Origin of the sequence: Pseudomonas sp. HMSC08G10, from assembly GCF_001808425.1 — a bacterium.
Lineage (GTDB): Bacteria > Pseudomonadota > Gammaproteobacteria > Pseudomonadales > Pseudomonadaceae > Aquipseudomonas > Aquipseudomonas guariconensis.
The window spans coordinates 1-56,840 of the sequence record NZ_KV793329.1 but is presented as its reverse complement, the minus strand read 5'-3'; the positions used below and the strand labels follow the sequence as shown (position 1 = coordinate 56,840).

The following is a 56,840-nucleotide window of genomic DNA, read 5'->3' as shown; positions in this document are numbered from 1 at the left end:
CAACCGGCAACAGGTGGTCGAGGTGGGCAATCTTGCAGCGCTCAGCGCCGGCAGTGCCCGCATCATGATCATCGTCGTGACCTGGCTGCTGGCTGCGCGAGGGCTGGAGTGGGTCGCCTTCACCGGCGCCTCGACGCTGGTCAACAGCTTTCACCGGCTGGGCTTGGTGCCGACCTTGCTGGCCGACGCCGACCCGGACCGGCTCAATGGTGAGCGCGATCATTGGGGCAGTTACTACAACCAGCACCCCCACGTGTTCGCCGGCAACATCGGCCTGGGCCATGACGCGCTGATGCGCGCGGGCGTGTTCCAGCGCCTGGGGTTGCCTGCGGCGTTACAGGAGTCCGGTCATGCCGCATGAGTTGCAGGTGTTTCGCGAGGTGCTGAACCTGCATGCCCGTCAGCGCCCGGCGCTGGTCGCGCTGCAAGGGGTGGTAGGCCGTTATGACTATGGCCAGTTGTTGAGCGAGGTCCAGCAGCGCGAGGCGTGGTTGCGTGCTCAGCCGCCAGGTACCTTCGCCCTGGCCCTGGACAACGGCCCTGAGGCAATGTTCTGGGACCTGGCGGCGCTACTGGCCGAACGCCCGTGCGTGATCGTGCCGCCGTTCTTCACGCCGGCGCAGGTCCGTCACAGCCTCGACGACAGCGGGGTGACCCTGATGCTGGCCGAGCCTGACCTTGCACCGACGCTGCAGGCGGCAGGCTTCAATGAGAAAGAGGGCGTCTGGTCCCGCCAGGTGCAGGTGGCCAACGCCCTGCCGGCGGGCACCCTCAAGATCACCTACACCTCCGGCAGCACAGGGGCTCCCAAGGGCGTGTGCCTGGGGGGCGACGCGATGCTGCGGGTGGCCCGTGAACTGGAGGCGGCCAGTCGGCCGTCGGCGCCGAGCACGTACCTGGCGGTGCTGCCCTTGGGTGTGCTGCTGGAAAACCTCGGCCTGTACGCGGCCTTGCTGGCCGGCGCCCGTGTCATGGTTTTTCCGCAGGCACACCTGGGCATGCGGGGCGCAGGCCAGATCGACTGGAAGCGCTTGCTGGGCAGCATCGCCTTGAGCGGTGCCGAAAGCTTGATCCTGGTACCGCAGCTGCTGCTGGGGCTGGTGAGCGCCATCGAGCGTGGCTGGACCCAGGTCGGCCCGCTGCGTTTCGTCGCCGTGGGCGGGGCACGCGTGGCGCAAAGTCTGTTGGCGCGCGCCGAGGCGGTGGGCCTGCCGGTGTTCGAGGGCTACGGGCTGTCTGAATGCGCATCGGTGGTCTGTCTGAACCGTCCGGGGGCACAGCGACCTGGGAGTGTCGGGCGCCCCTTGCCCCATGTGCAGGTGCGTATCGCCGAGGACGGCGAAGTGCTGGTGGCCGGCTCGACTCTGCTGGGCTACCTGGGCGAGCCGCCCTTCACCGGGCAGTGGTGGCCCACGGGCGATATCGGCCACTTCGACGGCGATGGCTACCTGTACCTCGCAGGACGCAAGAAGAACCAGTTCATCACCAGTTTTGGGCGCAACGTCAACCCTGAATGGGTCGAGGCGGAGCTGACCCAGGGCGGGGTGATACTCCAAGCCTTCGTCCATGGCGAGGGCTTGGCCCGCAACGTGGCGCTGCTCTGGCCACTGGACCCGAACATCGGGGACCCGCTGATCGAGCAGGCCGTGGCCCAGTGCAATGCCGGCCTGCCGGACTACGCCCGTGTACACGCCTGGCGACGCCTGCCCGAACCCTTCAGCGCCGCCAGTGCCACCCTGACCACCAATGGCCGTCCGCGCCGGGACCAGATCCTGCAGCGCTACCACGGCTTGTTATCCGCGATTGCTGACTCATGAGGCCTGTCATGTCCTTCTTTGAAACCCTCCAAGCACGAACCACCCAGGAACGCGGCGCCCTGTTCAGCGTGCCTGTCATTCGCGATGCACTCGCCGGCACCGTCAGTCTGGAGGGTTACGTGGCTTTCCTGACCCAGGCCTATCACCACGTGCGCCATACCGTGCCGCTGATGATGGCCTGCGGTGCACGACTGCCCGTGCGCCTGGAATGGCTGCGCGGTGCGGTGTGCGAATACATCGATGAAGAATACGGCCACGAGCGTTGGATCCTCGATGACATCGCGGCCTGCGGCGGTGACCCCGACCAAGTGCGCAACAGCCGCCCGGCGCTGCCGATCGAACTGATGGTGGCGTTTCTCTATGACACCATCGCCCGCGGCAACCCGGTGGGGCTGTTCGGCATGGTCAACGTGCTCGAAGGCACCAGCATTGCCCTGGCCACCCAGGCCGCAGGCACCATCCAGAGCAGCCTTGGTCTGCCGGACAAGGCTTTCAGCTACCTCAGTTCCCACGGCGCGCTGGACCAGGACCACATGGTCACCTACCGCGGCCTGATGGATCGTCTGGACCAACCCGAAGACCAAGAGGCGGTGATCCACGCCGCCCAAGTGGTGTACCGGCTGTACACCGAGATGTTCCAGGGCCTGCCGCGTGCCACCGGGCAAGAGGTGCGCCATGCGTCTGTCTGAATGCTCGGCGGTACTGACCGGGGCCAGCGGTGGCATTGGCCTTGAGCTGGCGAGCCAGCTGTGCGCGGCCGGAGCCAGGGTGCTGGCGGTCAGCCGGCACATGGGCCCGCTGGCGGGGTTGATGAACCGCTACCCCCAGCAGTTGCATTGGCAATCGGCCGATCTGCGCAGCCCTGCAGGGCGCCAGGCCGTGATCGCTGCGGCACGCGCCCACGGCGGGGCCAATCTGCTGATCAATGCCGCCGGCGTCAATCGTTTCGCGCTGTTCGAGCAACTCGACGAGGCAGCCCTGGACGACCTGATCGACCTCAACATCAAGGCCACCCTGCAGCTGACCTGCGGGATGCTGCCACTGCTGCGCGAGCAACCCCGGGCATTGGTGGTGAACGTCGGCTCCATCTACGGCTCGATAGGCTACCCCGGCTATGCCACCTACAGTGCCAGCAAGTTTGCCCTGCGCGGGTTCTCCGAAGCCTTGCGGCGCGAGCTTGCCGACACCTCGGTGAACGTGCTGTACGCCGCACCCCGGGCGACCCGCACCAGCATGAACAGCAGCGCCGCCACGGCCTTGAACAAAGCGCTCAAGGTCGGGATGGATGACCCAGGCGACGTCGCCAAGGCCGTACTCGACGCCGTGCAGGCCGAGCGTAGCGAGCTGTACCTGGGCTGGCCGGAAAAACTCTTCGTGCGCCTCAACGGCATGCTGCCCGGCATAGTCGACCGGGCGCTGCGCAAGCAGTTGCCGTTGATCCGCCGCTACAGCGATGCCAACAGCAAGGAGTCGAACAAATGAGATACCTGATCCTCGCCGGCCTGCTGGCCGTCGCCCCCTTCACCTGGGCCCTGGACCAGGTGGGCACCCAGCGTTTGACGGATGTCCAGCAGCGCTGGGCGCAGATCCAGTACACGCTGCCCAAGGCCCAGCGCGCCGATGCGCTGGAAAAACTCGCCGCTGACAGCGGTGCGTTCGTGCGCCAATACCCAAGCTCGCCTGAGGCGCTGATCTGGGACGGCATCGTCAACAGCAGTTGGGCTGGCGCCACGGGCGGTCTGGGGGCGCTGGGCAAGGTCAAGGCTGCCCGCGCCAGTCTGGAAAAGGCCATCGCCATGGACCCGGCCGCCCTCCAGGGCTCGGCCTATACCAGCCTAGGGGCGTTGTACGACCAGGTGCCGGGCTGGCCCATCGGGTTCGGTGACAGCGACAAGGCCGAGGCGATGCTGCGCAAGGCACTGGCGCTCAATCCCGAAGGTATCGACAGCAATTACTTTTGGGCCGACCATCTGGTGCGCGAAGGCCACTATGCCCAGGCCAGAGAGGCCTTGCTCAAGGCACGTCAGGCACCGGCCCGACCCGGACGGGAGCTGGCGGACCAGGGCCGGCGTCAGGAAATCGATGCTTTACTCAAGAGCATCCAAGACAAACAGGACTGAACATGCGGCTGCTGCTGGTGGAGGATGACAGGGCATTGGGGGAGGGGATTTGCGATGGCCTGCGCCAGGAGGGCTATACGCTCGACTGGTTGCAGGACGGCATCAACGCGCTGCACGCCCTGCGCCATGAGCCTTTTGACCTGGTGGTGCTGGATCTGGGGTTGCCGCGCCTGGATGGCGTCGAACTGCTTCGGCGTGTGCGCTTGGACGGCAATGCGGTGCCGGTGTTGATCCTCACGGCGCGTGACGCCACCGAAGACCGGATCGCAGGGCTGGACGCCGGCGCCGACGACTACCTGATCAAGCCGTTCGATCTCAACGAACTCAAGGCCCGTCTGCGCGCCTTGTTGCGCCGCAGTGCCGGCCGGGCCCGGCTGGTGATCGAACATGCCGGGGTCGCGCTGGACCCGGCGACTCAGCAGGTCAGTTACAACGGCCAACCGGTGGTGCTCACGCCCAACGAGTACCGGCTGCTGCACGAGTTGCTGGCCCAGCCGGGCAAGGTGTTCACCCGCGAGCGCTTGACCCAGCTGCTGTATGGCTGGGGCGAAGAACCGGAGAGCAATACCCTGGAAGTGCACATCTATCACCTACGCAAAAAGCTGTTCAACGGGCTGATCCGTACCGTGCGTGGCATCGGCTACCTGGTGGAAGGCAAGCCATGAGTTCGCTGCGTCGACGCACCTTATGGCGGGTCATGCTGGTGCTGGTGCTCGGCAGTGCTTTGCTGGCCCTGTACAACTATCACGACAGCCGCCACGAGATTGCCGAGGTCTATGACGCCCATCTGGCGCAGAACGCCCGGCTGCTGCAGGGCGTGTTGAGCCTGCCACTGCACGAGCAGCACCGCGAAGACCTCTATCAAGCCTTGGACGTTGCCTTGGGCAAGGCCGGGCGACGCGGGGTCGGGCACCCCTACGAGAGCAAGCTTGCGTTTCAGGTCTGGCGCGACGATGGCCCGTTGCTGGTGCGTACACCGAGCGCGCCCGCATTCGTCACGCCGCCGGCCACGCCAGGGTTTTCCGATGTGGTGGTGGATGGACGGCAGTGGCGCAGTTTTGTCCTGCCGGTGCCCGACCAGCACTGGATCATATGGGTGGGGGAGCGTAGCGATGTGCGCGCCGACCTGGTCGGGCGGATCGTACGCCACACCCTCCTGCCGTTTCTGTTGGGCAGCCTGGCACTGGCGCTGTTGGTATGGTTGGCCATCGGTCGCGGCCTGATGCCGCTGCAGAACATGGCCCAGGTCATCCGCGGGCGGCACGCCGAGTCCCTGGCGCCGCTGCAACTGGTGCCGTTGCCGCGCGAGCTTGAGCCGATGCAGGCGGCCATCAACCGGCTGCTGGCTCAGATCGAGCAGTTGCTGCGCCGCGAGCACCGCTTCATCGCCGATGCCGCCCACGAAATGCGTACGCCCTTGGCGATCCTGCGCCTGCATGCGCAGAACGCCCAGACCGCCACCACCGAGGAGGAACGGCAAAAGGCCTTGGGCTTTTTAATTGCAGGTGTCGATAGGCTTGGCCGGGTGGTCAACCAATTGCTGACCCTGGCACGGTTGGAACCGCGCCTGGCGCAGCACAACCGGGAGGTGATCGACCTGGAGGAACTTGTGACCGAGCATCTGGCCGAGCTGACGCCATGGATTCTCGAGCAGGGCCAGGAGCCTTCGCTGGACATCGCCCCCGGTGACTATCACCTGGCAACCGATGCCAGCGCCTTGGCCATCGCTCTGCAGAACCTGTTGACCAATGCGGTGAACCATTCCCCGCCTGGCGGCCGGATCCGCGTGTCGCTGGCGCAGGTCGAAGAACAGGTACTGCTCTGCGTGGAGGATGAAGGGCCCGGAATCGACGAAGCGGACCTCGAGCGGGTGTTCGAACGCTTCTACAGCAAGGATTCCGCCAATGGTGCAGGGTTGGGGTTGTCGATCGTCAGCATGATCGCCAAGCGCCTGGGTGGCAGCGTGCAGCTGTGCAACGTTGCCCCCCATGGGTTGCGGGCGACCTTGCGCCTGGAGGCCGGCACGTCTCAGTGACGTTGGGCGATCTGGATCAGGTTGCCACAGGTGTCGTCGAACACGGCAACGGTCACCGGGCCCATGGCGGTCGGCGGTTGGGTGAAGCGCACCCCGGCTGCGCACAGACGGGTGTACTCGGCCTGGATATCGCGCACCCCGAAAGACGTGGCCGGGATGCCATCCTGCTTGAGGGCGGTCTTGTAGGTCTTGGCGGCGGGATGGGCATCGGGTTCGAGTAGCAACTCCACACCGTTGGGGTCGTTGGGCGAGGTGAGGGTCAGCCAGCGGTGCTGACCCATGGGAATGTCATGCTTGGGTTCGAACCCCAGCACATAGTGGTAGAAGGCAAGGGCCTTGGCTTGGTCGTCGACCAGGATGCTGGTGATCACGATCTTCATAGGCGTGCGTCCGTTCTGCGGGCAGTTACCTGCAAGTAAAGACGCTCTGGACACGTTCACCACTCCCTGTATGGGTGAGCCCAGTGTTGCGTCCAGGGGCCGCGGACACGGCGGCGTCGCCAGCACGCCGCCGTCCCGGGTGTTGAAAGGGCTGCGGGGCGGCCCTGGCCTCAGTGTTGGCGCAGGAACGCCAGCAACCGCTGGTTGACCTGCTCGGCCGCCTCCATCTGCACCATATGGCCCATTCCTGGAATCACCACCGTCTCGGCATCCAGCCCCTGGGCCTGGGTGGCCGGAATGATCGCGTCCTCCGCGCCCCAGATAACCAGCACCGGATGCTGCCCCAGAACGCTGCGCAGATCGTGCCGTTGCCGATTACCGTCGGCTATGGCCGAAGCCAATTGGCGCAAGGCGCTGTCGACGCCTTCCAGGCGCTTGAACTTGAGCATGTCCTCGAGCATCTGCCGGGTCACCAGGCCCGGGTCGGCGAACAGCTGGCTCATCGCGGGCTTGAGGGCATTGCGGCTGCCGGCCTCGACGAAGGCTTGCAGGTAGCCTCCATTGATCGCTTCGCCAAGGCCCGCGCTGGCGATCAGCCCTAGACTCGCCACCCGCTGGGGAGCCAGGCGGGTGAGGTTCAGGCTCACGGCGCCGCCCATGGAATGGCCGACGAAATGGGCGCGGGGAATGTCCAGGTGGTCGAGCAACGCCAACACCGCTTCGCTCAATTCATCCAGATCCCCCCGTTGCAGGGCTTTGGTCGATTCGCCGTGGCCGGGCAGGTCGAGGGCGATGACGCGGCGCTCGCCGGCCAAGGTCGGGTGATTGAACAGCCAGTTGTTGAGGTCACCGCCAAAACCATGTACCAGCACCAGCGGCGTGCCGCCTTCGCCTAGTTCGAACCAACGCAGCAAGCGATTGCCTACCTCGGCCTTCTGCGGGACCGGCCCCTGGCTTTGATCGGCACTGCCCTCGGCGACGAACTCGGCCTGGAAGCGCTGTACCACTGCGTCGATCTGTGCCTCGTCGGCTTCGCCTTCAACCACCACCGCCAGCAGGGCGCCCACTGGCAGGGTTTCGTCAGGCCTTGCCACGACACGGCGCAGCACGCCGCTGAACGGCGCCTCGACGCTGCTGCTGATCTTGTCGGTCTCAACGTCCAGCACTTCATCGCCTTTATTGATGGCGTCGCCTTCCTGCTTGAGCCAGGTGTCGACCCGGCCTTCGGTCATCGACAGCCCCCATTTGGGCATCGTCAGGGTATGGATCTGGCTCATGCGGCGCTCCTTGTGGCTTCGATCACCTTGCGCACGGCGGTTTCAATTTTCGCAGCGTCCGGTATGTACAGGTCTTCGAGTGCGTCCGAGAAGGGCACCGGTGTGTGGGGCGCGGTGACCATCTCGATCGGGCCCGTGAGGGCGCCGAAGGCCTTCTGCGCCACCAGGGCACTGATGTCGGTGGCCATGGAGCAACGCGGGTTGGCTTCGTCGATCACCACCAGCCGACCGGTCTTCTCGACGCTTTCAAGGATGCTGTCTTCGTCCAGCGGGCTGGTCGTGCGCAGGTCCAGCACTTCGCAGTCGATGCCCTGACGCGCCAGGTTGGCGGCCGCTTCCATGGCCACATGGACCATGCGGCCGTAGGTCACCAGGGTCACGTCGTCGCCGTCACGCAGGAAGTTGGCCTCGCCGAACGGGATGCTGTAGACCTCCTCGGGCACCTCGCCCTGCAAGCCATAGAGCAACTTGTGCTCGCAGAAGATCACCGGGTCGTTGTCGCGGATCGCCTGGATCAACAAGCCTTTGGCGTCATAGGGCGAGGACGGGCAGACCACCTTCAGACCGGGGATGTGTGTCCACAACGAAGTGAGCATCTGCGAATGCTGGGCGGCGGCACGCAGGCCCGCGCCGTACATGGTGCGCATCACCAGCGGGGTGACTGCCTTGCCGCCGAACATGTAGCGGAATTTCGCTGCTTGGTTGAGGATCTGGTCCAGGCAGCAGCCAGCGAAGTCGACGAACATCAGTTCGCACACTGGCCGCAGGCCCTGGGTCGCGGCGCCGACGGCAGCGCCCACGTAGCCAATTTCCGACAAGGGCGCGTCCAGCACGCGGCCGGGAAACTGGTGGTAGAGGCCCTTGGTGACGCCGAGCACACCGCCCCAGGCATCGTCCTCACCGGGCGCGCCGGCGCCGCCAGCCACGTCTTCGCCGATGATGAACACTGTGCTGTCGCGGCGCATTTCCTGGGCCAACGCTTCGTTGATGGCCTGCTGGTAGCTGATCTTTCTTGCCATGGTTGTTCTCCTATTGTTCTTGTAATCCGCAGCTCACGGGTAGGCGACGTAGACGTCGGTGAGCAGGTCGGCGGGCTGTGGCTTGGGATCGGACTTGGCACGGCGCACGGCGTCTTCGATCAAGTCCTCGACGCGGGCGTCGATGGCATCGAGCTGGTCGTGGGTGAGCAGGCCGGCGTGGGTGGTCTTGTTGCGAAACTGCAGCAGGCAGTCGCGTTGTTCGCGCAGGTTCTTCACCTCGTCCGGGGCACGGTAGGTCTGGGCGTCGCCTTCGAAGTGGCCGTAGTAGCGGCTGAGCTTGACCTCGATCAGCGACGGACCTTGCCCTGCGCGGGCGCGCTCGATGGCCGCGCCCGCGGCCTCGTACACGGCGAAGAAATCAAATCCATCGATGGTCACGCCGGGCATGCCGAAGCCGGCGGCGCGGTCGGCAATGTGATCGCACGCCACCGACCAGGTCGACGCGGTGGCCTCTGCGTAGCCATTGTTTTCGGCGACGAAGATGCAGGGCAGGTTCATGATCGAGGCCAGGTTCATCGCCTCGAACACCGCCCCTTCATTGGAGGCGCCATCGCCGAAGAAGGCCACCGACACGTCATCGCGGCCCTTGATCTTGGCTGCCAGGGCAGCGCCAGCCACCAGTGGAGCGCCGGCACCGACGATACCATTGGCGCCGAGCATGCCTTTTTCCAGGTCGGCGATGTGCATCGAGCCGCCCTTGCCGCCACAGACCCCGGTCTTCTTGCCGTAGATCTCGGCCATCATGCCGTACACGTCCACGCCCTTGGCGATGCAATGGCCATGGCCGCGATGGGTCGAGGCGATGCAGTCGCTGTCGCGCAGGTGGGCCATGACCCCGGCAGCGGAGGCCTCTTCGCCGGCGTAGAGGTGGACGAAGCCAGGAATTTCGCCGGTGGCGAACTCCACGTGCAGGCGTTCTTCGAAGGCGCGGATGGTGCGCATCACTTCATAGGCATGCAGCAATTGTTCGGAACTGAGGTGAGTGGACATCTTGTTGTTCTCCAGGGTTGTCTCAACACGGGTGTGCAGCGAAGTGCCGGTGATCGCGAGGGACCTCCAGCAGGTGATGGCGGGCGGCGTAGGCCAGCACGGCCTCGACATCGACCGTGAGGGGGCCGTTAGCGTCGAGGGTCACGGTGGGGGTGTCGTGGGGGGCGAATTCGATCTCGCGCTCGCCATCGAGCGCCAGGGTGCCGCTGGCGAGGGTCAAGGGGTAAGCGACGCCGGGCTCCAGCGGGCCGGAGGCGCTGATGCCGCACGCTTGCAGCAGGCCAGGGGCCAGGGGCGCGAGCAGGGCCTGTTCGCTGTCGGCGTCCAAGTGCACCCAGGCGCCATGCCGGTCCTGGCGCGATACTGGGCACCATAATCCGCACAGGGCCGAAAGGCCGATGGCGTGGGGTTCGGCGAAGCAGGCAAACACCTCGGCCAGGTCTTCGCTGCGGCTCAGGGCGCGGGCGCCGATGAAGCGCTGGGGCGATACGGCGACCTCCACCAGCGCCCACTCGCACAGGCCCTGTTCGGGGACGTGCACCAGCAGGCGTTTGTTGCGGCGCAGGCCGATTCCGGCCGGGACTCGTCCACTGGCTTGCAGCCCTCCGGCCAGGCCCGCGCTGGTGGCCTCGCGCAGCTCGGGGAAAGCATTGTTGGTGCCGGTGGACAAGGTCAGCAGGGGTACGTCACCGGCCTCGGCGGCCACCGCCTTGTGAGTGCCGTCACCGCCGAGCACGGCGATCATCGCCACGCCGCGCTCGACCATGCGGCGGGTGGCCAGGCGCGTATCGGCCACGGTCTGGGTGAGCGGCAGGTCGAGTACTTCCAGGGCGGGCCAGTGTTGGCTGCGGGCGATCGGGCCGGCGCTGGCCTTGAGTACGGCGGCGGCGATGCCGGTCATGTCGGTTGGCAGCAGCACCTGGGCGATGCCGGTGGCGCCGAAGGCGGCGAGCAGGCGCTGGATGGCTGAGGCTTTGTCGGTGCTCGAGTAAAGCCCGGCGTTGGCGGTCAGGCGGCGCAGGTCGCGGCCTGAGGCTGGGTTGGCGATGATGCCGATGGTCGGGGCAGGTTGCGTCATGGCGCACCTCGGTTTCTTGTTTGCCAGGGCTTGAGCAAGCGCGGTGCCAAGTTGGCCTGGCTCGCCTGCAAGGCCTGTGGCAGAGCGTCTTCATGTTTCTCGGGCCGCGATTGGCTCTGTGCCGGACGAGACGCCAGGTGCCAGCCAGGCCCGGATGTAGGTGAGACGCTGAGACGCAGCGTCTCAGGTCGGCCGATGATCACGCCGCGCTTGTCGGGCACGGCTTGCAGGCGCTTAATGGCCGCACAACGACAAGAACATGAGAACCGGAGGCCCAATGCTTGCCGCGAACTCCCGAGCCCATGTCGATTGCGTCAGCCGGGTGCTGAAGAACGCCGAGCGCCTGCCCCAGGCGCCGGTGCCGACGCTGATCCTCGACTCGTGGCGCCGCTCCATGGACCTGTACCGCCTTGATCCTGGATCCTTGCAGGGGCCGCGCATCCTCTCCCAGGCGGTGCTCAACGAGTGCCGTGAGCGTGCCGAGCTGTTCCTGCGCATTGCCAGCGACGCTGTGGCTCGCTTGCACGCGCAGGTGCGCGGTGCCGACTACTGTGTACTGCTCACCGACGCCCAAGGGCGCACCATCGACTATCGGGTCGAGTCGGCCATCCGCAACGAGTGCCGCAAGGCCGGGCTGTACTTGGGCACGTGCTGGTCGGAAGGCGAAGAGGGCACCTGTGGGGTGGCGGCGGTGTTGACCAGCAAGGCGCCGATCACGGTGCACAAGCGCGATCACTTTCGCGCTGCGTTCATCGGCCTCACCTGCACGGCCGCGCCGGTGTTCGATCCGCAGGGGGAGTTGCTGGGCGTGGTGGATGTGTCTGCGTTGCAGTCACCGGACGACCGGCGCAGCCAGCACCTGATCCGCCAGTTGGTGGAGCAGACCGCACGCGAGATCGAAAACGCGTTCTTCATGCACAACGCCCAAGGCCACTGGGTGATGCGTGCCCACGGCACCCCCGGTTACGTGGAGAGCCAACCGGACTATTTGCTGGCCTGGGATGCCGATGGTCGCCTGCAGGCGATCAACAGCCTGGCCCGCCAGCGCCTGCTGGAGGGCCTTGGGCGGCTGCCGGTGCATATCGGTGAATTGTTCGACCTCGACCAACTGCGCGATGCCAGCGATGCGTGCGCCCAGCGCCTGCCTGGCTGGGGCGGGCTCTATGGCCGGGTGAGTGCACCCCAGCGCCGGGCCCGGCCAGCGGTGGGGCAGCCGGCCCAGGATACGCGTATCGAACAGCACCTGCGCTTGGCCACGCGGGTGAAGGACTGCAACCTGGCCGTGCTGGTGCAAGGCGAGACCGGTGTGGGCAAGGAAGTCTTCGCCCGCCAGGTGCACCAGCAAAGCCTGCGCCGTGAAGGGCCTTTCGTCACCCTCAACTGCGCGGCGATCCCGGAAAACCTCATCGAGAGCGAACTGTTCGGTTATGTGGCCGGGGCCTTTACCGGCGCGTCGAGCAAGGGCATGCAAGGCCTTTTGCAGCAGGCCGATGGCGGTACGCTGTTTCTCGACGAAATCGGCGACATGCCTTTGAACCTGCAGACACGTCTGTTGCGGGTATTGGCCGAAGGTGAAGTGGCACCTTTGGGCGCAGCACGTCGCCAGCGGGTGGACATGCAGGTGATCTGTGCCACCCATCGGGATCTTGCGGCGATGGTGGCAGAGGGGCGTTTTCGCGAGGACCTGTACTTCCGCCTGGCCAATGCCCGCTTCGAGTTGCCACCGCTGCGCGAGCGGCACGACCGGTTGGGGTTGATTCATCGACTGTTGGCCGAGGAAGCCGCGGCCTGTGGCGTCGATGTGACACTGACGGACGCAGCGCTCGAAGCGCTGCTCACCTATCACTGGCCGGGCAACCTGCGCCAGTTGCGCCAGGTGCTGCGCTACGCCTGTGCGGTATGCGATGGCGGGCAGGTGAGGCGCGAGGATCTGCCCGAAGCGGTGCGCGGCGTGGGTGCGACAGCTGCCGAGACGACCTGCGACCCTGCGCGCCAGTTGCTGCTCGATGCGTTGATTCGGCATCGCTGGAAACCGGCAGATGCGGCCAAGGCACTGGGCATTTCGCGGGCGACCCTGTACCGGCGTGTCCACGAGCACGGCATCGAGATGCCGAGGATGAAAGGCTGTTGAGGTATCGGTAGGCCGGTGCGCCATTCGCGGATGAACCTGCTCCTACCCGGTCAGCGCAGCCTCTGTGGGAGATTAGCCCTGGCGCAGTGTGTGGTGCTCGCTCCAATGCGATCTCGATGCATTACCCCCGAATCGGGGAATCGGCTGGGGAATCCTCCCCAGTCGGTTTTGAATGTCAGCTTAAGCCTTTGAAAAAACGATAAAAAATTTATGGCATGGCACTTGCTCCGGCTTTGCGCAGAACGTCTGTGTTTTCCGGAGGTGCAGCATGATGACCCCGTCGAAAGGCTCCGTCCTGACTTCACTGGCCCTGACCCTGCTGGGGTGGGGCGCGGTGAGCGAGGCTGCGGTGCAGTGCCAGCGCACGCTGGTGGCCAACGTAGTGGCACTGGATCAGCCGCTGATGTTCAACCGCCTGGGGGCACAGAATGCCAATGGAATGATCTTCGCCCTGCGCCAAGACGTGGTGGACGAACACCTGGTGCCGCTGAGCAACGGCGGGGCGGCGGTTCCCGGCAAGGTCACCTTGCGGCCGGACAAGCGTCCGCGGCCGATCGTGTTGCGGGTTGCGGCCGGTGACTGCCTGACAGTCAACCTGACCAACCTGCTGGCCTACCAGGCCAATCCCAACAAACATGGCTTCGACCCCGAAGAGAATGAGGTCGAGGGCGAGGAGGGGCCGGAGCTTGAAGTCGAAGCCGAAAACGAAGGCTTTGTCGCCGACGAGCAGGTCACCGACCGCTTCGTAGGCTTCCAGGTCAACGGTATGCAGGCGGTCAACGGCATCAGCGACATCGCCGCCAACACCGGCCGCAACGGCAACTTCCTGGTGGCACCGGGCAACACCCGCAGCTACACCCTCTATGCCGAGCGTGAAGGCGCGTTCGCCGCTACCAGCAAGGGCGCCACTTTCGGCGGCGAAGGCACGGCGGGCAACGTCTCCAACGGCCTGTTCGGCCAGGTGGTAGTGGTTCCCAAGAATGGGCGAACCTACCGCAACACCCTGACCGAAGAGGAAATGCGCCTGGCCACCACTGGCCGTACCGCCACCGGCCAGCCGGTGATCGACTATAACGCCCGTTATCCGCAGGTCGAGCCATGGATCGCCGAAGGCAAGGCGGGCAAGCCGATCATCGCCATGGTCGATGGCAACGAGATCCTCAGCAGCGAAACCGACGCCATCGTCATGGGCCCCAACCAGGACGGTAGTTTCCCGCCCTCGACCTACCCGCTGGAGTCCATCGGCAAGCGCAACCCGGCGCTGCCCAACCGGCTGGAAGCCTTCCGCGACTTCGCCTCGCAGTTCGCCGATGAAGTGGCCGGTACCCAGGCCTTCCCCGGTTACTGGGCGGACCCGGTGATGGGGCATGTGCTGGAGCCGACCCGTGATTCGTTCATGATCAACTACGGTTCCGGCGGCATGGGCGCCGAAGTGATCGCCAACCGCCTGGGCGTGGGGCCGATGCATGACTGCCTGTCCTGCGCCTACGAGGAATTCTTCCTCAGTGCCCACACCGTGGGCGACGTCGGCACCTTGGTGGACGTCCCGGCCAACGTTGGCCTGGAGCACATCCGCCCCGGCGAGACGCCGCCGGCCAATGCGGTCGGGGTCAAGGCCACCATGGCCCTGTACCCCTCGGAGCCGGCCAACGTGCACCACAGCTACATCGGTGACTTCACCAAATTCCGCAATACCCACAATGGCCATGAGCAGCACATCTTCCACCTGCACGGCCACCAATGGCTGTTCAACCCCAACGATGACAACTCCGACTACATCGATGCCCAAGGCATCGGTGCCGGTGGCGGCTATACCTATGAAATCGCCAACGGGGGCTCGGGTAACCGCAACCGGGTGGCAGGCGATGCTATCTATCACTGCCACTTCTATCCGCATTTCGCCCAAGGCATGTGGGCTATGTGGCGGGTGCACGATGTATTCGAGGAGGGCACCCGCCTGGCCGTGAGCGGCGAAGGCGAAAATGGCTTCCATACCGTGCCTTTCGGCCTGCGCAGCGGCAAGCCGGCAGTAGGCGCGCGGGCACTGCCGGATGGCGAGATCATTGCCGGCACGCCGATTCCGGCCATCGTGCCGCTACCCGGCAAGGCCATGGCGCCGATGCCAGGCAAGGTCACCGTGGTGCCGAAGCTGGCCGAGACCCTCGTGGCAGAGCAGGACGACGATGACGAACCTGAAGCGGGCGATGACGATCATCCGCAGGAAACCAACGCGCCGCGTGCCGTGGGCTCCCTGGCCCTGGTCGATCGCAGCGAGAGCAATCGCAACGCCGATGGCACCCTGAAAAACCCCGGCTATCCGTTCTGGATCGGGGGCATGGAGAGCAGTGTCGGCCAACGTCCGCCGACCCCGCCGCTGGACATGCTCGACCCGGCCCTGGCCCGTCAGCTCAAGGACAGCGGCAAGGCCCTGTGGGCTAACCTCGACCCCAACCAGGTCGACGGCTGGAACGGTGGCCTGGGCCGCCATGCGCTGGACGGCGTCTCCGCAGGCGGCGAAGCCCAGATCACCACCACCAAGCTGGACTTCTCCAAGTCGGTGCAAAAGGCCAAGCCGATCTACCTGCCGGAAGAAGGCACCGACGTCGAACAGACCGCCATGCAGTTCCATGCCAAGGCCGAGCACCCCAGCTATGCGCTGATGCTCAGCAGCGCGCCGGTACCGCGCAACTTCCGCACCAACGGTGCCTTGCCCACGGCCGGCGCGCCGTACTACGAGCCTTGCATGGATGACCGCGGCAAGCGCCTGACCCAGTCCTCAGGTGTGGGCGAGTTCACCAGCGGCGAAAGTCTGGGCGCCATGAGCTTCCGTGGCAGTTCCACCTTCACCGCCGACCGTCCGCGCATCTACAAGGGCGCCAACATCCAGTTCGACGCGGTGTACAACAAGGTCGGCTACCACTTCCCGCAGGCGCGCATCATCGCCCTGTGGGAGGACGCGTGGCCGGTGATCACCAAGCAGCGCCCACCGGAGCCGCTGGTGATGCGCATGAACACCTTCGATTGCACCATGTACCAGCACACCAACCTGATCCCGTCGTTCTACGAGATGGACGACTACCAGGTGCGCACCCCGACCGACGTGATCGGTCAGCACATCCACCTGCCCAAGTGGGACCTGACCGCTGCCGACGGCTCGGCCAACGGCTGGAACTATGAAGACGGCATCCTCTCGCCCGGCAGTGTGGTCGAACGTATACAGGCCATCCGCAGCTTCAACGGTTGCACCGAGGGCGATCCGCGCGACGGCACCGACGCCTGCCCGAAAGCCAAGCAGCACCCGTACTTCGGGCGCTTTGGTCGGGCCGACTGGCTGGGCGCGCGTACTGCCATGCAGCGCTGGTTCGCCGACCCCTTGATCAACGTGCACAACGTCGACCGGGGCCTGGGCACCATCTTCACCCATGACCACCTTGGCCCATCGACCCACCAGCAACTGGGCCTGTACGCCACGGTGCTGGCCGAGCCTGCCGGCTCAACCTGGTACCACGCCGAAACGGGCGAAAAACTGTACAACCCGGCCACACGCCAGGATGGTGGGCCGACCTCGTGGCAAGCGGTGATCCAGACCGGCGATCACGACGGTGACGGCAAGAACGACAGCTATCGCGAGTTCTTCCTGGAGTACAGCGACTTCCAGCATGCCTATGAAGCGGGCGTGTATGTGGGGGCAGGCCCGGACGGCAAGCCTGATGGCCAGGCCTATCCGGCCACGGCTGACAGCTTCCGCTACGCCATCAACCCGCCTGTGCGGCAGAAGGCCTCCAACCTGCTCGAAGCGATTGTCGAGTCGCGCGGCGGGCTGGCCCCAGGCTGCCCAAGCCGTCCGTGCCCGCAGGCGATCTCGGTGGATGACCCTGGCATGTTCGTCGTCAACTACCGCAACGAACCACTGGCCTTGCGCGTGTTCGACCCGAACAAGGTCGGCCCGGACGGCAAGCGCGGCATGCAGGCCGACGGCATGGCCGGCGATCTGGCCTACGCCATGCAAAGCCGCACCGACCGCGCCATCCCGGCGATGAACCTGGCGCCCTCGGCGATCACCTCGGCGGTTGGCCCGACCGGCGGCACCACGCTGTTCCCACCGCACATCAACCAGGGCACCGAACCGGGCGACCCGTTCACCCCGATGCTGCGCACTTACTCGGGTGACAACGTGCGGCTGCGCATGCATGCCGGTGGTCACGAGGAGGAGCACAACATCACCCTGCACGGCGTGAAATGGCTGCAGAACGGCTCTGGCTTCGGCAACAGCTCCAACTCGGGCTGGAAGTCGTCGCAAATGATCGGAATTTCCGAGCAACTGGGCTTCATGGCGCCGGTGTCGATGATCTCCAGTTCCGCCGCCACCAACGGTGACTACCTGTACTCCCTCGATGCGGCGCTGGAGGGTTACTGGAACGGCATCTGGGGCCTCATGCGCAACTACACGGCCCAGCGCGCGGACCTGTTCGCGCTGCCGAACAACCCGCAACCGGTGGCTATGCGCAACACCGTGGCGTTCGACGGCATCTGCCCGAAAACTACGGCCAACGCCAATGGCATCGGCAGCCGGCCGACGGTCAAGCGCAGCTATGAAGTGGTTGCGGCTTTGGCCAACGACATCCTGGAGAACCGCAACGGGGTCAGCATCGCCGACCCGGCCGGCATCGGCCAGCATGTCGGTGGCCCGCTCAAGGCCAACGGCGGCACGTTGGTGTTCAACAGCCGTCGGACCAGTATCCCACTAGTGTCTGGGGTCGATCCGGAAGATGGGGAGACCTTCACCATCGGTGGCCATGCTGCACCGCTGCATGACCCGACCGCGATCCTGTACGTGCGCAAGGCCGACCTGGACCCGACCACCGGCAAGCTCAAGGCTGGCGTACCGGTGGAGCCGCTGGTGCTGCGTGCCAACTCCGGCGACTGCATCAGCATTACCCTGGAAAACCGCCTGCCGATGGTCATGCCGGATCTGGCCAGCACCGCGGTGATGCATGGTGTGGTCAAGCGCGACCGCAACGACAGCGAAGGCTCCACCGCGTTCAACAACAACCAGATGCGGCCATCGAGCCACGTGGGCCTGCACGCCCAGTTGCTGGCCTACGACATCACCAAGTCCGACGGTACCAACGTTGGCCTGAATCCGGTGCAGACCGTACCGCCACGCGTGGGCACCAGTGGCGCCTACCCCAGCAAGGTGTACCAGTTCTATGCCGGGCACCTGGAGCGCGAAGGTAAGCCGGTGCTGCAGTTGGGGCGCACGGTGGACAACATCAATACCACGGCCATCGAGTTTGGCGGCCTCAACCTGACCCCGGCGGATGTGATCAAGCAGCCGCAGAAAGGTCTGGTCGGTGCCATGAGCATCCTGCCCCAGGGCGCGACCTGGACCGAGGACACCGCCAGCCGTGCCCAGGCCACCGTCAAGGTCAGTGGCCAGCCTGACTACCGCGACTTCGTCACGGTGTGGCAGCGCTCGCTGAATATGCGTTGGGCCGATGGTCGGCCGGTGGAGGGCATCAATACCGAGGGCAACGGCGCTGCGGGCGACCCGCAGGACAACGGCAACATGGCCGTCAACTACAAGACCGAGCCTTTGTGGCTGCGCTTTGGCATGGCGCCTGACTCGCCGTTCGGCCGTGCCGACGGCTTGGGCTTTGGCGATGTGCCCAACGCCCATATGGCCTACAGCAACGATCTGGTCGGTGGCGACCCGCAGACCCCGGTGCTCTGGGCCAAGCCCGGCCAGCCGCTGCGCAACCACATCCTCATGCCCAGCGGTGGCAGCCGCGGCATGATCTACCAGCTCGATGGGCACCTGTGGCCACTGCACGCTCACCAGGCGGAGAAGAGCGACGTCAATGGCTATCCCATGGGGCTGCCTGGCATCGGCTCGGTGCGCTTTGGCTACAACCCGATGGCGATGTACATCGGCGCCCAGGAAAGCGTGCTGCCGGCCGCGCACTTCAGCTTCATGCTGCCCAGCGCAGGCGGCGCCAACGGCGTGCCGGGCGACTACCTGTTCCGCGACTACGGGGCCTACGGCAACCTTTCCGGGCTGTGGGGGATTTTGCGGGTCACCAATGAAGCCCCGCCGGCCACCGCCCCGGCACAATGAGAAGAGGGGGAGCGCGCATGAACAAGAAGACTCGTCCCGCCTACCTGGGGTTGATGGTGGGGTTGACATTGATCGGCCTGGGGCTGGCCTACGACAAGCTGTGGTGCGACCCGCGCGAGCTGCTGCAGGAGCAGGCCGATCCCCAGGGCCTGCACCGGCTCAGCCGGGACGGCGTGACCGTGGAGTTCGAGGCGCGCCCCCTCGATGGCGGCGAACTGCGCGAGGGCAACTTCGCCAACATCCGCTTCAAGGTCAGCGACCAGACCAGCGGCCAGCCGCTCTCGGGGATGGCCCCTGGCGCCTGGCTGGACCCGGCCCAGTCGGCGCCGCCCGGCGATCGCCAGAGCAGCTGCAAGGCGCGGGTGGCGCTGTTTCTCAAGAGCAGCATCGGCGCGCGGCCCTTGCTGGATCTGAACAGCTACTTCCTGCTGGTGCTGAACAAGGATGCCAGCCTCACGGTCATCGACCCCACCGTCTCGGTGGGCGGGGTCACTAGCACGCTTGCGCGTATCGACCTGCCGGGCCGGCCGATGGACTGGGTGGCCACCGGCGATGACCGGCAGGTGTTCGTGTCCATGCCCGAGCGCAACCAGGTGGCGGTGATCGACACCGAGACCTTCACCCGCGTGGCCACCCTGGAGGCGGGCGAGCGGCCGCTACGGGTGGCCTTGCAGCCGGACCAACGCCGGCTATGGGTGGGTAACAACAGCGACGATCCGGCCAAGGGCGGGGTGACAGTGATCGATGTGCCCAGCCGCACCACGCTCAAGACCTTCGCCACCGGCTCCGGGCATCACGAGATCGCCTTTAGCAGCGACTCACGCTACGCCTTCGTCAGCAACCGCGACGCCGGCACCCTGAGCATCATAGACATCGCCGACATGCGCCTGGCCAAGACCCTGCCGGTGGGCCCCCATCCGCTGTCGGTGGCCTATTCGGCCCTGTCCCAGGCGGTGTACGTGGCCGATGGCAAGGAAGGCACGGTGCGGGTGATCGACGCCCGCAGCCACCAGCTGCGCAACACAGTCAAGGCCGAGCAGGGCCTGGGACCGATGCGTTTCAGCGAGGACGGTCGCTACGGCATCGTGCTCAACACCCTGGAAAACCAGGCCCTGGTGATCGACGCCAGCAACGATCAATTGATTCACCGCCTCCCGGTCGCGGCCGAGCCGTATCAGCTGACCTTCACCAAGGGCTATGCCTACGTGCGCGGCCTGGCCTCGCCGAAGGTCAGCATGATCAACCTGGCCAGCCTGGGAGCGGGGCGTGAGCCGATCATCCAGGGCTTCGAGGCCGGCCCCGCCGCGCCACGCCAGGCAGGCGACTTGCCGTTGGCACAGGGGCTCACCGTGGCCCGCGACGACAACTCGGTGTTCGTGGTCAACCCGGTGGACAACACCACGTACTTCTACGCCGAAGGCATGAACGCCCCGATGTCGGGCTACAACAACCGTGGGCACCAGGCCCGCGCGGCGATCGTGGTCGACCGCAGCCTGCGCGAAATCGCCCCAGGGGTGTACGGCTCGACGGTGAAACTGCCGGCGGCAGGCACCTTCGACGTGGCGTTCCTGCTCAACCAGCCGCAGATCATCCACTGCTTCAGCACCCAGGTCTCGGCAGCGCCGGACGCGGTCAAGCGCAAAGGGGTGCATGCCGAATTCCTGGGTAACGAGCAGCCTGCATTGCAAAACACTGCCTATATCGCCCGCGTGCGCATCCTCGGGGACGACGGTGAGCCGCGCCTGGGCCTGCGTGACCTGAGCCTGCGCTACTTCCTGGCGCCTTCGTCGATGCCGCGCAGCCTGCCGCTGCAAGAGATGGGGGATGGTGTTTACCAAGGATCGCTGCAACTGGCCGAGACGGGCGCCTGGTACCTGCACGTGCAGTCGCCGACTTTGGGCCGCAAGTTCGCCGAAGAGAACTACACCAGTCTGCGCGTCCTGCCGGCCGCCGCACCTACCGCTTCCCACGTGGAACCCAGGAGTGTGAGATGAACGCCAAGCTCGCCTGCAATCTGCTTGCCCTGAGCCTGCTGCTCGGAGGCGAGCACGCCCTGGCCCACGCCGGGCATGACCACAGCGGCGATGCCGAACAACCGCCGGCAGCCCGTCAGGAGAAGGCCAGCGTGCGCTTTGCCGACGTGTCTTTGCTCGACCAGAACGGCATGCCGGTTCGCCTGGAGAAGGACCTGGTGGGCGACCGCCTGGTGGTCATGGGCTTCATCTACACCCGTTGCACCACGGTCTGCCCGGTGGTCTCGTCGATCATGTCCAAGGTCCAGCAGCAGTTGGGTGGACGTGTGGGCGAGGAGATCCAGCTGGTATCGATCAGCGTCGACCCCCAGCGCGATGATTCCAAGCGCCTGCTTGGCTACGCCAAGGCGTTCCAGCGTGGCCCGGGGTGGAGCTGGTTGACTGGCTCGTCCTATGCCATCACCGAGACGCTCAAGGGCCTGGGCAGCTTCAGTGCCGACCTGAGCCAGCATCCGCCATTGATCCTGGTCGGTGACGGGCGCAGCGGCCATTGGACCCGTTACTACGGCTTTACCGATCCGGCCGTGCTGATCAGCGAAATCAACCGCCTTAGCGCTCGCCGGGTGCACGCCAAGAGCACCGCCATCGCCGGCGGACCGGACAGCCAGGAGGTGCAGCCATGAGCAGCTCGACGATTCGCCGCGCCGGCATGCGGGGCCTGGATTGGCTGACCCTGGTCGGCTGCCTGTGGATCCTCGCTTCGGTGGCCTTGGCCCATGACGGCGCCCATGACGGGAATGCGCCGAGCGCGCCCCAGCCACAGCCCGCGCCACAAGCGATCAACAGCGGTGGCGGCACCCGCGATGCGCAGACCTGGTTCACCGACAGCGTGCTCAAGGACCAGAACGGGCGTGAGCTGCGCTTCTACAGCGATGTGCTCAAGGACAAGGTGGTGATGCTCAACGTCATCTTCACCCACTGCAACGACGCCTGCCCGCTGATCACCCGCAAGCTGCGCGAGGTTCGTGAAGCCATGGGCCCTGAGCTGGCCGGGCAGGTCACCTTCGTGTCCATCAGCAGCGATCCGCTCAACGACACCCCCGAGGCGCTTAAGGCCTTTGCCCAGAAACAAGGGGTGGATGGACCGAACTGGCTGTTCCTGACTGGGGACAAAGCCAATGTCGACCTGGTGCTGGGGCGTCTCGGGCAGTTCCTGCCCAGCCCCGAGCAGCACTCTACCCAGTTGATCGCCGGTGACGTGGCCGGCAAACGCTGGAGCAAGATCCGGCCCGACGCACCGCCCGTTGCCATCGCCCAGCGCATGCAACTGCTGGCCCAGCCCCTGGCGGGACGGTGAGTGCCATGCGCCTGCTCCTGCCCCTGGCGTTGTGGCTCGGCCTGTTCGCGAGCCACGCGGCGCTGGCCTTGGAACTGACCGAGCAGGAGCAGGCAGGCAAGCGCTTGTACCGCGAAGGGGTGTCCAGCAGCGACGCGCAGTTGATGGCCCGGGTGGGCGCCAGCGACATCAGTGTGCCGGCCAGTGTGCTGCCGTGTGCCAGTTGCCATGGCAACGATGGCCGTGGCCGCGCCGAAGGCGGGGTACGCCCGCCGAGCCTGGATTGGCAGCGCCTGGCGTTGGGACAGGGCGAGCGTGAGGCCAACGGCCGCCGCTACCCGGCCTATGCCGAGGCAAGCCTGGCCCGTGCCGTCGGGCAAGGCATTGACCCTGCAGGCAACCGCCTGGACCCGGCGATGCCACGTTTCGAATTGACCCTGGCCGACCAGCGCAACCTCACTGCCTACCTCAAGCGCCTGGGCCAGGAACGCGACCCCGGCGTGGAAGAACACGTGTTGCGCCTGGGCACCTTGCTGCCGGCCAGCGGGCCGCTGGCCGAGGCGGGCAGGGTGGTGCGCGCAGTGCTGGAGGACGGTCTGGCACAACTCAACCAGCAAGGCGGGCTGCATGGCCGGCGGCTGGAGCTGGTGGTGCTGGACCCTGGGCAGACGCCCGCCAGCGCCGAACAGGCCCTCGAGCGTTTGCTCGACGACACACAAGTCTTCGCCCTCATCGCGCCGTTGGCGCCGATGCTCGACGCGCGTCTGGGCAGCGCACTCGAACAACGTGGCGTGCCGCTGGTCGGCAGCTCCCCTGGCAGTGTCGGCAGTGCGCAGATCTTCGATCCGTTGCCAAGCCTGCCCGAGCAATTGCAGAGCCTGGCCGGTTTCGCCCGTGACCGCCTGGGCCTGGGGCCTGACGGGCTGCGGGTGATCTATGCCGGCAGCGAGCAGGCAGCACCTGCCGAGGCGTTGCGCCAGCGACTGCTCGCCGCCGGCTGGACGCCGGGGCCGGTGCAGGTGTTCGCGGGGCAGGCGGTGGAGGGCGAGGGCGTCGTCTTCCTGGGGCGCGCCCAGGCGTTCGGCGAGTTGGCGCAGGCGCAGCAGGCCGCAGGCCGCAAACCCTACCTGTTCGCGGCCTCGAGCCAGGTCGCAGGTGCCCTGGCGGGGTTGTCTGCCGACTGGTCGCAGCGGCTGTTCCTGGCCTATCCCTTCACGCCCCAGGACTGGACCGAGCAAGGGCGGGCCGCGCTCAACGGGCTGCGTCAGCGCCAAGGGCTCGATGGTCGCCAGGCGGCGTTGCAGGTCAGCACCCGCTGCGCGCTGCTGCTGATGGCCGAGGCCCTCAGACAGGTAGGGCGGGACGCGAGCCGGGAGCAGTTGGTGCGAGCCCTGGAGGGGCTGCATGACCTGGACACCGGCCTCACGCCGGCACTGGGGTTCGGCCCCGGCCGGCGTCAGGGCCTTGCCGGTGCCCACGTGGTGGCGGTGACGCTGCCTGGCCCGCAGTTCCAGACTGTCGCTGCGTACAAGCCACTGCCGCTTACCCCTTGAAGGAGGTCGTCATGCGCATCGTGTTGCTGTGTCTGCTGCTGGGGTTCGCGCCGTTGAGTCAGGCGGACGTCGCCGTGGCGAGGGTCAATGGCGTCGAGATCAGCAGCGTGCGCCTTGAGCGCTACTTTGCCGAATACCTCCAGGACCAGGGTCGACCGGTCGCCAGCATTCGCAGCCCGAGCCTGTACAAGCGCTTGCGCAACCAGGCCCTGGACGAGTTGATCGACAAGGAGTTGCTGTGGCAGGAGGCCCAGCGCCGTGGCGTGGTCGTCAGCGAGGACAGCGTATCGGCCCGTGTCGCTGAGCTGGAGCGGGCCTTCGGCAGCCCTGCGGTATTCGAGCAGCGTCTGGCCGAGGCAGGCTTCGATAGGGCGGGGTACGCCGACTACACTCGTCACGAGATGGCCGCGCAGCAACTGTATGCCCAGATGACCGCCATCGATGAGCCCACCCCAGCGCAGGTCGAAGCCTTCTATCAGGCAAACAGGGAAAGATTGCAACGGATGCAGAACCAAAGTACCAATACCTTAGTCGAACGAGAGCAGGGTCTGGCCTTGGCCAGGCTCGTGCTCGTGGACGAGATTCAAGCCCAGGCCCGCCAGTCGGTGCGTAAGCGCTTGCGTGAAGGTGCGAAGGTGGAGCTTGCCGACTGAATGTGAGAGGCCGCTCGCACATTGCGCAGCCACGGGCTTGCCCGGCAGGGGGTTTTCCCCAATGCTGGGGGTAAGCAATCGGGCAAAGTGCCATCAACTTCCCCGCAAGTGGGGGAGCCGGTCTACGCCTGGATTGGGTGATACAGCGAAATCAACGACTTACAGTGGTGCGACATGACTATTCACGCCTGGCACGAAGGATGCTCAAGCCTGTACAAGGCCGAACTCCACAGACCGGGCAACCGGGCAGTTCTTGGGAGTCGACCTTGGTGAACAGAGTATTGGTAGTCGATGACGAACAGACCCTTGCGCAGAATTTGCAGGCTTACCTGCAGGCGCAAGGCCTGGAAGTCCATGTCGCCCACGACGGTATCAGTGGCATTGCTCAGGCACAGGCCCTGGCACCGGATGTGATCGTACTGGACTACCGCTTGCCCGACATGGAGGGGTTCGAGGTCCTGGAGACCGTGCGCAGGAGCATGCAGTGTCATTTCGTGCTGATCACCGCCCACCCGACCGCCGAGGTCCGTGAGCGGGCCGCGGCACTCGGTGTCACCCATGTCCTGTTCAAGCCGTTCCCATTGGCGGAACTGGCCCGCGCAGTCGCCGACCTGACCGGCCCACAGCACCAGACTCGGACAGCGGACACACAGGCCGAGGGTTTCGTCGAACGACGCCAGAACAGGAACCAGACGTTCCCCCTGCAGATGTACGATGGCAGCTGGGTACTGGCCGACCGCCGACGCAACGGCGTGAAGCCTCCCACACCTGACGACGAACTGCTCACCGGGGAATAGCGGCGCCCGCGGCCACCCCGGCAACCCCGAGTCAGCCTGCGACGCGCCCCTGAGCGGAGTCGCAGGCCATGTCAGACGTCGTCGATACAGCCCAAGCACCCCAGCCTGCACAGGGTCCTTCGCGGTTAAACCCGCTCCCACAGGATCTTCATTGCCTTGAGGAACGCGCTGAGCCTGTGGGAGCGGGTTCACCCGCGAACGATGCACCACGGATTGGTGCCTACCCCCGCGAACTGCTGGCCCAGGCCCGCCTGCAAGCCGGGGACGAGCGCCTGCTGAGCTGCCTGGCGCGCCTGGCCTGCGACGACGCCGGCACCTTCACCCAACGCCTGGGCGCCACCCTCCATTACCCCGTGCTCGACAGCCAGGCGCTGTTCGCCAGCACGCCGCTGTTCGAGCAGGTCTGCCTGGCACAGTGCCTCAAACGCGAGTTCCTCCTGGTCCAGCACCAAGGCCAGACCGTCGGCGTGTTCGCCGACCCCTTCGACAACACCCGCCTGGCCTGGATCGACGATTGCCTGCAGGGCGCGCCGCTGTACCTGGCCCATGCCGCCGACATCGCCGCCTTCCTGGCCCGCCAGGAGGAGAGTTTTCATGCCGTCGACGCCCTGGAGCCCGATGCCGAGCCCGGCACCGAGACCGATCCGCTGCAGCGCCTGTCGCTGACCAGCATCAGCGAAGACCAGAGCAAGGTGGTCAAGCTGGTCAACTCGACCCTCTACGACGCCCTCAAGCAGCATGCCAGCGACATCCACCTGAGCATGACCGGCCAGGGGCTGACCATCAAATACCGCATCGACGGCGTGCTCAACGGTGCCGGCAAGGCCAGTGGCAGTGCCTTCGCCGACCAAGTGATCTCGCGTATCAAGGTCATGGCCGAGCTGGACATCGGCGAAAAGCGCGTGCCCCAGGATGGCCGCTTCAAGGTCGCGGTGGGCGAGCGTCAAATCGACTTCCGCGTCTCGATCATGCCGAGCATCTTCGGCGAAGACGCCGTGCTGCGGGTACTGGACAAGCAGGACTTGTCCGACCGGGTCAGCGGGGTGCAGTTGCAGGCCCTGGGCTTTGCCGACCACACCCTGGTGGCCCTGCGCCGCCTGGCCGCCGAGCCCTACGGCATGATCCTGGTGACCGGCCCCACCGGCAGCGGCAAGACCACCACGCTCTACGCGATGATCAGCGAGATCAACCACGGCGTGGACAAGATCATCACCATCGAAGACCCGGTCGAATATCAATTGCCGGGCGTGCTGCAGATTCCAGTCAACGAGAAGAAGGGGCTGACCTTCGCCCGGGGCCTGCGCTCGATCCTGCGCCATGACCCGGACAAGATCCTGGTCGGCGAGATCCGCGACCCGGACACCGCCCAGATCGCCGTGCAATCGGCCCTGACCGGGCACCTGGTGTTCACCACCATCCACGCCAACAACGTCTTCGATGTGATCGGCCGCTTCAGCCAGATGCAGGTCGACCCCTACAGCTTCGTCTCGGCGCTCAACGCCGTGCTGGCCCAGCGCCTGATTCGCCTGGCCTGCCCGCACTGCGCGGTCCACGCCGAGCCGGATGACGAAACCCTGGCCGCCTCGGGGCTGACCCGCGAAGGCGTGGTCGGATGGACCTTCGTTCGTACCCAGGGCTGCGGCCAGTGCCGTGGCAGTGGCTACCGCGGACGCAGCGCCATCGCCGAATTGCTCCACCTTGATGACGACCTGCGGCAGATGATCGTCGAGCGCCGGCCTCTGTCGCAGATCAAGTCGCTGGCTTGCCAGCGTGGTCTGCGTCTGCTGCGCGCCTCTGCCCTGGACCTGGTCCGCGAGGGCCGTACCACGCTTGAGGAGATCAACCGTGTCACATTTATCGCTTGATCGCTATTGCGCCGTGCTCGGCGCCGAGGGTGTCGGCCTGGGTCGCTGGCACGCCAACCAACACCAGTGGCTGGGCAGCCGCGCCTTCTCCTGCGATCCCGCCCAACCGGCCTGGGCACCGGCACTTGAGGCCCTGGCCGAATTGCTGGCCGAACATGCGCCACGGCGGGCCCAGTTGCGGGTGCTGCTGTCGGCACGCTACAGCCGCTTCTGCCTGGTGCCCTGGAGCGACGCCATCGGCCATCCACGTGAGCTGGACGCCTACGCCCGGGCCTGCTTCGAGAACCTCTACGGTCAGCCGCTGGACGACTGGCGCATCGTGCTCTCGCCGGAGCCGGCAGGGGCTTCGCGCATCGCCACGGCCTTGCCCGAAGCATTGCTGCAGGCCCTGCAGGCACTGGGCCGGGAAAGCCGGCTGAGCCTGCGCTCGGTCCAGCCTTATCTGATGGCCGCCTACAACCGCTGCTCGGCGCAACTGGAGGAGGGCGATTTTCTCTTCGTGCTCGCCGAGCCACGGCGCAGTGTGCTGCTGCTGGCCGCTGGGGGGGCCTGGCAACAGGTACTGGCCCAGGGCTGCGCCGACAACGACCAGGCGCTGCAGGCGCTGATCGAGCGCACCTGTGAGCTGTACGGCGAGCACCTGCCCAGGGTCTACCTGCATGCGCCGGGGCGAGGGGAGGTGCCGCGGTTGGCCGCCGTACAACTGTGCCAGCCAGCAGGCGACAGCGATCCGCTGTGCGCCATGTGGCGGGCGGTGGCTTGACATGCGCCGCCTCGATCTGGAATTCCAGCCAGCCCCCAGCAGCCCGATCGCCTGGTCGCTGCTGACCCTGGGGTGCGCCGTACTCGCAGCGATGCTGCTGATCGAGCAGCACTTGCAGGACGAACAGGCGGACCTTCAGGCCCGGGTCCATCTGCTCGAGCAGCAACTGGGGCGCCGCCCGGTCAGCGCCGCCCCCCTGAGCAGCGCCGCCAGCCGCGAGCAGGCCGAACAACTGGCGCAGATGCGCAGCGTCTCCCAGCAACTGCAACGGCCCTGGCAGCAACTGTTCGCCATGCTCGAGGGCATGCCCCAGGAAGATGTGGCACTGCTGAGCCTGACTCCCGATGCGCGCAAAGGCCAAGTCCGTATCGCTGCCGAAGCCCGCAACCTGGAAGCCATGCTCCAGTACCACCAGCGCCTGGAACGCAGCGAGGAACTGCGCGATGTCTCGCTGCTCAACCACGAGGTAGTGGCAGGCCAGCCCGAGCATCCGGTGCGCTTCAACCTGACCGCGACCTGGGAGACCGGCCATGCGCGTCCCTAGTCTGATTCTCCATGAGCGCCTTGCACGCCTGGGCCGTGTCGGGTGCGCCGCAGTCGCCGTCGGCGCTCTGGCGCTGTTGGTCGGGGTCACCTGGGTGCTGCCGCAATGGCAGGCCGTGCGGGAACTGCGGGCCAGCGAGGCGGATGCGGCGGTGCAGGTGCAACGGGTCAAGCGCGGCGAGCTCAAGGTGGCGCTCCAGCCTGAGCAGCAGGCGCTGGACAGTCTGCGTCAGCAACTGCCTGGACAACCCCAAGCCAGTGAGCTGATCGAGCGCCTGTATCACCTGGCCAGCGCCGAGCGCATCAGCCTGGCGCGTGGCGAGTACGCCTTGGGCGTCGACCCGAAAACCCAGCTGGCGCGCTACCAGATCGTGCTGCCTGTGCGCGGCAGCTATCCGCAGATCCGCGGTTTTCTCCAGGCGCTGCTCGGCCAGGTACCGACCTTGGTGCTCGAGGACCTGGAGCTGCAGCGCAAACGCATCGGTGAGCGCGAGCTCAACGGTCGCCTGCGCATGACCCTTTACCTGTCGAGGTCGTGATGAACACTCAACGCGCGGTGATGTGGGTCGGCTTCCTCGGGCTTTCAGGCGCTCTGGCCTGGGCGCCAGGGCACTGGTTCGGCGAGCAAGACGGTGTCGAGCCCTTCGCGGGCAAGCCCGCGCCGACGGCAACCGGCGCCCGCACAGCACCTGTGGCAGCGGATTTGCCCGCAAAAGGAAAAACACAGGCCTCAACAGACCTGTTTCCGGCCCAGCAATGGACCGCGCCAAAAACCATGGCCACCGTCACCGAGCAACCCGTTGCCCCGGCGCCGGTGGTGGAGGCCGCACCCACCGCCCCGGTGTTGCCGTTCCAGTTCGTCGGTCGCCTGGGGGATCGCGACGACCTGCAGGTGTTCCTGCAGAACGGCGAGAAACTCTATGTCGTGCGCCAGGGCGATGTCATCGAGCACACCTACCGCCTCGACCGGATCTCGGCCACTGAGCTGGACCTGGTCTACCTGCCTTTGCACCAGTCACAGACATTGTCTGTCGGGAGCGCACCATGAAGCCTTCGAAGTTGTGCAAGCCTGCTCCGTTCATGATGCTGGCATTGTGCGTGGCCCTGGCGGGCTGCGGCTCCAGCGGTACGCGCAAGGACAGCGCCGAGCTGATGAAGGAGGGCCAGTACGAGGCGGGCATCGCCATGCTCGAAGACGCGCTGCGTGAAGACCCGCGCGACACCGAGCTGAACATCGCCCTGGCCCATGGCCGCCAGCAGGCTGTCGAAGCGCTGCTGACCCAGTCCGACGCCGACCGCATCCGCCATGACTTCGCCAGTGCACGCATGGGCTATGGCCGGGTCCTGACCATCGAGCCGAACAACCGCCGCGCCCAGGAAGGCATTCGCCAACTGGAGCTGGTGCGCAACCTCGACGAACGTGTGGCCATGGGCCAGGCGGCGCTGCGCCAGGGCGACCTGTTCGGCGCCGAGCGCTACATGCGCGATGTGCTGCGCCTGGATCCGCAGAACCAGAAGGGCATTGCGCTGCGCAGCGACATCGAAAACGTTCAGGCGCGCACCGCGCAGCCGTTCCCGCAGCTACGCAGCAAGCTGGAGCGGCCGGTGACCCTGGAGTTCCGCGACGCCAACCTCAAGACCATCTTCGAGGTGCTGTCCCAGGTCGCCGGGATCAACTTCATCTTCGACAAAGACCTGCGCCCGGACATGAAAGCCACCATCTTCGTGCGCGATGTGCGCATCGAAGACGCCGTGGCCCTGCTGCTGGAGCAGAACCAGCTGCACCAGAAGATCGTCAACGACAACACCCTGCTGATCTACCCCGATTCCCCGCAGAAGACCAAGGACTACCAGGAACTGGTCATGCGCACGTTCTATCTGACCAGCATCGACGCCAACACCGCGTTGAACATGGTCAAGACGATGCTCAAGACCCGCGATGTGTTCGTCGATGAACGCCTGAACACCCTGACCATGCGCGATACCCCCGACGCCATCCGCATGGCCGAGAAGCTCTTGCAGTCCCAGGACCAGTCCAACCCGGAGGTGGTGCTGGAGGTGGAGGTGATGGAGGTGGCCCGGTCGCGCATCCTGGACTTGGGCCTGCAATGGCCCAGCACCTTCGGTGTGCTCAACGACGAGGGCAACCCGGTCAGCGTGCTCGACCAGCTGCGCGGCATCGACTCCAGCCGCATCAGCATCGCCCCGGCGCCCCAGGCCAAGATCAACGCCGCCGACAAGGACATCAACACCTTGGCCAGCCCGGTCATTCGCGTCAGCAACCGTGAGCAGGCGCGCATCCACATTGGCCAGCGGGTGCCGATCATCAGCGCCACTTCGGTGCCGTCGACCCAAGGCCCGGTGATCACTGAAAGTGTCACCTACCTGGATGTAGGTCTGAAACTCGAGGTGCAGCCCACCGTGCACCTGAACAACGAAGTGGCGATCAAGGTGGCCCTGGAAGTGAGCAACGCCACCCCGCTGGAGCCGACTCGCCAGGGCACCATCCCGGTCCAGGTCGATACCCGCAACGCCCAGACCAGCCTGCGCTTGCATGATGGCGAGACTCAGGTACTGGCGGGCCTGGTACGCAACGACCTGACCTCCAGCGGTAACAAGATCCCCGGCCTGGGTGACATCCCGGGCCTGGGGCGGCTGTTCGGCAGCAACCGCGACGACAAGAGCAAATCCGAGCTGGTGCTGGCGATCACCCCGCGCATCGTGCGCAACCTGCCGTACCAGAGCCCGTCGGACATGGAGTTCGCCACGGGCACCGAGTCGAGCCTGCAGGTCCGTCAGCAGATGATGGCCCCGGTGGCGCAGCCTGAGGCCGAGCCGACCCAGGGCGCGGTCGCCACCGTCCCGGCCGCGATCACCACCCCAGTGGGCCCACGGCCATGAAACGCCAGCAGCGGGGGTTCAGCCTCATCGAAGTGGTGGTGACCCTGGCACTGCTCGGGTTGCTCGCCAGCATGGCCGCGCCCTTGACCGAAACCGTGGTGCGCCGGGGCAAGGAGCAACAGCTGCGCGAAGCGCTGTATCAGATTCGCGACGCTATCGACGCCTACAAACGTGCCTTCGATGCCGGCTATATCGAGAAGCGCCTGGACAGCAGTGGCTACCCGCCGAGCCTGGAGGTGCTGGTCGAAGGGGTGCGCGATGTGCGCAGTGCCAAAGGGGCGAAGTTCTACTTTCTGCGGCGCATCCCCCATGACCCGTTGGTGGCGGCCAAGCGTGAGGACGAAGGGGGCTGGGGGCTGCGTGCCTACGACAGCAGCGCCGACAATCCGCGTGATGGCAAGGACGTCTTCGATGTGTACTCCAAGGCCAGCGGCATTGGCCTGAACGGCATCCCTTACGGGCAATGGTGACGGTCATGAAACGCAACCGTGGCTTTACCCTCATCGAGCTGCTGGTGGTCATGGCGATCATCGCCACCCTGATGACCATCGCCTTGCCGCGCTATTTCAACAGCCTGGAGGCCTCCCGCGAGGCCACGCTGCGCCAGAGCCTGGCCGTGCTGCGCGAGGCCCTGGACCATTACTACGGCGACACCGGCCATTACCCCGAGTCCTTGGAGCAACTGGTGGAGCAGCGCTACCTGCGCAAAACCCCGGTGGACCCGATTACCGAGCGCAGCGATGCCTGGCAACTGGTGCCGCCGCCGCAGGGCGTGACCGGTGGGGTGGCCGATATCAAAAGCGGTGCAACCGGGAGGGCGCGTGATGGCAGCCTCTATGCCGAATGGTAAGGCCTGCGCGGGCTTCACCTACCTGGGCGTGCTGTTTCTGATCGCGGTCAGCAGCATGGCCCTGGCCGCCACCGGCACCCTATGGGCCACGGCCGCCCAGCGCGAACACGAGCGCCAGCTGCTGTGGATCGGTGGCCAGTACGCCCAGGCGCTGCGCAGCTACTACCGTGCATCGCCGGGCCTGGCCCAGTACCCGCAGGCGCTGGAAGAGCTGCTGGAGGACAACCGGTTCCCATCGCCCCAGCGGCACATCCGCCGCTTGTACCCCGACCCGATCACCAGCGGCGAAGATTGGGGCCTGCTGCGTTCGGAGGACGGGCGGATCACCGGCATTCACAGCCGTTCGGATGCCACGCCACTCAAACGCAGTGGGTTCGATGCCCAGTGGTCCGGTTTCGAGGGGCTCGAGCACTACAGCGACTGGCAATTCGTCGCCGAGCAGCCGTTCGCCGAGGGTAGCGGCGCAGCCCGTACCCACAGCGGCCCAGGAGATACGCCATGAAGCCGCTCGCTGCTCTGTGCTGCCTGTGCCTGCTGCTTGCCTTGCCTGGCACCCCGGCCCGTGCTGACGCCGAGGACGAGATGAAGGGGTTCATCGTCGACAACACCATCTCGCACATCGGCCATGACTTCTACAACGACTTCACCGACCGCCTGCGCGCCACGAGCCGCCTGGATTTCAACCTGGTGGTGCGCGAACGCCCCGACGCCCGTTGGGGCAGCCTGGTGACGGTGGAGTACGAACGCGAGGTGTTGTACCGGCGCTTCCTGCCGCCCAATACCACGCAACTCAAAGACGAGGCCGTCGCGGCGGCGGACCTGGTCAAGCAGCAGATCATCCAGCGCAAGCTGCAACGGCTGCTGCAGGACACCACTGATCTGGAGAGGGACGAGCTATGAGCAACCACATTTCCCGGTGCGTCGCCGTCTGCCTGCTGGCCGGCGCCTTTGCCGGTCACACCCAGGCCACGGAGCTTGTGTACACCCCGGTCAATCCGGCGTTCGGCGGCAACCCGCTCAACGGCACCTGGCTTTTGAACAACGCCCAGGCGCAGAACGACCATGACGACCCAGACCTCAAGGACCGCGCCTCGGCCTTCGCCGGCACCTCGGCCTTGGAGCGCTTCAGCAACCAGCTCGAGTCGCGGTTGTTGTCCCAGTTGCTGGACAACATCAACGACGGCAAGACCGGCAGCCTCTCTACGGATTCGTTCCTGATCGATGTGATCGACGACTCCGGGGCCCTCAGCATCAAGGTCACCGACCGTGCGACAGGGGAAGTCTCGATCATCGAGGTCAGCGGCCTGAACCCCTGAGAGGGACGGGCCAATAGGGGAGAACGACCATGAAACGCTTGCTGAGCACACTGCTGATCCTCGCCACCTTGCAAGGCTGCGGCCTGCGCGAGCCGATGCCCGCAGAACAGGATACGGAGACCCCGACCCTGACCCCGCGCGCCTCGACCTACTACGACTTGATCAACATGCCACGGCCCAAGGGCAGGCTGATGGCAGTGGTGTACGGCTTCCGTGACCAGACCGGGCAGTACAAGCCGACCCCGGCAAGCTCCTTCTCCACCAGCGTCACCCAAGGCGCGGCGAGCATGTTGATGGACGCCTTGAGCGCCAGCGGCTGGTTCGTGGTCCTGGAGCGCGAGGGCCTGCAGAACCTGTTGACCGAGCGCAAGATCATCCGCGCTTCGCAAAAGAAACCCGACGCGCCCTTGAACATCCAGGGCGAGTTGCCGCCACTGCAGGCGGCCAACCTGATGCTCGAAGGCGGCATCATCGCCTACGACACCAACGTGCGCAGCGGCGGGGAGGGTGCTCGGTATCTGGGCATCGACATATCCCGTGAGTACCGCGTCGATCAGGTGACCGTGAACCTGCGGGCGGTGGATGTGCGCAGTGGCCAAGTGCTGGCCAATGTGATGACCAGCAAGACCATCTATTCGGTCGGTCGCAGCGCCGGGGTGTTCAAGTTCATCGAGTTCAAGAAACTGCTCGAAGCCGAGGTGGGCTATACCACCAACGAACCGGCCCAGCTGTGCGTGCTGTCGGCGATCGAGGCGGCTGTGGGACACCTGCTGGCCCAGGGCATCGAGCGCCGGTTGTGGCAGGTGGCGGATGCAGGAGAGGGCAACGCGCAGGTGGACAAGTTCCTGAGCCAGAACCAGCAGCAGTGATTGGCTTAACTGCCTCTTCGCGGATGAACCTGCGCCCACCAGCGTCGCCCCCCGATGCGGTGCGATCCTGGTGGCGCGGGCTGATCCGCGAACAGGTCAGAGCGCTTTCTACCGTCAACGCGCCTTGCGCAGTGTCAGGTTGATCCGCCGCTCACCCATCCTCGGGTGTACACCCGGCTTGATCGGCATCACCCCGTGATAGCGCAGCCGATCCTCACCGCCCCATACCAGCACATCGCCGTGGCTCAAGGGTATCCGCTGAGTCCGGTCCGAACGTTGCAACCCACCGAATAGAAACACCGCCGGCAGCCCCAGGGACAGCGACACGATCGGCTGGCCGAAATCGCGCTCGTCACGGTCCTGGTGCAAGGTCAAGCGAGTGCCCGGAACGTAGTGGTTGATCAGGCAGGCGTCCGGGACGAAGCCATCGAAACCGGCAGCGCAGGCGGCGCGATCGGCAAGATCGAGCAGAACCTCGGGCATGGCCGGCCAGGGCAGGCCGGTCTTGGGGTCGGTGGGGCTGTAGCGGTAGCCTTGCTCGTCGCTGACCCAGCCCTGGGCGCCGCAGTTGGTCAGTGCCACGGCCATGTGCAGGCCGCCCGGGGTGCGCATATGGCGAAAGGGCGCGGCGCGCAATACCGGGCGCAGGGCATCGAGTACAGCCTCGATTTCGGCCAGGGCGAAGCCTGGCAGCAGCACCGTGTGACTGGCCAGGCGTTGCGGCTGCGGGCCGAACAGGTCGAGGTCGGATTGGATCATGGGGTTGGCGTCGGTTGGGTCTGCACGCATTGTAATGCCGGCGGCCTGTCCGTGGGCCAGTCGAAGCGACGAACCGTCCAGCCTGCGCGGTGTGAGCGCTGCCCCCTTCGCGGGTAAATCCGCTCCCACAAGGCGTCGCGCTCAAGCCCTGTGGGAGCGAATTTACCCGCGAAGGGGCAGCGGTGACTTCAAGCCAAGCGCTGTGACAGGGGAGAGGGTTTATCGCCAAGGAAGGGGGAATAAAAAGGAACCGCGGCGCCAGGGAGAGGGAACACCGCGGTCCAAGGGGGGACCCGCTACTGCTGGGTGACGATGGCAGTGTTGGTGCTGCCGTACTGGGTGATGGCGGCGTTCTGGTTCATGTTGCTCTGAGTGACGGTCGCCAGGTTGCCGGTGCCGCCCTGGGTGACATAGGCGACGTTGGCGACATCGGTCTGGGTGATGTTGGCGGTGTTGCCACTGCCATACAGTTGGTAGGTGTAGCTTTGGTTGCCCTGGCCGGACTGGTCGAGGTTGATGACGTTGCCGTTACCGGCGCTCAAGCCCTCGGCGTAGTTGCCGCCGTCGCGTTGCGCGGCGATGAGCAGGTTGTCGCTGCCATTTTGCTCGAAGTACAGCTCGTTGTTGCCATCGACCTGGTTGGTCTCCATGGTGTTGCGGTTGCCTTTCTGCTCGAGCTTGGCCACCTGGTTCATGCCTTCCTGGTTGAAGTTGACGCTGTTGCCGTTGCCGTTCTGCTTGACCTGGGCTGTCTGGCTGCTGCCGAACTGGCCGCCGAACTTCTCGCCCTTCCAGTTACTGGCCAGGACCTTGTTGCCGTTGCCGGTGGTGTCGATGGTCAGGCTGTGGTTGTCGCCGGTCTGGTAGGTGAAGTGCAGGTTGTCCTTGCCGTTCTGGGTGATGTCGACCACCGAGTGGGTGGACTCGAACTGGTCCGACCAACTGGCGTTGCGCTGGCCGCTCTGGGACAGATGGGCGGAGTTGGCCTCGCCGAAGCTCTGGTCGATGTAGCCCTCGTTGAGCTGGCCTTGCTGATAGACACTGGCCTGGCTGGCGACCTGGGTGTCCTGCCATACCTCTACAGAGTGGCCGCTACCGACCTGCTGGATGTCGATGGTGCCGCCCAGGCCGTTGCGCTGGTCGCCATAGGCCCAGCTGGCCTGGCCCTTCTGCCCGATGCGGATATCGCCGTTGTCATGGAGGATGTGCTCGGCGGCGGCGGTGTTGCCGGTGCCTTCCTGCATGATCTGGGCGCGGTTGTTGGTGCCGCCGATCAATTGCTCGACCACCGCATCGTTGGCACTGCCTTGCTGCAGCGTGGTGGCCTGGGCTCCAGTCTGGAACTCCTGGAACACCCTGGACATGTTGCCGGTGCCCTGCTGGACCTGCAGCACCTGGTTGTCCTGGCCCAGTGACTGGCTGGAGAAGTTGTCGTTTAGGCTGCCGCCGGAGCGCTGGAGGGTCTTGCTGCCGTTCTCCAGGATCTGGTCGGCGTAGCCGGCGTTGTAGGAGCCGGTGGCGCTCTGGCTGATGTCGCTGGTGCTGGTGTCCTGCACGGCCAGGTGGTTGTGGCCCTGGCCGGTCTGGTCCTGGGTGACCGAGGCGTAGGGGGCGACGGTCTGCAGGACTTCGGCGATGTTCGCCTTGCCCTGCTGGTTCTGGGTCGAGGTGCTGTCATCGGCCATGACCTGGCCGGCGATCGCCAGGACAACGGCGGCGCTTAAGGGAGCGAGCTTGAACATGGTGGTGCCTCCAGGTCTAACGGTATTGAGTGATCTGAACATGTTGGCCATTGCCAGCCTGGGTCACGGCGCTGGTCAGCCCCGTGCCGCTCTGCTGGATGCTGGCGGTGTTGTAGTTGCCGAACTGCTCGATCGAGGCGCTGTTGTTGCTACCGCTCTGGCGGATGGCAGCGTTGTTGCCCTGGCCCTGTTGCACGATCGAGGCCATCAGGTCGCTGCCTTCCTGCAGGATGTACGCCTCCTGCGCCCCCCCGGCCTGGACGATCCGGCCCAGCAGGGCCTGACCGTTCTGGTCGAGGGCGGCGCGGTTGCCCGAACCTTGCTGCTCGATGACCGCCATCTGGCCGGCACCTGCGGGGATCAGGCGCACGATCACCGGTTCTCCTAGGTCGTTGCCCAGCGCAAGGTCGGCATTGTCCATCAGGTCGTCGGCCCAGCCGCTCTGGAGGGCCTGGCCCGCCAGGGCCAGGCAGAGCAGCAGTGGATTCAGGCGTTTCATGGCAGTCTCCCGGGCTTACTGCAGCCTGACCGGCACGGTGCGAACAGTGCCTTGGCTGGTACGGATGGTCGCTGACGGCGTGGCGGTCGGTACCAGGGTGGTGCTGTTGCTCACGATCACCCGCCAGCGTCCGGTCAGTGGTACTGCGGTGCTGCCCAGGGTCACCAGACCGTTACGGGTGGTCACCTGCACCGTGACGGTGTTGCCGGTGGTCACCGAGGACGTACCGCTGATGTCCCAGTTGTAACGGTTGTTGGAGCGTGCGGTGACCGTCGCTGCGGTGACCGTGAGGGTCTCGGTCGGCGGCTTGGGCGAGACCTGCACGGTGACGGTGCCATTGCCGGATAGCGCGCCGATCGAGTCCCGTACCACATAGGTGAACGTGGTGGTGAAGGGCGCGGTGACGGTGGCCGGTGGGGTGTAGGTGACCGTGGTGCCGTTGTGGCTGACCGTGCCGCGACCGACGGGTGGCTGAGTGACACTGGCCACGGCCAGCGGCAGGTTGCCTTCAGGGTCGGTGTCGTTGGCCAGCACGTTGATGGTCAGCGGTACACCCAGGGTCGCGACACTGTCGGCGACAGCGGTCGGTGCGCGGTTGGGCACGACGTTGACGGTCACCGTGGCAGGCTCGGACTTCAGCCCTTTGGCGTCCTGGGCGCGATAGCTGAAGATCGCCGGGAAGGCCGTGGTGGCACCGACAGGCGGGGTATAGGTCACCGACGTGGTGCCGTTGAGGACCACCGAGCCCAGGCCTGTACCCGGTTGGGTGAGATCGGTGATGGTCAACGGCATGTCGCCGTCGGGGTCCGTGTCGTTGGTCAGCAAGTTGAGGGTCAGCGGTACGCCGACACTGGTCCCACCGACATCGGCCTGAGCCAGCGGCGGCTGGTTCTCGGCGACGACCGGTGCGTTGCCCACCACCGTTACCGGCTCGACGTCACTGCCGCCGCGGGCGGACTTGACCGTGACGGTGGCAGGTGGCTGGGTCAGGTCGGTGACGGTCAGGGTCTGCAGCGTGCCGGACTTGGACAGGCGACCATAGCCCTGGGCCACCAGGTCCGGTATCTGCACTTCGTCACTGGAGCTGGCCTCGATCACCAGGCGTTTGCTGGCCCAGTCGAAATGCGCGGTGCGAATCTTCACCACGTCGCTGAGCTTGCTGGACAACGCTGTTGGCCGAGTGCCACCTGTGGTGCTGCTGGCGGTGACCACCACCACAGGTGGCGGTGCGGCTTGGTTCAACTGCTGGCTGAAGAACAGCCCGTTGTTGTCGGACAACAAGTTGAATTCACAGGGCGTACCCGGGTTGCCGACCAGTGCCAGGCCATAGCGCATGCACAGGCTGGCATCGCTCGGCGCCTTGGCGAAGACCTCGACGCGGGTACCGTTGCCGTTACGTTGATAGGTGGCACGCTCCAGGTTCACGGGTGTCTGCGCGCGCGGGTCGAGGACCTTGCCCGAGAGCGTGAACACGTCGGTCTGGATGTGTCCGGCCGGGCCGTCGATGGCCACGAAGTTGGTATTGAACGGGCTGCCGGTCACTGCCTCGGTGATATTGGGGTCGCCGATGAAGGTATCGGTGGCACCGGTGTCCGGGTTGAGCTCGGTATAGAAGCCCGTAGCGCTGCGCAGGAACGGCCCGATGTCGCCTTGGAGCGCACCGCTGAAGTCGCCCGGCGCGCCAATGCCGATGTCGCGGGTGATGTTGATCGCGCGCCGGCCGGGGGTGTTGACCACCACGGTTTCGACGCCATAGGGGTGGGTGATGCGGTAGGTGCCGGCGGTCGGTACCGAGGCGCGGATGCGGATTCGGGCGAAACTCTGCTGGTCGCCGTCCACCGGGCTCTCGGAGGCGAACGCCGCTTCGATGCCGGCGACATACACTTCCAGTTCATAGCCGCTGTTGCCCACGGCAGGAATCGACGTTTCGGCTAGGAACCAGAACATCTCAGGCGGCCAGTTATCTGGGAATACCAGCGGCAGTGTGTCGTCATACACGCCCGGCTCTGGCAGCAAGGTGCACATGTACGCAGGTGCTCCGGGTGCGCCAGGTGCCCGTGAGCTGGTGGCGCGCGACTGACACAGCTCCAGCGACAGTTCGCTGGCGTCCTTGTACCACATCGGATAACCGCCGGTTGACAGGGTGTAGGGGCCTGGATCGACCTCGGTGAGCGCAGCCGATACCGCGCCGCTGAGAGAGAGGGAGAGCCCGGCGGCGTAAAGCGCCCGGCGTGGCCAAGTGTTCATGCTGCCTCCTTGAAGGCGAAGCCTTTGTCTGTTCATGGCACCAGCACCACGTCTTCGCTGTCGCTACCGCCGTTGTCGCTGGTGACGTGCACCTTCGCGGGCGGAATAGGCGAAAGCCCTGTGCTCAATGTCTTCACCGCACCGTCGCCGGAGAGGCTGCCGATCAGCGCGCCATTGCCGGTGCGCGCGACCATGGGCGGTGGGGAGGTCTCGTCGCTGCTGCTGGCGACCAGGGTCAGCTGACCGCTGGACAAGCTGTATTCGGCGCGGGTGATGGTCACCAGGTCGGTCAGCGGCAGATTGGCGGTGGTGGCGGTGCTGGTGGGAATGGCCAGGCTGTTGTCAGCGCTGAGGGTCAGGGTGGCCGGCAGCGTTGGGTCGAGCGTGGACTGGCCGTACCAGGTGCCGGTCTTGTTGGCTTCGGTCAGCGGCAGGTTGGGGGACTGGCTGGTCAAGCTGACCGTGGCCGGTGGCGGCGGCGCCAAGGCGAACACATCCTGCTGGGCGCGCAAGTCCCCATTTTCGGTGTGACGTGAGTAGGTGCTGCGTTGAGGCAGCAACGGGGTCGGCAGGTTGACCGTGGACAGTTTGCCGGACACGGCGAACAGCTCGGTACGCAGGTCGATGCCGTTAGGGCCCTCGATGCGTACGAAGTTGGTATTGAACGGGCTGCCGGTCACGGCTTCGTTCAGGTTCGGGTCGCCGATGAACTGCTCGCTGGCCCCGGTGCTGGGATTGGTCTCGGTGTACGGGCCGTTGACGCTGCGCAGGAACGGGCCGATGTCACCCTTGAGCGCACCGGTGAAGTTGCCTGGCGAGCCGATGCCGATGTCGCGGGTCATGTTGATGGCCCGACGGCCCGGGGTGGCCACGTCGAACACCTCGACGCCGTAGGGGTGGGTGATGATGTAGGTCCCCGCAGTGGGGACATCGACGCGGATGCGCACCCGGGCGAAACTCACCTGGTCGCCTTCTTTGGGCTCCTCGGCGCTAAAGGCTGCCTCGACCGCCGAGACATAGCCCAGGTCGATGCCGCGAGCGGCGTCGACGATCGCGGCATCGGCGGTAAACCAGAATGCCTCGTCGGGGAAGTTGGTGGGGAAAACGATCGGCTGGGTATCGTCGAACACGCCCGGGGTCGGCAGCAGCGTGCACATGTACGACGGCGCGCCTGGAGCACCAGGCACCCGTGAGCTGACCGCCTTGGTCAGGCACAGGTCCAATACCCGGCCGTGGGTGTCCTGGTACCACGCGGCGAAGCCGCCGTTCTCCGGTGTGTAGGTGCCCTGGTCGACTGCATTGAGTGCAGCCTGGGCCGGAAGCTGGAGCATGCTGGCGAAGATCGCCACTGCCAGCGGGTGGGGTGGCGGTCGGTGCATGAGTCAAACCCTCCTGCAAACGGGCCCATGGGTTGGGGCGTCTGCACAGGGATCGGCAACAGCCGTGCCAGTTTTTTGATATTGCGCTGCAGACCTTGCAGAACGGGGCCCCTGATGGTTTCACAAGGGGCATTGACGGCTCGCGGTAGTGGGCTGAGTCCCCCAGCATTGGGGAATTGGGGCGCGCCTGGTGGGGCGTCATTTTCGCGGGGTCAACCCGAGCCCGGGCGGGTTTGATCCCTGTGTGGGCGGGTTTATCCGCGATAAGGGTGTGAACGGGGAGTCAGTGCCTTTACGTAAACGTAAGCTTTATGCCAACCTCCACCTCAACCGGATGACGGCCTGGGTATTCTGACGCACACTGCAACAAGTCCCGGAGCCCTTCCCCTGTGGGGGCACAGCTGGAGTAAACGATGGCGCGACAATACCCAATAACAAACGCCTCCGACCCTTTGCAGGAATCCCGCCAGGCCCGGCTCAAGCTGGCCCACGAGGGCGAACTGCCCTCCGGGATGCTGCGCGAGGAGATCGATGCTTCCTGGCGCCGCAGTCTCGGCCATGGCCTGGACTGCCTGCAGGACGAACAGGTGGGCCTGGGCACCCGGCAGGGGCTCGACCTGCGCTCGTTGCTCGAACACAACCGCCTGCTGATCGACGCGGTCGCCCCGGAGCTCGATTACTTGGTCAAGCGCCAGGGCAAGAGCGGCATCGTCATCCTCGGTGACGCCCAGGCCAACGTCCTGGCCATCGAGGGGCAGACCCATGTGCTCGGCCGCGAAGGCCTGCGCGATCTGCACCCGGGCAGTTGCTGGAGCGAGGCGCTACGCGGCACCAATGCCATCGGCACGGCGGTAGTCGAAGGACGACCGACCCTGATCAACTGCGGCGAACACTACCTGGACCGGCTCAGCCCGTTCTCGTGCACCTCGGTCCCGTTGCGTGACCCGCGTGGCGATGTGATCGGCGTGCTGGACATCACCCGCGAAGGGGTGATGACGCAACCCCAGGACAACCTCTCCACGCTCATGCTCGCCGCCGGCAACATCGAAAGCCGGCTGTTTGGCCTGTGCCACCCCGAGCATCTGGTGCTGGCATTCCACAGCCGCCCGCAATACCTCACCAGCGCCTGGCAGGGGCTGTTGGCCCTGAGCCTGGACGGCGAAGTGCTGGCGGCCAACGACAACGCCTGCCAACTGTTGCAGGTCTCACGTCAGGCGCTGATCGGTCGGCGCAGCAGCGACCTGCTCGGCGAGCGCTCACCGGCGTTCATCGCCCGCTTGTGGCAGGGCGGTGTGAGTAGTGTGCAGACCGCCAAGGGCGAGTTCTTCTTCCGCGCCTTGCAACTGCCGCGTCACGGCAACCTCAGCGTCAGCGTAGCGCCCGGCAGGGCGTCTGCCTCGAACCAATCCCCAGCCCTGCAAGCCCTGGCCGGTGGCGATGCGCGTCTGGCCCGGGGCCTGCGCATGGCGCGTCAGGGCCTGGTCAATGGCCTGCCCGTGCTGCTGCTGGGCGAGACGGGCACTGGCAAGGAAGTGGCCGCCCGTGCCTTGCACCAGGCCAGCCCGCGCGCGGACAAACCCTTCGTTGCCGTCAACTGCGCGGCGATCCCTGAAGGCCTGATCGAGTCCGAACTGTTCGGTTACCGGGAGGGCGCCTTCACCGGCTCGCGCCGGGGCGGCATGGTCGGACGCCTGATGCAGGCCCACGGCGGCACCTTGTTCCTCGACGAAATCGGCGACATGCCCCTGGCCCTGCAGGCCCGTCTGCTGCGGGTGTTGCAGGAACGCCGCGTGGCGCCCTTGGGGGCTGGCGAAGAGCAGGAGATCGACGTGGCGTTGATTTGCGCCACCCACCGCGACCTCAAACGCCTGGTGGCCGAACAGCATTTTCGCGAGGACCTGTACTACCGGGTCAACGGCGTCTCCCTGCGCCTGCCGGCGCTGCGCGAGCGGGACGATCTGGCGAGCATCGTCGAAGGCCTGCTGGACAAGTTCGGCGCCAAGGGCGTGACCCTCGACCCGGCCTTGGCCGAGCTGCTCGAGGGCTTCGACTGGCCGGGCAACATCCGCCAGCTGGAAATGGTGCTGCGTACCGCCCTGGCCATGCGCGAAGAAGGTGAGCAGGTGCTGAGCCTTGAGCACCTCACCGACTGCCTGCTGGACGAGCTGGCCAGCGGCGCGGCACCCTCCGGCAGCTTGCGCGAAAACGAACTGGAACTGATCCGTGGGGCCCTGACCCGGCACCAGGGCAATGTCTCGGCCGCCGCCGAAGCCCTGGGCATCAGCCGGGCCACGCTGTACCGCAAGCTCAAGCAACTGCGCAGTTGACATGGGCGGCCTGTTCGCACGGCTGGTGGAAACCAGCGACCCGCAACTGATGCGCCAGGCCCTGGCCTGGTTGTACAGCTTCGTGCGCCCGCACCGGCGGGCCATCGCCATGCTGCTGGGGTTGTCGTTGTGCGCATCGCTGTTGGCCCTGGCCCAGCCTTGGCTGGTCAAGACCCTGATCGACGAGGGTCTGTTGGCGCGCGATTACACGACCCTCTGGCACATGGCTGCGGTGATGATCCTGGCCGGCGTGCTCGGCACGCTGCTGGCGGGCATCAACCGCTACCTGCACACGCGCTTGTCGGGGCGCATCCTGTTTGCCCTGCGCGATGACCTCTATCGGCATTTGCAGCAGCTCTCGCCGACGTTCTACGGGCGTCGGCGTACCGGCGATATCCTCTCCCGGCTCGACGGCGATGTCGCCGAGATCCAACGCTTTGCCGTGGACTCGCTGTTCTCGGCGGTGTCCAGTGTGATCGGCTTGCTCGGCGCGTTGGCATTGATGCTGATGCTCTCCTGGCAACTGTCGCTGTTGCTGGCGTTGTTGATTCCCATCGAAGTGCTGTGGTTGCGCTGGATGCGGCGCAAGGTCGAGCGCGAGGTGCGCAGCCTGCGCGAGCGTTCGACGGATGTGTCGTCGTTTCTGGTCGAAACCTTGCCGGCCATGAAGTTCATCCAGGCGGCGGGCCAGCAAGCCCGCGAGGCCAGGCGCCTGGAGCAGCTCGGCCAGGGCTACATGGGCCAGTTGCTCAAAGTCCAGGTCACCGAGTTCTTCACCCAGGCGGTGCCCGGGACGCTGACCTCCCTGTGCCGCGCCTGTGCGTTTCTGGTCGGCGGCTGGTGGGTGATCCAGGGCACTTGGCAGTTGGGCGCCCTGATCGCCTTTTCCACCTACCTGGGGATGGCGGTGGGGCCGGTGCAGAGCCTGCTGGGCCTGTACGTGGCGGTGCAGCGCATGGCGGTGAGCCTGGGCAGGGTGATGGAACTCAAGCAGGAACCGCTGGCGGTGCACGCGGCCCAGACGCCCAAGCCCATGCCCGATGGCCCGGGTGAGCTGCGTCTGGAGCAGGTGGCTTTCGCCCACGAAGGACGCCAGGGTGCGGTGCTGCAGGAGGTGAACCTGTGTATACCGGGCGGGCTGAAGGTTGCCATCAGCGGCGCCTCGGGCGTGGGCAAATCGACCCTGATCGACCTGCTGCAACGCTTTTACGACCCCGATGCCGGGCGCATCCTGTTGGACGGCACGGACCTGCGCGAGCTGGACCTGCAGGCGCTGCGCCGACGTATCGCCGTGGTCAGCCAGGACATCGTGCTGTTTCGTGGCACCTTGGCGCAGAACCTGGCCTACAGCACGCCCGAGGCCAGTCTGGCCGATCTTGAGCGCGTGGTGCGTCTGACCCAGCTCCAGAGCCTGGTGCAAAGCTTGCCGCTGGGCCTGGATGGCCTGCTCGGCGAGCGTGGCCAACAGTTGTCCGGCGGGCAGAAGCAACGCATCGCCATTGCCCGCGCGCTGCTACAGGACCCTGCGATCCTGGTGCTCGACGAGGCCACCTCGGCGGTGGACGAAGCCACCGAACGTGAAGTCATCGCGGCCATCGACCAGCTGTTCGCCGGCCGCACTCGCATCCTCATCAGCCACCGTGCCTCGACCCTCGCCGATGCCGACCTGCACCTGCAGGTGCAGGATGGCCAACTCAAGGTCAGGCCCCAGGAGGTTGCCGGCCATGGCCACTGAACTGCGCATTGGCGTGATCGACAGCGGCTGCTCGCCCGAGCAGGCCGCGACGTTGGTGGCGGCACGGCGCTTTCGGCTCGAAGAAGGTGTGCTGTGCGAAGGGGAGCCGGTGCCCGACCACCTGGGACATGGCAGTGCGGTGTTGGCCCGCTTGCAATCGGAGGCAGGCCAGTTGCCGACGCTGATGGCCCAGGTCTTCGATCGACAGTGGAGCACCAGCGCCCTGCAGGTCGCCGGGGCATTGCTCTGGCTGGTGGAAGAGGGCGCGACCCTGGTCAACCTGAGCCTCGGCCTGCATCAGGACCGACCTGTGCTGCGCCAGGCCTGCGCAGAGGCACAGGCGGCAGGCGTGCTGCTGTGCGCCTCAAGCCCCGCCCGGGGTGGACCGGTGTATCCGGCCAGCTATCCTGGCGTGCTGCGGATCACCGGCGATGCGCGCTGTGCGCCAGGGCAGTGGTCCTGGCTGGGCAGCGGCCAGGCCGACCTTGGCGGTTATGTCGGCGGGCAGGGCATGGCCGGTGCGAGCCTGGCCTGCGCGGCCTTGAGCGGGCGGATAGCGCGCCTGCTGGAGCAACACCCGGACATGGATCATCCGCGGTTGCTGGCGCACCTGCGCGACGCTGCCGCTTTCACCGGCCCTGAGCGCAGAGGCGCCTACAATGGCTGACCCGCGCATCCTCGTACTGGGCGCAGGCCCTGCGGGCGCGGCCACGGCCCTGGGCCTGCGGCGCCTCGGCTACGCCGTCACGGTCGTCTCGGACTGGCGTCGTTTCGCCGCGGTCGAGGGGATCTCCGAGCGGGTGCTGGAGGGGCTGCGCCATGCCGGTCTGGGCAGGGCGCTGGGCGAGGCGGTGAGCCTGGCGAAGCGCCAAGTGCTCTGGAATGGCGAGCATCTGCGACTGAATCAGGAATACTTGCTCGACCGCCCAGCGTTCGACCGTGCCTTGCGTGGCGATCTGCTGCGGGCAGGCGTGACCGTGATCGAAGGCCGGGTGCGCGAGCTCCTGCACGAGGACGGGCACCAGGTACGGCTGGAAAATGGCCAGGTTTTGCGGGCCGATTTTCTGGTGGAAGGCCGTGGCCGCCAGGCACCGCTGGCGGCTGACCGATCACGCGGTCCGGAAACCGTCAGCCTGCTCAACCGCTGGCAGGGTGCGCCCGGGGAACCGGCATCGGCGGTGCAGAGCCTGGACGACGGCTGGGCCTGGATGGCACGCCTGGCTGATGGGCAGTGCTACTGGCAGATCACGCTCGATGCCGGTGCGGCAAGCCTGCCGGGCAAGGCCGCGCTGCCAGCGTACTGTGCCGCGCGGCGTCGGCAGTCGACGCTGGTGGCACAGCTATTCGACGAGCAGGCGTTGCTGCCTTGCCAGGTGCATGCCCGCAGCAGCACAGCGATCCTGGCAGGCGAGTGTGTGGGCAATGATTGGATCCGGGTGGGCGATGCGGCCATGGCCGTGGACCCGCTGTCGGGCAATGGCATCTTCCAGTCGCTATCGTCAGCGCTGCAGGCACCGGTGGTGATCAATACCTTGTTGCGCCGGCCCGAGCGCGCCGTCTTGGCGCGGCAGTTCCACCAAGCGCGGGTCGAGCAACTGTTCTTGCGCTTTGCCCGCATCGGACGGGACTTCTACGCCCAGGAGCAGGGCCGTGCCGAGCACACGTTCTGGGCCCGGCGCCGCGCGTGGCCGGACGCTCAGCCGATGCACGCCGAGCCGCACTGGCAGGCTGTGCAGGTGGCGCGCCGACCGGTGCTGCGCGACGGCCTGGTGGAGGAGGCCGAGGTGGTCGTGACTCGGGACCAGCCATTGGGGATCTGGCACCTGCAGGGGGTCGAACTGGCACCGGTGGTGCGGGCCGTGCAGGCGGGCGAGGCGTTGCAGTCGGTACTGGCCGGGATGGCTGTGGAGCAGCAGGGGATGGTGCGGCGGTGGTTGGCCGAGCAAGGGTATCGGTGAGAGCGTTGAGGCCCATCGCAGGCGAAGCTGCGATGGGCCGCTCAGCAGCTGCGCGTTGCTAGAAGAAGGTCCCGACCAGCAGTTGCAGGTAGGTTCCGGTATCCCGCCCACCCAACTGTACGCCGCCGTCACTGGCGCTGCGCTCAGGTTTGTAGAACCCCACCAGAGGGCTGATCAAGAGATGGTCATTGACCATCCATTCCACATACAGGTCCAGTTCACGCCCGCCCAGATTGCCCTGGTCGGTATCGAGGGTATCGAAGTCGAAATACAGTGCGCCCAGGGTCAGGCTTTCCCGTGGCTTGGCCTTGAACCCCACGTGATGCACCTGGGTGTTGCTGTTGAATGGCCCGGCATAGTTGGCCGCCACCTCGCCCTGGAACCAGGTGCCATAGCCGCGGCTGGCGCCATAGAACAGCGGGTCGAAGTCCTCGGAGAAGCGGCTGTAGCGGTAGGTGGCCGTCGGCGACCAGGGCACGTCGGAGAAGGTCCAGTTGCCTTCCAGGTACCAGGCGTCCTCGCGCTCACCGGTACGGTCCTGGGTGACGTATTCCGCCGCCAGTTCCAAGTCTTTCACACCTAGGCTGCCGCGCCCGCGCAGGCTGTAGGTGTCCATGCCGTCGCGGTGCTCCAGGCCCATGATCTGGGCATAGCGACGGTCGACGTCCAGCCCGCGGATCCAGCTCACGCCAAGGGTACCTGCGTCGGCGACATGCTCCAGGTTGGTCACGGCCAGGGAGGTGTCCGCCTGGTAGTGGTTGTCGGACTTGAGCCACATCAGATCGCCTCGCCAGCCCTGGCTGCCACCCAGGCGCAGCACGGCGGTACGGTCGAAGGCCTTGCGTGCGGCCAGGTAATACGCGCCACCTCGGTCGAAGTTGGCGCCCAGATCGACGTTGCCGAGATTGACCGGGTCGCCCTGGATCAGGAAACCATCGCCCAACGTCACTACCTGGCGTCCGCCGGAGACATCGATACCATCTTCGCCCAAGGCCGGGAACAGGGTACCCGAGCGCCAGCCCAGGTAAGCGTCCTCGACGGCGGTGCGGCGCTCATCGCCCAAGGACAACCCGGCAGCATCGCCATCGCCCCAGGTCGCGGAACTGAGCAGGCTGAAGGCGCCATACAGCGTGCCGGTGCCGGCCAGCGCCTGGCTACCGCTGAGCCCATACTTGACGTAGCCCTCGCGCCAGGCGCTGCTGCCCGGCTGGCGGTTGCCGGCCTGGTTGAAGCTTTCATCACTGTGGAAGATACCGAACAGCGCCTCGAGGTCGGCGTTCAGGACGGTGCCGTCCTGGTTGTAGAGTTCGTGGGCCTGGGTCAGAGGGGCGGCGGCCAGCAGGGCCAACGTGCAGGCGAGTGTGTGCCTCATGGTGTGCTCCATGTTTGTTTTTGTTGTGTGTGTTACCTGCTCCGGCCTGTTCGCGGGGTTCACACAAACCCCGTGGGAGCGGGTTTACCCGCGAACAGACCGCAACGGCGTGCGCGTCAGAGCTTGATCAGCACCGACTTGAGCTCGGTGTAGTGCTCGATGGCATTGGCCCCCATCTCGCGACCGACTCCAGAGAGCTTGTAGCCGCCGAAGGGCAGGGATGGGTCCAGGGCGCTGTGGCAGTTGACCCACACCGAGCCGGACTTGATGCGCGGAATCATCCGGTGCACCGCGCCCAGGTCGTTGGACCAGATGCTCGCGCCCAGCCCGTAGGGGTTGTCGTTGGCCAGGCGCACCACTTCGTCGATGTCGTCGAAGGGCATGGCCACCAGCACGGGCCCGAAGATCTCCTCCTGCACCAGGCGATGGCGTTGGTCGACATCGACGATCACCGTCGGCTTGACGAAGTAGCCTGGCCCGAAGCCCTCGCCGCCGCAGGCAATGGTGGCGCCCAGCTCACGGCCGAGTTCGATGTAGCCGGTAACCCGATCCTGTTGCTTGGCCGAAATCAGCGGGCCCATCTGCACCGACGGGTCCAGGCCATTGCCCAGCTTCATGCCATTGGCAATGCCGGCGATGTCGGCGACCACATTGTCGAAATGCTTGCGGTGCACATACAGACGCGAGCCGGCGCAGCACACCTGGCCCTGGTTGAAGAAGATCGCCGTGGCGGCGCCGGCAGCGGCCTCCTGCAGGTTGGCGTCGGGCATGACGATGGTCGGCGATTTGCCGCCCAGCTCCAGGGTAACCCGGGTCATGTTGTCCATGGCCGCCTTGCCGATCTGTTTGCCGACTTCGGTGGAGCCGGTAAAGGTCAGTTTGTCCACCCCAGGATGGCTGCTGAGGGCGGCGCCAGCGTTAAGGCCGGTGCCGGTGACCACGTTGAAGACCCCGGCCGGATAGCCGGCTTCCTCCACCAGTTCGGCAAGCTTGAGCGCGGTCAGTGGGGTTTCGTCGGCGGGCTTGAGCACCAAGGTGCAACCGGTCGCCAAGGCCGGGCCGAGTTTCCAGCAGGCCAGCAGCAGCGGGAAGTTCCAGGCCACGATGGCGCCGACCACGCCCACCGCCTCGCGGCGGATGAAACCGTGGAACTGCTCGTTCGGCATCAAAGGCAGGGACGGCTCGACCGTGCTGCCTTCGATCTTGGTCGCCCAACCGGCCATGTAGCGCAAAAAATCGATGGCCAGCTGCACGTCCATCACCTGGGCCACGGCAGCGCTCTTGCCGTTGTTCAGGCACTCGAGCTCGGCCAATACCTGGGCGTCGCGCTCCATCAGGTCGGCCAGGCGCCACAGCAGGTTCTGCCGCTCCCGCGGGCGCAGGCGGCTCCAGGGCGAGTCGTCGAAGGCCTGGCGCGCGGCTTTGACTGCGCGGTCCACATCCTGCGGGTCGGCTGAGGGCACATCCCCCAGTACCTCGCCAGTGGCCGGGTTGCGAAAACTCATGGTCCGTCCGCTGGCGGCGTCCTGCCAATCGGCGCCGATGCGCATTTTCAGCTTGCGCTCGAGAAACGCACGGGTGGCAGGGAGGAGGGGCAGTTCGCAATGCATGGTTCGGTGCCTCTTGTCATGGGAGTGTGGAGGCACCTGCGCAATGGCCGTGCCAAGGCCGGGCGGGTGCGGCAATGGCCTTGAATGACAGGGGTTTGGTAATGGGTGGAGGTCCACTGCCAAGGGCTATGCTGTTGCACATTGAGACGGGGTGAGACGGTGCTGAAACAGTGGGAACGGGTCGGGCGCTTCGCGGGTTTGGCCCCGCGAAGCGCCCGACGCCAGAGCTGTGTCTCACACTGAAACAGCCTGTCGCGAAATGGGACGTTCCGGTTCGCCGGTGGCTATATGAAACCCAAGGAAAAAATCAATCAACGTATTGAAAACAAAGGCTTTTGTGGAGGCTGGCACACTTTCTGTATCAGCCCTCGTCACATGCACCAGCGGTATCAGAGCGTGCGATAACGATAAGAACAACACCGTGGAGGTCTGACCTTGAAGACGACTCGACTCCGGCGGCATGCGGGCAAACTGGCGCTGGTCGCCGCCGCACTGCTGAGCACCCAGGCCATGGCGGCCGAGCAGGGCCCGAGCCTGTTGCAATCGAAGTGCATGGGGTGCCACATCCCCGAAGGTAACGACAGTTACAGCCGCATCAGTCACCAGCGCAAGACCCCCGAAGGCTGGCTGATGAGCATTGCGCGCATGCAGGTGATGCATGGGCTGCAGATCAGCGACGATGACCGTCGCACATTGGTCAAGTACCTGGCGGACAAGCAAGGTCTGGCACCCAGCGAGACCGAAGGCGTGCGTTACGCCATGGAGCGCCGGCTCAATACCGTCGAGCATTTCGACGACCAGACCAGCCAGATGTGCGGCCGTTGCCACTCCGGTGCCCGCGTCGCCTTGCAGCGTCGCCCGGCCCAGGAGTGGGAACACCTGGTCAACTTCCACCTCGGCCAATGGCCATCCCTCGAATACCAAGCCCAGGCCCGCGACCGCGACTGGCTGGACATCGCGCTCAAGCAGATGGTCCCGGACCTGGCCAAGCGTTACCCCCTCGACAACCCGGCCTGGACCCAATGGCTCAAGACCCGGCCCAAGGCCGATGCCTTGCCGGGCCAGTGGGCCTTCAGCGGGCACATGCTGGCCAAGGGCGATGTGCGCGGTGTGATGAGCGTGACTGCCGACAAGGACGACACCTTCAAGGTCGAGGTCAAGGGCACCTACGCCGACGGTACGCCGTTCAACGGTAGCGGCTCGGCGATTCTCTACAACGGCTACGAGTGGCGCGGCACTGTGAAGGTCGGCGACAGCAACTTGCGTCAGGTGTTCGCCGCACTCGATGGCGAGATGAAAGGCCGCATGTTCGAGGCCGAGCACGACGAGCGTGGCCTGGACTTCAGCGCGGTGAAGGAGGGCAAGGCACGCCTGCTGGCGGTGCAGCCGGCGTTCATCAAGGCGGGCAGCGAAAGCGAGATCACCCTGGTCGGCAGCGGCCTGGCCGGCAAGCCGGTATTGGGCGCCGGGGTCGAGGTGACCGAGGTGCTGGAGTCCACGCCGACGCAGGTGCGGGTCAAGGCACGGGCTGCGGCCGATGCCGCGCCGGGTCAGCGCGAGGTGGCCATCGGCGCGCTCAAGGGCGTGAATCTGGCGGTGTACGACAAGGTCGAGGAGGTCAAGGTGGTCCCGGCCTTCTCCATCGCCCGTATCGGTGAGAACGGCGGCTCCACGCCAAAGGTCCAAGGCCGCTTCGAGGCCGAGGCCTGGGGCAAGGACGCCAGTGGCCAGCCACTGCGTATCGGCTACCTGCCGGCCAAGTGGAAGGTCGAGCCATACAACGAGCGCGCCGTGGAGGATGAGGACGTGAAGTTCGCAGGCCAGATGCAACCTGACGGCATCTTCATGCCGGCCGGTGCCGGCCCCAACCCCGAGCGCAAGATGATGACCAACAACGCCGGCAACCTGAAGGTCATCGCCGAACTCGAAGACGGCGGCCAGAAGGGCGAAGGCCACATGATCGTCACCGTGCAGCGCTGGAACAACCCACCGTTGCCATGACGGGCGGTTGTCGCGCGTGCCATCCAAGAACGGGCTGAAGAATCATCGAGAGGTCGCCATGGGCGCACTATTGAACCTGGTCGAACGCAACCTGCACGAGGTGCGGGTGGATGCCGACCGCATGCTCTTTCATATCCCCAGCAGTTCGCTGTTCGCCGCCGACGCGGTGACCGGCGACATCATCGACACCCTGCGCCAACAGGGCTGCTCGGCCGAGGAGCTGGTACAGCGCCTGGGCCAGCGCTTCGCCGGCCAGGACGTCGAAGACACGCTGCGCGAGCTGATCGCCTTGGAGCTGGTCAGCGACGGCTCGCCACTGACGCCGGAGATCGCCCTGCGCAAGGTCGAGCGCACGGCGCTCAACACTGTGGTGCTCAACGTCAATACCGGCTGCAACCTCAGCTGCACCTACTGCTACAAAGAAGACCTGGACAAACCCTCGGCCGGCAAGAAGATGAGCGCCGCCACCGCCGAGGCCTCGGTGGAGATGCTGCTCAAGGAATCGCCCGACGAGCAGCGCTACAGCGTGGTGTTCTTCGGCGGCGAGCCGCTGTCCAACCGGCCGCTGATCGAGCACATGGTCGCCTACTGCGAGCGGCGTTTCGCCGAGGCGGGCAAGCAGGTCGAGTTCATCATGACCACCAACGCCACGCTGCTGACCGAAGAGATCGTCGACTGGCTCAACGCCCATCGTTTTGGCCTCTCGGTGAGCATCGACGGACCCAAGACCGTGCACGACCGCAACCGCATCACCGTGGGCGGGCAGGGCACCTATGACGTGGTGCGGCGCAAGGTCGACATGCTGCTGTCGCGCTACCACAGCCGGCCGGTGGGTGCGCGGGTGACCCTGACCCGTGGCATCACCGATGTGGAGACCATCTGGAACCACCTGTTCAATGAGCTGGGGTTCGCCGAAGTGGGTTTTGCCCCGGTCACCTCCGGCGACATGGCCAGCTTCAACCTGACCGGCGAGGAGCTGGTGCAGGTCTTCGCGAACATGAAAGCCCTCGGGCAGCGCTACCTGGAGGCGGCACTGGAGCATCGCAATATCGGTTTTTCCAACCTGCATCAGCTGATCACCGATATCCACGAGGGCCACAAGAAGGCCCTGCCGTGTGGCGCCGGCTTGAAGATGCTGGCCGTGGATCATGAAGGCGAGCTCAACCTCTGCCATCGCTTCACCGGCTCCAGCCTGCCCACCTTCGGCAATGTGCACCAAGGCGTGAAGCAGGCGCAGCTCAATGATTTTCTGTCCCAGCGCCTGGACCGCAGCGGCACCGGTTGCGACAGCTGCCGTATCCGCAACCTGTGCTCCGGTGGCTGCTACCACGAAAGCTATGCGCGCTATGGCGACCCCACCCACCCGACCTATCACTACTGCGAACTGATGCGCGACTGGGTGGACTTCGGCATCGAGGTCTACAGCCGCATCATGGCCGCCAATCCGGCCTTCATCGATCGCTACATCACTCCGCGGAAGGCGCACTGACATGAAGCACTTGAAGCCCCTGAACAACAAGGCCCGCATCCTTGAGCAGGCCGCCGCCGAAGACCGTGTGGAAGAGGTCGTGGCCATGAGCGCGGTGGCAGGCTGCACCGCCACCACCGACCCGGGCTGGGAAGTGGACGCCTTTGGCGGCGTCAGCTCCCTCTGCCAGCCGATGGAGGCGGACCTGTATGGCTGCTCCGACCCGTGCTGGTGGCCTGCCCAGGTGCCGGACATGATGAGCACCTACCAGGACTGGAACGCCCAGGCCACCAACTCGATGGAAGACTGGCGCAACCTGGGCACCGTATTCCCGAAAGACAAGTGACCGGCCAGACAAGAACAACAAGGGGAAACCGCATGAAACCTGGATTCTGCGCACAGCTCGCGCTCACCGCCGCCGTCTGTGCCGGCGCCTGGACGGCCCAGGCCGCTGACACCGGGCCCGCCCTCAAGGCCGGCCACGAGTACCTGATCGCCACCAACTACCCGAACAACCTGCACGTGGTGGACGTGGCCAGCGACACGCTCTACAAGACCTGCCGCATGCCTGATGCCTTCGGTCCCGGCACGGCGATGATGGCGCCGGACAAGCGCACCGCCTATGTGTTGAACAACCATTTCGGCGACATCTACGGCATCGACCTGGACACCTGTGGCACCACCTTCCACGCCAACCTGTCCAACGTGCCAGGGGAGGTGGGGCGCTCGATGTTTTCCTTCGCCATCAGCCCCGACGGCAAGGAAGTGTATGCCACGGTCAACCCGACCCAGCGCCTGAACGACCACTACGTGGTCAAGCCGCCGCGCCTTGAGGTGTTCCGCACCGCTGATGGGCTCAATGCCAAGCCGGTTCGCCACTTCCCCATGCCGCGCCAGGTCTACCTGATGCGCGCCGGCGACGACGGCAGCCTGTACGTGGCCGGGGCGGACATCTACAAGATGGACGTGAACACCGGCAAGTACGAGGTGGCCTTGCCCCTGCGCAACTGGAGCCGCCCAGGCTACAGCGCGCCGGACGTGCTGTACTTCTGGCCGCACCAGACTGGCCGTCACGAGTTCTCGATGCTCTACACCGTGGCCAAGTTCAAGGACGCCAAGCAGGACCCGAACGAGGCCGCGCTGCTGTATGGCTACCTGAGCGTGGACCTGAAAACTGGCAAGACCCATACCCAGGAGTTCGCCGACCTCACCGAGCTGTACTTCACCGGCCTGCGCTCGCCCAAGGACCCCAACCAGATGTACGGCGTGCTCAATCGCCTGGCCCGCTATGACATCAAGGAGCGCAAGCTGATCCAGGCTGCGAATTTGGACCACACTTACTATTGCGTAGCGTTCGACCGTGCTGGCAGCAAGCTGTACTTGGCCGGGACCTTCAACGACATCGCGGTGTTCGACCCGCAGACGATGAAGAAGGTGAAGAACATCAAGCTGCCTGGCGGGGACATGGCGATCACCACCACCCAGGTGTTCGTCCGCTAGGTCGGTGTGGGCTTCTTCGCGGGTTTACCCGCGAAGAGGCCGATCGGTAAACGCCAGCACAACAAGAGAACCCCCATGCCTCAGCCAAGCTACTCCCAGGGCAGCCCGGACAAGGCCTTGCTCACTCACTGTATCGGCGATGCCTTCGACGCCACCGTCGCGCGCTTCCCTGATCGCGACGCCCTGATCGTTCGTCACCAAGGGCTGCGCTACACCTGGCGTGAGCTGGCCGAGTCCGTCGACCGCCACGCTCGTGCATTGATGGCCCTGGGTGTACAGGCCGGCGATCGTCTGGGCATCTGGGCACCGAACTGCGCCCAGTGGTGCATCACCCAGTTCGCCAGTGCCAAAGTCGGGGCCATCCTGGTCAACATCAATCCGGCTTATCGCAGCAGCGAACTGGACTATGCGCTGGGGCAGGCTGGTTGCCGCTGGGTGATCTGCGCAGGTGCCTTCAAGACCTCCGACTACCACGCCATGCTGCTGAGCCTGGTGCCGGGGCTGCAGGGCAGCCGCCCAGGTGAGCTGCACTGCGAGCGCTTGCCTGAGTTGCGCGGGGTCATCAGCCTGGCCAAGGAACCGCCGGCGGGCTTTCTCGCCTGGGATGACCTGCAGGCCCGCGCCGATGAAGTCAGCGCGCAGGCGTTGGCCGAGCGCCAGGCGCAGTTGCAGCCGAATGATCCGATCAACATCCAGTACACCTCTGGCACCACCGGTTTCCCCAAAGGGGCGACCCTGAGCCACCAGAACATTCTCAACAACGGCTACATGGTCGGCGAAAGCCTGGGCCTGACCGAGCACGACCGCCTGGTGGTGCCGGTGCCGCTGTATCACTGTTTCGGCATGGTCATGGCCAACCTGGGCTGCCTCACCCACGGTAGCACCCTGATCTACCCCAACGACGCCTTCGACCCGCTGGCCACCCTGCGTGCGGTGGCCGAGGAACATGCCACCGCGCTCTATGGGGTGCCGACGATGTTCATCGCCGAGCTCGATCATCCTCAGCGCGATGAATTCGACCTCTCCAGCCTGCGCACCGGCATCATGGCGGGCGCCACCTGCCCGATCGAGGTGATGCGCCGGGTGATCGACGAGATGCACATGGCCGAGGTGCAGATCGCCTATGGCATGACCGAGACCAGCCCGGTGTCGCTGCAGACCGGCCCGGACGATGAGCTGGAACTGCGCGTGACCACGGTGGGCCGCACCCAGCCTCGGCTGGAGAACAAGATCATCGACGCCGAAGGCGCCACCGTGCCCCGAGGGGAGATCGGCGAGCTGTGCACCCGCGGCTACAGCGTGATGCTCGGTTACTGGAACAACCCCAAGGCCACTGCCGAGAGCATCGACGCCGAGGGCTGGATGCACACCGGTGACCTGGCGGTAATGGACGAGCATGGGTATGTGCGCATCGTCGGGCGTAGCAAGGACATGATCATTCGTGGCGGCGAAAACATTTATCCGCGCGAGTTGGAGGAGTTCTTCTTCACCCATCCGGCGGTAGCCGATGTGCAGGTGATCGGTATTCCGTGTAGCAAGTATGGCGAGGAGATCGTGGCTTGGATTCGCTTGCATCCTGGGCATGTCGCCAGCGAAGAGGAACTGCGCGAGTGGGCCAAGGCTCGCGTCGCGCACTTCAAGGTGCCGCGTTACTTCCGCTTCGTGGAGGAGTTTCCGATGACGGTGACGGGGAAGGTGCAGAAGTTTCGGATGCGGGAGATCAGTATCGAGGCGTTGAAAGGGTAGGTTTGGGCTTTTTTGGTTGTGTCCATTTTTTTGTGGTGGCACGGCTGACGCTTTCCGCCTTTACGGCGGGTTACTTTGGTCTTGGCCAAAGT

General features: G+C 65.7%; 48 protein-coding genes (1 of these 48 running past the window's edge). 36 read left to right on the top strand and 12 right to left on the bottom strand.

The genetic code is table 11. The features are described 5' to 3' along the window. The 7 genes in view from HMPREF3173_RS19895 to HMPREF3173_RS19865 are tightly spaced (at most 8 nt apart) and all read left to right on the top strand, a layout consistent with a single transcriptional unit that may run on beyond the window. Positions 1-361, top strand: the 3' portion of a protein-coding gene (locus tag HMPREF3173_RS19895) for a thermostable hemolysin (RefSeq protein WP_070575939.1). 320 nt of this gene lie to the left of the window's left edge; only the last 361 of its 681 coding nucleotides appear in the window; its start codon lies off the left edge, out of view; the stop codon is at positions 359-361. After that, positions 351-1,817, top strand: coding sequence for an AMP-binding protein (locus tag HMPREF3173_RS19890; protein ID WP_070575936.1), 1,467 nt, complete (start codon positions 351-353; stop codon positions 1,815-1,817). Before HMPREF3173_RS19895 ends, HMPREF3173_RS19890 begins: the two co-directional genes overlap by 11 nt. A gap of 8 nt (positions 1,818-1,825) precedes the next feature. After that, positions 1,826-2,506 carry an iron-containing redox enzyme family protein gene (locus HMPREF3173_RS19885; protein ID WP_043214033.1) on the top strand — a complete coding sequence of 227 codons (681 nt, stop codon included), beginning with the start codon at positions 1,826-1,828 and terminating at the stop codon, positions 2,504-2,506. Then, positions 2,493-3,299, top strand: coding sequence for an SDR family oxidoreductase (locus tag HMPREF3173_RS19880; RefSeq protein WP_070575933.1), 807 nt, complete (start codon positions 2,493-2,495; stop codon positions 3,297-3,299). Before HMPREF3173_RS19885 ends, HMPREF3173_RS19880 begins: the two co-directional genes overlap by 14 nt. Next, positions 3,296-3,937, top strand: a complete 642-nt coding sequence (locus tag HMPREF3173_RS19875) for a tetratricopeptide repeat protein (RefSeq protein ID WP_070575930.1) — start codon at positions 3,296-3,298, stop codon at positions 3,935-3,937. The genes HMPREF3173_RS19880 and HMPREF3173_RS19875 overlap by 4 nt, the downstream gene beginning before the upstream one ends. 2 nt (positions 3,938-3,939) lie before the next feature. Beyond that, on the top strand, positions 3,940-4,602 hold the full coding sequence (locus HMPREF3173_RS19870) for a response regulator (protein WP_043214027.1): 663 nt from the start codon (positions 3,940-3,942) through the stop codon (positions 4,600-4,602). Continuing rightward, positions 4,599-5,972: a sensor histidine kinase gene (locus HMPREF3173_RS19865; protein WP_070575927.1), complete on the top strand. Its 1,374-nt coding sequence runs from the start codon at positions 4,599-4,601 to the stop codon at positions 5,970-5,972. Before HMPREF3173_RS19870 ends, HMPREF3173_RS19865 begins: the two co-directional genes overlap by 4 nt. Here the strand turns inward: HMPREF3173_RS19865 and HMPREF3173_RS19860 are convergent. The 5 genes from HMPREF3173_RS19860 to HMPREF3173_RS19840 form a co-directional block, all read right to left on the bottom strand. Next, positions 5,966-6,352 carry a VOC family protein gene (locus HMPREF3173_RS19860; RefSeq protein ID WP_043215929.1) on the bottom strand — a complete coding sequence of 129 codons (387 nt, stop codon included), beginning with the start codon at positions 6,350-6,352 and terminating at the stop codon, positions 5,966-5,968. The two genes, HMPREF3173_RS19865 and HMPREF3173_RS19860, sit on opposite strands and share 7 nt — an antisense overlap. Before the next feature lie 170 nt (positions 6,353-6,522). Further along, a complete protein-coding gene (locus tag HMPREF3173_RS19855; protein WP_070575924.1) occupies positions 6,523-7,629 on the bottom strand; it encodes an acetoin dehydrogenase dihydrolipoyllysine-residue acetyltransferase subunit in 1,107 nt (368 codons plus the stop codon). Beyond that, positions 7,626-8,648, bottom strand: coding sequence for an alpha-ketoacid dehydrogenase subunit beta (locus HMPREF3173_RS19850; RefSeq protein ID WP_070575921.1), 1,023 nt, complete (start codon positions 8,646-8,648; stop codon positions 7,626-7,628). Before HMPREF3173_RS19850 ends, HMPREF3173_RS19855 begins: the two co-directional genes overlap by 4 nt. 33 nt (positions 8,649-8,681) lie before the next feature. Next, positions 8,682-9,659: a thiamine pyrophosphate-dependent dehydrogenase E1 component subunit alpha gene (locus HMPREF3173_RS19845; RefSeq protein WP_043215900.1), complete on the bottom strand. Its 978-nt coding sequence runs from the start codon at positions 9,657-9,659 to the stop codon at positions 8,682-8,684. 22 nt (positions 9,660-9,681) lie between these two features. Beyond that, the gene (locus HMPREF3173_RS19840; RefSeq protein ID WP_070575917.1) at positions 9,682-10,737 is read right to left on the bottom strand and encodes an ATP-NAD kinase family protein; all 1,056 of its coding nucleotides are present in this window, start codon (positions 10,735-10,737) and stop codon (positions 9,682-9,684) included. A 277-nt stretch (positions 10,738-11,014) separates the two neighbouring features. On the opposite strand from HMPREF3173_RS19840, the gene HMPREF3173_RS19835 reads away from it, so the two are divergent. The 20 genes from HMPREF3173_RS19835 to HMPREF3173_RS19740 all read left to right on the top strand — a co-directional run bounded on the left by HMPREF3173_RS19835 (position 11,015) and on the right by HMPREF3173_RS19740 (position 34,405). Continuing rightward, the gene (locus tag HMPREF3173_RS19835) at positions 11,015-12,868 is read left to right on the top strand and encodes a sigma-54-dependent Fis family transcriptional regulator (RefSeq protein ID WP_070575914.1); all 1,854 of its coding nucleotides are present in this window, start codon (positions 11,015-11,017) and stop codon (positions 12,866-12,868) included. 268 nt (positions 12,869-13,136) lie between these two features. Further along, the gene (gene mnxG, locus HMPREF3173_RS19830) at positions 13,137-18,986 is read left to right on the top strand and encodes a manganese-oxidizing multicopper oxidase MnxG (RefSeq protein WP_070575910.1); all 5,850 of its coding nucleotides are present in this window, start codon (positions 13,137-13,139) and stop codon (positions 18,984-18,986) included. 17 nt (positions 18,987-19,003) lie between these two features. Next, on the top strand, positions 19,004-20,980 hold the full coding sequence (locus HMPREF3173_RS19825) for a cytochrome D1 domain-containing protein (RefSeq protein ID WP_070575907.1): 1,977 nt from the start codon (positions 19,004-19,006) through the stop codon (positions 20,978-20,980). Beyond that, complete coding sequence (locus HMPREF3173_RS19820) at positions 20,977-21,642, top strand: SCO family protein (protein WP_070575904.1); 666 nt, start codon at positions 20,977-20,979, stop codon at positions 21,640-21,642. The genes HMPREF3173_RS19825 and HMPREF3173_RS19820 overlap by 4 nt, the downstream gene beginning before the upstream one ends. Beyond that, entirely contained in the window at positions 21,639-22,316 is a 678-nt protein-coding gene (locus HMPREF3173_RS19815) for an SCO family protein (protein WP_070575901.1), read from the top strand. Before HMPREF3173_RS19820 ends, HMPREF3173_RS19815 begins: the two co-directional genes overlap by 4 nt. Positions 22,317-22,321: 5 nt before the next feature. Continuing rightward, on the top strand, positions 22,322-23,848 hold the full coding sequence (locus HMPREF3173_RS19810; protein WP_083300102.1) for an ABC transporter substrate-binding protein: 1,527 nt from the start codon (positions 22,322-22,324) through the stop codon (positions 23,846-23,848). Between the two features lie 11 nt (positions 23,849-23,859). Further along, positions 23,860-24,501: a SurA N-terminal domain-containing protein gene (locus HMPREF3173_RS19805; RefSeq protein WP_070575898.1), complete on the top strand. Its 642-nt coding sequence runs from the start codon at positions 23,860-23,862 to the stop codon at positions 24,499-24,501. 266 nt (positions 24,502-24,767) lie between these two features. Beyond that, positions 24,768-25,298: a response regulator gene (locus tag HMPREF3173_RS19800; RefSeq protein ID WP_070575974.1), complete on the top strand. Its 531-nt coding sequence runs from the start codon at positions 24,768-24,770 to the stop codon at positions 25,296-25,298. A gap of 68 nt (positions 25,299-25,366) precedes the next feature. After that, entirely contained in the window at positions 25,367-27,163 is a 1,797-nt protein-coding gene (locus tag HMPREF3173_RS19795) for a GspE/PulE family protein (RefSeq protein ID WP_083300101.1), read from the top strand. After that, positions 27,144-27,926, top strand: coding sequence for a hypothetical protein (locus tag HMPREF3173_RS19790; protein ID WP_070575893.1), 783 nt, complete (start codon positions 27,144-27,146; stop codon positions 27,924-27,926). The genes HMPREF3173_RS19795 and HMPREF3173_RS19790 overlap by 20 nt, the downstream gene beginning before the upstream one ends. Before the next feature lies 1 nt (position 27,927). Further along, positions 27,928-28,470 (top strand): pilus assembly protein, encoded by a 543-nt coding sequence (locus HMPREF3173_RS19785; protein ID WP_070575890.1) that lies wholly within the window; start codon positions 27,928-27,930, stop codon positions 28,468-28,470. After that, the gene (gene pilO, locus HMPREF3173_RS19780; protein ID WP_070575888.1) at positions 28,457-29,008 is read left to right on the top strand and encodes a type 4a pilus biogenesis protein PilO; all 552 of its coding nucleotides are present in this window, start codon (positions 28,457-28,459) and stop codon (positions 29,006-29,008) included. Before HMPREF3173_RS19785 ends, pilO begins: the two co-directional genes overlap by 14 nt. Next, a complete protein-coding gene (locus HMPREF3173_RS19775; protein ID WP_070575885.1) occupies positions 29,008-29,517 on the top strand; it encodes a hypothetical protein in 510 nt (169 codons plus the stop codon). The genes pilO and HMPREF3173_RS19775 overlap by 1 nt, the downstream gene beginning before the upstream one ends. Next, positions 29,514-31,370 carry a secretin N-terminal domain-containing protein gene (locus HMPREF3173_RS19770; protein ID WP_070575884.1) on the top strand — a complete coding sequence of 619 codons (1,857 nt, stop codon included), beginning with the start codon at positions 29,514-29,516 and terminating at the stop codon, positions 31,368-31,370. Before HMPREF3173_RS19775 ends, HMPREF3173_RS19770 begins: the two co-directional genes overlap by 4 nt. Continuing rightward, positions 31,367-31,840 carry a type II secretion system protein gene (locus tag HMPREF3173_RS19765; protein WP_070575883.1) on the top strand — a complete coding sequence of 158 codons (474 nt, stop codon included), beginning with the start codon at positions 31,367-31,369 and terminating at the stop codon, positions 31,838-31,840. The genes HMPREF3173_RS19770 and HMPREF3173_RS19765 overlap by 4 nt, the downstream gene beginning before the upstream one ends. 5 nt (positions 31,841-31,845) lie before the next feature. After that, positions 31,846-32,220 (top strand): type II secretion system protein, encoded by a 375-nt coding sequence (locus HMPREF3173_RS19760; protein ID WP_070575882.1) that lies wholly within the window; start codon positions 31,846-31,848, stop codon positions 32,218-32,220. After that, positions 32,195-32,722, top strand: a complete 528-nt coding sequence (locus HMPREF3173_RS19755) for a type II secretion system protein (protein ID WP_070575880.1) — start codon at positions 32,195-32,197, stop codon at positions 32,720-32,722. The genes HMPREF3173_RS19760 and HMPREF3173_RS19755 overlap by 26 nt, the downstream gene beginning before the upstream one ends. Then, positions 32,719-33,120: a curli production assembly/transport protein CsgE gene (csgE, locus tag HMPREF3173_RS19750; protein WP_043214441.1), complete on the top strand. Its 402-nt coding sequence runs from the start codon at positions 32,719-32,721 to the stop codon at positions 33,118-33,120. The genes HMPREF3173_RS19755 and csgE overlap by 4 nt, the downstream gene beginning before the upstream one ends. Then, complete coding sequence (locus HMPREF3173_RS19745; protein ID WP_043214444.1) at positions 33,117-33,536, top strand: curli assembly protein CsgF; 420 nt, start codon at positions 33,117-33,119, stop codon at positions 33,534-33,536. Before csgE ends, HMPREF3173_RS19745 begins: the two co-directional genes overlap by 4 nt. A gap of 29 nt (positions 33,537-33,565) precedes the next feature. Next, complete coding sequence (locus HMPREF3173_RS19740) at positions 33,566-34,405, top strand: CsgG/HfaB family protein (protein WP_070575878.1); 840 nt, start codon at positions 33,566-33,568, stop codon at positions 34,403-34,405. A gap of 114 nt (positions 34,406-34,519) precedes the next feature. Here the strand turns inward: HMPREF3173_RS19740 and alkB are convergent, their stop codons facing one another. The 5 genes from alkB to HMPREF3173_RS19715 form a co-directional block, all read right to left on the bottom strand. Then, positions 34,520-35,164: a DNA oxidative demethylase AlkB gene (gene alkB, locus HMPREF3173_RS19735; protein ID WP_070575971.1), complete on the bottom strand. Its 645-nt coding sequence runs from the start codon at positions 35,162-35,164 to the stop codon at positions 34,520-34,522. A gap of 296 nt (positions 35,165-35,460) precedes the next feature. Next, complete coding sequence (locus HMPREF3173_RS19730; protein ID WP_070575875.1) at positions 35,461-36,906, bottom strand: curlin; 1,446 nt, start codon at positions 36,904-36,906, stop codon at positions 35,461-35,463. Positions 36,907-36,922: 16 nt separating this feature from the next. Beyond that, positions 36,923-37,405 (bottom strand): curlin, encoded by a 483-nt coding sequence (locus HMPREF3173_RS19725; protein ID WP_070575871.1) that lies wholly within the window; start codon positions 37,403-37,405, stop codon positions 36,923-36,925. Between the two features lie 15 nt (positions 37,406-37,420). Further along, positions 37,421-39,652 (bottom strand): Ig-like domain-containing protein, encoded by a 2,232-nt coding sequence (locus HMPREF3173_RS19720; protein WP_070575868.1) that lies wholly within the window; start codon positions 39,650-39,652, stop codon positions 37,421-37,423. A gap of 32 nt (positions 39,653-39,684) precedes the next feature. Beyond that, the gene (locus HMPREF3173_RS19715) at positions 39,685-41,031 is read right to left on the bottom strand and encodes a hypothetical protein (RefSeq protein ID WP_070575865.1); all 1,347 of its coding nucleotides are present in this window, start codon (positions 41,029-41,031) and stop codon (positions 39,685-39,687) included. A 413-nt stretch (positions 41,032-41,444) separates the two neighbouring features. Between HMPREF3173_RS19715 and HMPREF3173_RS19710 the strand changes: the two genes are divergently transcribed. The 4 genes from HMPREF3173_RS19710 to HMPREF3173_RS19695 are packed head-to-tail and all read left to right on the top strand — an operon-like array spanning position 41,445 to position 47,051. Beyond that, positions 41,445-43,358 (top strand): sigma-54-dependent Fis family transcriptional regulator, encoded by a 1,914-nt coding sequence (locus tag HMPREF3173_RS19710; protein WP_070575862.1) that lies wholly within the window; start codon positions 41,445-41,447, stop codon positions 43,356-43,358. A 1-nt stretch (position 43,359) separates the two neighbouring features. Then, positions 43,360-45,093, top strand: a complete 1,734-nt coding sequence (locus HMPREF3173_RS19705; protein ID WP_070575860.1) for an ABC transporter ATP-binding protein — start codon at positions 43,360-43,362, stop codon at positions 45,091-45,093. Then, positions 45,083-45,760, top strand: a complete 678-nt coding sequence (locus HMPREF3173_RS19700; RefSeq protein ID WP_070575858.1) for a subtilisin-like serine protease QhpE — start codon at positions 45,083-45,085, stop codon at positions 45,758-45,760. Before HMPREF3173_RS19705 ends, HMPREF3173_RS19700 begins: the two co-directional genes overlap by 11 nt. Then, positions 45,753-47,051 carry a flavin-dependent monooxygenase QhpG gene (locus tag HMPREF3173_RS19695; protein WP_070575856.1) on the top strand — a complete coding sequence of 433 codons (1,299 nt, stop codon included), beginning with the start codon at positions 45,753-45,755 and terminating at the stop codon, positions 47,049-47,051. Before HMPREF3173_RS19700 ends, HMPREF3173_RS19695 begins: the two co-directional genes overlap by 8 nt. Before the next feature lie 58 nt (positions 47,052-47,109). On the opposite strand, the gene HMPREF3173_RS19690 is transcribed toward HMPREF3173_RS19695, so the two are convergent. After that, positions 47,110-48,423: an alginate export family protein gene (locus HMPREF3173_RS19690; RefSeq protein WP_070575851.1), complete on the bottom strand. Its 1,314-nt coding sequence runs from the start codon at positions 48,421-48,423 to the stop codon at positions 47,110-47,112. 116 nt (positions 48,424-48,539) lie between these two features. Next, positions 48,540-50,033: an aldehyde dehydrogenase family protein gene (locus HMPREF3173_RS19685; RefSeq protein ID WP_070575848.1), complete on the bottom strand. Its 1,494-nt coding sequence runs from the start codon at positions 50,031-50,033 to the stop codon at positions 48,540-48,542. A 435-nt stretch (positions 50,034-50,468) separates the two neighbouring features. On the opposite strand from HMPREF3173_RS19685, the gene peaA reads away from it, so the two are divergent. The 5 genes from peaA (at position 50,469) to HMPREF3173_RS19660 (ending at position 56,748) form a co-directional block, all read left to right on the top strand. Next, a complete protein-coding gene (gene peaA / locus HMPREF3173_RS19680; RefSeq protein ID WP_070575845.1) occupies positions 50,469-52,034 on the top strand; it encodes a quinohemoprotein amine dehydrogenase subunit alpha in 1,566 nt (521 codons plus the stop codon). 58 nt (positions 52,035-52,092) lie between these two features. Then, a complete protein-coding gene (peaB, locus tag HMPREF3173_RS19675; protein ID WP_043214468.1) occupies positions 52,093-53,523 on the top strand; it encodes a quinohemoprotein amine dehydrogenase maturation protein in 1,431 nt (476 codons plus the stop codon). 1 nt (position 53,524) lies between these two features. Continuing rightward, positions 53,525-53,848: a quinohemoprotein amine dehydrogenase subunit gamma gene (gene qhpC, locus HMPREF3173_RS19670; RefSeq protein WP_043214471.1), complete on the top strand. Its 324-nt coding sequence runs from the start codon at positions 53,525-53,527 to the stop codon at positions 53,846-53,848. A 32-nt stretch (positions 53,849-53,880) separates the two neighbouring features. Beyond that, a complete protein-coding gene (gene peaD / locus HMPREF3173_RS19665) occupies positions 53,881-55,002 on the top strand; it encodes a quinohemoprotein amine dehydrogenase subunit beta (RefSeq protein ID WP_070575842.1) in 1,122 nt (373 codons plus the stop codon). 75 nt (positions 55,003-55,077) lie between these two features. Beyond that, on the top strand, positions 55,078-56,748 hold the full coding sequence (locus HMPREF3173_RS19660) for a fatty acid CoA ligase family protein (RefSeq protein ID WP_070575839.1): 1,671 nt from the start codon (positions 55,078-55,080) through the stop codon (positions 56,746-56,748). Positions 56,749-56,840 lie beyond the last annotated feature (92 nt).

Excerpts from the sequence above, each read along its gene's own strand:
- alkB (WP_070575971.1), bottom strand. The coding sequence starts at position 35,164 with ATGATCCAATCCGACCTCGACCTGTTCGGCCCGCAGCCGCAACGCCTG.
- qhpC (WP_043214471.1), top strand. The coding sequence starts at position 53,525 with ATGAAGCACTTGAAGCCCCTGAACAACAAGGCCCGCATCCTTGAGCAG.
- HMPREF3173_RS19795 (WP_083300101.1), top strand. The coding sequence starts at position 25,367 with ATGTCAGACGTCGTCGATACAGCCCAAGCACCCCAGCCTGCACAGGGT.
- HMPREF3173_RS19730 (WP_070575875.1), bottom strand. The coding sequence starts at position 36,906 with ATGTTCAAGCTCGCTCCCTTAAGCGCCGCCGTTGTCCTGGCGATCGCC.
- HMPREF3173_RS19870 (WP_043214027.1), top strand. The coding sequence starts at position 3,940 with ATGCGGCTGCTGCTGGTGGAGGATGACAGGGCATTGGGGGAGGGGATT.
- HMPREF3173_RS19720 (WP_070575868.1), bottom strand. The coding sequence starts at position 39,652 with ATGAACACTTGGCCACGCCGGGCGCTTTACGCCGCCGGGCTCTCCCTC.
- HMPREF3173_RS19840 (WP_070575917.1), bottom strand. The coding sequence starts at position 10,737 with ATGACGCAACCTGCCCCGACCATCGGCATCATCGCCAACCCAGCCTCA.
- HMPREF3173_RS19770 (WP_070575884.1), top strand. The coding sequence starts at position 29,514 with ATGAAGCCTTCGAAGTTGTGCAAGCCTGCTCCGTTCATGATGCTGGCA.
- HMPREF3173_RS19705 (WP_070575860.1), top strand. The coding sequence starts at position 43,360 with ATGGGCGGCCTGTTCGCACGGCTGGTGGAAACCAGCGACCCGCAACTG.
- HMPREF3173_RS19710 (WP_070575862.1), top strand. The coding sequence starts at position 41,445 with ATGGCGCGACAATACCCAATAACAAACGCCTCCGACCCTTTGCAGGAA.
- HMPREF3173_RS19865 (WP_070575927.1), top strand. The coding sequence starts at position 4,599 with ATGAGTTCGCTGCGTCGACGCACCTTATGGCGGGTCATGCTGGTGCTG.
- HMPREF3173_RS19815 (WP_070575901.1), top strand. The coding sequence starts at position 21,639 with ATGAGCAGCTCGACGATTCGCCGCGCCGGCATGCGGGGCCTGGATTGG.
- HMPREF3173_RS19785 (WP_070575890.1), top strand. The coding sequence starts at position 27,928 with ATGCGCCGCCTCGATCTGGAATTCCAGCCAGCCCCCAGCAGCCCGATC.
- HMPREF3173_RS19775 (WP_070575885.1), top strand. The coding sequence starts at position 29,008 with ATGAACACTCAACGCGCGGTGATGTGGGTCGGCTTCCTCGGGCTTTCA.
- HMPREF3173_RS19855 (WP_070575924.1), bottom strand. The coding sequence starts at position 7,629 with ATGAGCCAGATCCATACCCTGACGATGCCCAAATGGGGGCTGTCGATG.
- HMPREF3173_RS19715 (WP_070575865.1), bottom strand. The coding sequence starts at position 41,031 with ATGCACCGACCGCCACCCCACCCGCTGGCAGTGGCGATCTTCGCCAGC.
- HMPREF3173_RS19825 (WP_070575907.1), top strand. The coding sequence starts at position 19,004 with ATGAACAAGAAGACTCGTCCCGCCTACCTGGGGTTGATGGTGGGGTTG.
- HMPREF3173_RS19760 (WP_070575882.1), top strand. The coding sequence starts at position 31,846 with ATGAAACGCAACCGTGGCTTTACCCTCATCGAGCTGCTGGTGGTCATG.
- HMPREF3173_RS19755 (WP_070575880.1), top strand. The coding sequence starts at position 32,195 with ATGGCAGCCTCTATGCCGAATGGTAAGGCCTGCGCGGGCTTCACCTAC.
- HMPREF3173_RS19860 (WP_043215929.1), bottom strand. The coding sequence starts at position 6,352 with ATGAAGATCGTGATCACCAGCATCCTGGTCGACGACCAAGCCAAGGCC.
- HMPREF3173_RS19885 (WP_043214033.1), top strand. The coding sequence starts at position 1,826 with ATGTCCTTCTTTGAAACCCTCCAAGCACGAACCACCCAGGAACGCGGC.
- HMPREF3173_RS19820 (WP_070575904.1), top strand. The coding sequence starts at position 20,977 with ATGAACGCCAAGCTCGCCTGCAATCTGCTTGCCCTGAGCCTGCTGCTC.
- HMPREF3173_RS19695 (WP_070575856.1), top strand. The coding sequence starts at position 45,753 with ATGGCTGACCCGCGCATCCTCGTACTGGGCGCAGGCCCTGCGGGCGCG.
- peaD (WP_070575842.1), top strand. The coding sequence starts at position 53,881 with ATGAAACCTGGATTCTGCGCACAGCTCGCGCTCACCGCCGCCGTCTGT.
- HMPREF3173_RS19660 (WP_070575839.1), top strand. The coding sequence starts at position 55,078 with ATGCCTCAGCCAAGCTACTCCCAGGGCAGCCCGGACAAGGCCTTGCTC.
- HMPREF3173_RS19765 (WP_070575883.1), top strand. The coding sequence starts at position 31,367 with ATGAAACGCCAGCAGCGGGGGTTCAGCCTCATCGAAGTGGTGGTGACC.
- HMPREF3173_RS19835 (WP_070575914.1), top strand. The coding sequence starts at position 11,015 with ATGCTTGCCGCGAACTCCCGAGCCCATGTCGATTGCGTCAGCCGGGTG.
- pilO (WP_070575888.1), top strand. The coding sequence starts at position 28,457 with ATGCGCGTCCCTAGTCTGATTCTCCATGAGCGCCTTGCACGCCTGGGC.
- HMPREF3173_RS19850 (WP_070575921.1), bottom strand. The coding sequence starts at position 8,648 with ATGGCAAGAAAGATCAGCTACCAGCAGGCCATCAACGAAGCGTTGGCC.
- HMPREF3173_RS19880 (WP_070575933.1), top strand. The coding sequence starts at position 2,493 with ATGCGTCTGTCTGAATGCTCGGCGGTACTGACCGGGGCCAGCGGTGGC.
- HMPREF3173_RS19690 (WP_070575851.1), bottom strand. The coding sequence starts at position 48,423 with ATGAGGCACACACTCGCCTGCACGTTGGCCCTGCTGGCCGCCGCCCCT.
- HMPREF3173_RS19845 (WP_043215900.1), bottom strand. The coding sequence starts at position 9,659 with ATGTCCACTCACCTCAGTTCCGAACAATTGCTGCATGCCTATGAAGTG.
- HMPREF3173_RS19725 (WP_070575871.1), bottom strand. The coding sequence starts at position 37,405 with ATGAAACGCCTGAATCCACTGCTGCTCTGCCTGGCCCTGGCGGGCCAG.
- HMPREF3173_RS19875 (WP_070575930.1), top strand. The coding sequence starts at position 3,296 with ATGAGATACCTGATCCTCGCCGGCCTGCTGGCCGTCGCCCCCTTCACC.
- HMPREF3173_RS19700 (WP_070575858.1), top strand. The coding sequence starts at position 45,083 with ATGGCCACTGAACTGCGCATTGGCGTGATCGACAGCGGCTGCTCGCCC.
- HMPREF3173_RS19685 (WP_070575848.1), bottom strand. The coding sequence starts at position 50,033 with ATGCATTGCGAACTGCCCCTCCTCCCTGCCACCCGTGCGTTTCTCGAG.
- peaB (WP_043214468.1), top strand. The coding sequence starts at position 52,093 with ATGGGCGCACTATTGAACCTGGTCGAACGCAACCTGCACGAGGTGCGG.
- HMPREF3173_RS19890 (WP_070575936.1), top strand. The coding sequence starts at position 351 with ATGCCGCATGAGTTGCAGGTGTTTCGCGAGGTGCTGAACCTGCATGCC.
- csgE (WP_043214441.1), top strand. The coding sequence starts at position 32,719 with ATGAAGCCGCTCGCTGCTCTGTGCTGCCTGTGCCTGCTGCTTGCCTTG.
- HMPREF3173_RS19810 (WP_083300102.1), top strand. The coding sequence starts at position 22,322 with ATGCGCCTGCTCCTGCCCCTGGCGTTGTGGCTCGGCCTGTTCGCGAGC.
- mnxG (WP_070575910.1), top strand. The coding sequence starts at position 13,137 with ATGATGACCCCGTCGAAAGGCTCCGTCCTGACTTCACTGGCCCTGACC.
- HMPREF3173_RS19745 (WP_043214444.1), top strand. The coding sequence starts at position 33,117 with ATGAGCAACCACATTTCCCGGTGCGTCGCCGTCTGCCTGCTGGCCGGC.
- HMPREF3173_RS19805 (WP_070575898.1), top strand. The coding sequence starts at position 23,860 with ATGCGCATCGTGTTGCTGTGTCTGCTGCTGGGGTTCGCGCCGTTGAGT.
- HMPREF3173_RS19740 (WP_070575878.1), top strand. The coding sequence starts at position 33,566 with ATGAAACGCTTGCTGAGCACACTGCTGATCCTCGCCACCTTGCAAGGC.